The sequence below is a fragment of the Lewinella sp. JB7 genome (assembly GCF_024297185.1).
GTDB lineage: Bacteria > Bacteroidota > Bacteroidia > Chitinophagales > Saprospiraceae > Neolewinella.
In genome coordinates, this window is sequence record NZ_JANCTD010000002.1 from 403701 (window position 1) to 461371 (window position 57671).

Consider the following 57671-nt stretch of genomic DNA (forward strand, 5'->3'; position numbering starts at 1 on the left):
TGGACAGTATGGGCAATGCCGTATCCATCACCACCACCCTGAACGGGAACTTCGGCAGCAAGGTCATGGTCGACGGTGGTGGCTTTTTCCTGAACAACGAGATGGACGACTTCAGCGCCAAACCCGGGGTACCCAACATGTTCGGTCTCGTGGGCAAGGAAGCCAACGCCATTCAGCCGGGAAAACGGATGCTGTCGAGTATGACGCCCACCATCGTGGAAAAGGACGGCCAGCTGTTTATGGTTCTAGGTGCCCCGGGCGGGTCCACCATCATTACGGCCGTACTGCAAACGCTGCTTAACGTTATTGAATATGACATGCGGCTCCCGGAGGCCGTAGCCGCCCCCCGTTTTCATCACCAGTGGTTGCCCGACGAGATCAAATACGAACGGGATGGCCTGGCTGAGGAAACGAGGGATAGCCTGGAAGCCCTCGGTTACCGCATCCGGGAAGTGGAATCCATGGCCGTCATCAAGGCCATCCTGGTGATGCCCGACGGCAGCCTCCAGGCCGCCGCCGACCCCCGCAATCCGGACGACGACGTAGCCGGATACTGAGGCAAAAAACTGACGAATAGAACCGCGTTATTTCAGTGCCCGCAGCGCTTCCCCGATGCGGTCCACGGCCTGGCGCAGCTGTTCCTCGCTGGCGGCGTAGCTGATGCGCAGACAGGTCGGAGCGCCGAATGCATCGCCCGTCACGGTCGCTACGTAGGCGTTCAGGAGCAGGTACTCGGCCAGGTCGTCGGCGTTGCGAATAGTCGTTTCACCGTCCGACTTACCGAAGAAAGCGCTTACGTCGGGGAAGATGTAGAAGGCTCCCTGGGGGCGGTTCACCTTGAGTCCCTCGATCTTCTCCAGTCCTTCGATGATCAGCTCCCGCCGCCGCGCGAAGGCCTCCTTCATCGCGACGGTAGGTCCCAGATCGCTGTTCAGCGCGTGGGCACCGGCGTACTGGGCGATGCTGTTCGGGCCGCTGGTGTTCTGCCCCTGTAGTTTGTTACAGGCATCGGCAACATCCTGGGGAGCCCCCAGGTATCCGAGACGCCAGCCGGTCATGGCGAATCCCTTACTGAATCCGTTGACCGTGATCGTGCGGTCCTTTACTTCCGGAAAGGTACCGATGCTGGCGTGCTTACCGGTGAAGTTGATGTGCTCGTAGATCTCGTCGGAGATCACGTAAACGTCCGGGTAGTTGGCCAGCATGCGCGCGATGGCGGCCAGTTCGTCCGCCGTGTACACCGAGCCGGTCGGATTGCAGGGGGAGGAGAAGAGGATGAACTTGGTGCGCTCGTTAATGGCCTCGGCGATCGCTTCCGGCGTGACTTTATAGTCGTCCTCGATGCCCGCGCCCACGATGACGGCCTTTCCGCCGGCGACCTCCACCATAGCCGAGTAGCTCACCCAGAAGGGCGCCAGGATGACGGCCTCGTCGCCCTCGTTAAGCAGGGCGAAGCAGACGTTGGCGATGCTCTGCTTAGCTCCGGTGCTGACCACGATTTGGCCGGGAGTATAATCCAGGCCGTTCTCCCGCTTGAATTTATCCGAAATGGCCTGACGGATTTCCGCGGTGCCGGGAACGGGCGTGTACTTCGTCAGTCCGAGGTCGAGGGCCTCCTTAGCCGCCTGCTTGATGTGATCGGGTGTATCGAAATCGGGTTCCCCCAGGCTCAGGCTGATCACGTCGTGCCCCTTCGCCTTTACTTCCCGACCCAGCTGGGCCATGCGGAGGGTAGCGGATTCTTCCATCGAAAGGACGCGATCGGAAAGGCGGGTAGTGGCAACGGTAGACATGGAGGGAGTTGATTTTGGGCCGTAAAGATACAACCGGCCAAAATTCGTCTTCCCCCTACCCTTCCCACGTCGGTGCAATTTTGCGCCAATATGGAACGGCTAACCGTGGCGAGCAGCGATTATCCCCGTACTCCCAGCCATTCCGGATAAAATACGACGACGGCCAGCAGCAATACCTGAATGATCAGAAACGGAATAATGCCCCGGTACAGGTGGGCCGTAGTGACTTCCGGCGGGGCCACCCCCTTCAGGTAAAAGAGCGCGAAGCCGAAGGGTGGCGACAGAAAGCTGGTCTGCAAATTGATGCCCAGCAGAATCCCCAGCCAGATCAGGTCCGTTCCGTAAGCCACGAAGACCGGAGTCACCACGGGTACGATGATGAAGACGATCTCGATGAAGTCTATGAAAAAGCCGGCAATAAAAACAACGACCATTACGAGGGCCAGAAACTGGTACTCCGGCAGATCACTGCGCTCGATGAGGCTGACCAGAAACCGATCGCCCCCCAGTTCGCGGAACACCAGCGAAAAGGTCGTCGCTCCCAGCAGGATCATAAAGACCATACTCGTCAGGTGAGTCGTATCGCGGCACACTAATTTTGTCACGGACCAGTCCAGTCGGCCCTGCGTCGCGGTTAGCAGCACGGCTCCCGCGGCCCCGACCCCCGCGGCCTCCGTCGGCGAAGCAACACCGGCCAGAATACTCCCGAGCACCGCGATAATCAGTAGCAGCGGTAGAAGCAAACTCTGCAACGCCTTAATCCACAGTTCCTTATCCCACCTGGCCCGCGCACCTTCCGGAAGGGGAAACACGCGGGGCCGCAAATATCCCAGGGCTAAAATGTACACGACGTACGCCCCAACCAGTAGTAGACTGGGGTACAGCGCCGCCCGGAAGAGACTGCCGACACTTACCTGCAGGACGCTCCCCAGTAACACGAGGACGACCGACGGCGGAATGATCTGTCCCAGGGTACCCGAAGCGGCAATCACCCCGGTAGCGACCGTGGGCGGATACCCCTGCCGCAGCATGGGCGGCAGACTGATCAGGCCCATCGTGATCACCGTAGCCCCGACGATACCGGTAGAAGCCGCCAACAGGGCGCCCACGATGATCACGGAAACCGCCATGCCCCCCCGCACTCCGCCGAACAGACTGGCCATGCTGTTGAGCATTCGCTCCGCCAACCCACTCTTTTCCAGCATGATGCCCATAAAGATGAAGAGGGGTACGGCCAGCAGGACCGAGTTTTCCATAACCCCCATCACGCGGTTCGGCAGCAGGGTGAGCACCGCCGCGTCCAGGAAGCAAAAGGCGTAGATGAGGCTGAGCCCCCCCAGCGTGAAGGCCACCGGGTAGCCGTACAGCACAAGGAGAAAAATGCTGACGAACAGGATGAGTGCGAGGACGGCCAGACTCATGGGGCGGACGTACTACGTGCCGCCCGCCACGCCGTAGCGATGCCCTGAAGGAAGAGCAGCGCGGCGGCCAGCGGAATGACGGCCTTGATGGGAAAGAAGTACGGAATGCCGTTCGGATTGGGGCTACCCTCCCCCGACGTCCAGGCCTCGGCCGCGTAGTGCCAACTGGTGTAGAACAGAACCACGGCCCAGGGCAGCAGGAAAACGAGGGTACCCACCACGTTCACCCAGGCCCGGTCGCGGGCACTGAAGGAATCGTAGAACAGATCGACCCGTACGTGGCGATCCTGCTGCAGGGCGTACGGAATGCCCAGGAGAAATATGAGCGCGAAGAGGTGCCACTCAAATTCGATAACCCAGGCGGAAGTGAGGCTGAAGAACCAACGCAGCAGCACGTCCGTGACGACCACCGCGATCAACAGCAGATTGAGCAGACCGGCCGCGCGACCGAGCCAGCTGACGATTCCTTCGATCCCGGTGAGTAGTCGGTTCACGGCAGTTGGAGTATTTGACCGGCGATGGCTGCGGGCTCCGGTGATACGGCTTCTATTCGAACCGGAGTATCGGCCCCCTTCCGTTGGGCGTAGTGCGCGTAGGCCTTGTCGTAATAGACCAGCGCGATGCGGCAGGCCGTGCGGTAATCGTCGCGATCGAGGGCATCGAGCGCCGCCTGCAGGTGCTGACCACCGAGCTTCTTGCGGAGTCGGGTAAAAGCGGCCCGGAGGTCCTCCTTCGGGTAGCCGGCGTAATCAGCCACCAGTTTGTCGACGCGCCACTCCACGGGTTGCACGATTTCCACGACGGGGGCGGTCACAAGCCGATCGTAAAAGGCCTCCGGCTGGCAGACCGTACCGATCATGCGGCTTTCGTCTTCGACCCATACCGTACGCTCACCCGGAACGCGACGCAGCTCGGCGTACAGTTGATTTTCAAACGCTTCGGAGCTTGGTTGGGGTTGTTCCCCGAGCGCGCCGAACGATGAGCCTTTGTGCCTGGCCAGTGCCTCCAGGTCCAGGATCTCCGCTCCCCGAGCGCGCAGCGCGTGCAGTACGGCGGTCTTGCCCGATCCGGTGGGGCCGCTGATCACTCGTAGTTTATACGGAGCGGCCGCCAGCCATTCCCGGATGTAGCCCCGGCCCGCCTTGTAGCCTCCCGTCATGTGGGCCACGTCAAAACCGGCCTGCTCGAGAAGCCAGGCTACGCTACCGCTGCGTTGTCCGCCTCGCCAGCATTGAACAACTACCTTCCCGCCCGGGGCCAGTTGACGGGCCTCCTCGACCAGTCGCCGCATCTTGTTACCCGCTATTTCGAGCCCCCGGAGGAGGGCATCGTCGGGGCTGCTCTGCTTATACAGCGTGCCTACCTCGGCGCGTTCCGCGTTGTCGAAGAGGGGAAGATTGCGCGCGCCAGGTAGATGACCTAATGCGTACTCCCCGGGACTGCGAACGTCCACCAGTACCGGAGGGTCGGCGGCGGCAAAATATTCCGATGGACTGATCTTACGCATGAAGGGGCGGATGTCTGCGCGGGCAAGATAGCAAGCTTACCCACGGGAAGGGAGGATTACCCGACCTATCCGGGCGGGGGACGCGGGAGCCGGCCGTGAGCACTCCAATGACTTATCCTGGCCGACGAGCATTCAGGGGAAGCGGAGCTGGTCCGGGATTTTAAATGGAATGGCGGAGCGAAAAGAATAAAGCACGCTTACCTTTGGCGCCATGCAAATCGGCATCTTTTCCCGCGGGCCCAGCCTGTACAGCACCCGCCGACTCGTGGAGGCCGGCGAAGCCTTAGGGCACGAGGTGGAGGTGATCGATCACGCGCTGTGCAGTCCCTCGCTACAGGGCCAGCGCAGCACCATCCTGCACAACGGTAACCCCCTGGAACTTCCCCAGGTCGCGATCCCCCGCATCGGAGCCAACGTAACGGCCCGCGGCGTCTCCATCATTCGGCAACTGGACGCCCTGGGGGTTCCCCATATTCTGTCCGCCGAAGCCCTCTTACTGGCCCGGGATAAAATGAGCTGTCTGCAGCGCCTGGCCGCCGCGGAGATCGATGTGCCCAACACGGTCCTCTGCTTTTCGACGTACGAGGCCAAACGGGCGGCCCGCCGTATGGGGCCCTTCCCCATCGTCGTTAAATTGCTGGAAAGCACCCACGGCGTCGGGGTGGCGCTGGCCCACAATTTGTTCCAACTCGAGCGCCTCGCCGAAGGGTTTCTGCAGTTGCAGGATCGCATCCTGCTGCAGGAATACATTCGCGAGAGCAACGGTGCCGATATCCGGGCACTGGTGGTCGGCGACCGGATCGTGGCGGCCATGGAACGGCGGGCGGCACCCGGAGAATTTCGGGCCAATATGCACCGGGGGGCCACGGCCACCGCGGTTGAGTTGAGCCCGGAGGATGAGGAGCTGGTCATGCGCACCGCACGGACCATCGGGGTGGAAGTCGCCGGGGTGGACCTCATCCCCAGCCGGCGGGGTGCCCTCGTGATGGAAGTCAACGCCAGTCCCGGACTGGAAGGCATCGAGGGCGCCACGAAAGTAGACATCGCCGGCGCGATCGTCCGGTACGCAATCAGTAAGTTATGAGTGAAATTTCCCCCCTGATCGTAGCGAACGGCGAATTCTACCCCGGGCAGTCGGGCACCGTGGAATTGGTCGCCGGCCAGCTGCCCAGCGGGAATCCGGTTTCCATCCGGGCCCACGTTTTTCGGAGCTATAAGCCCGGCCCCACGATCCTGTTCATTGGCGGAGTGCACGGCGACGAGATCAACGGCGTAGAGATTCTGCGGCTGGGTCTACGGAAGAAGGTATTCGCCAACATCGCGGCGGGTACGGTGGTCGTTGTTCCTTTGCTCAACGTGTATGGGTTCAACAGTTTCAGTCGCGACGTTCCCGACGGAAAGGACGTCAACCGCAGTTTTCCGGGTACCGCCACCGGTTCGCTCGCCAGCCGGATCGCCCACGGACTAAGTAAGAATCTGCTGGCCCACTGCGATCTGGCAGTGGATTTTCACACCGGCGGGCGGGGCGTATTTAACTATCCCCAGATCAGGTACTCCCCCGACGATCCGACGGCGCTGGAAGCGGCACTGCAGTTCAATCCCCCGGTCATCCTCTCCGCGAAAGCGCCGGTGAAGTCGTTGCGGCGATCGGCCCAGAAATCCCTCGGACTCAGCGTGCTGACCTACGAGGGCGGGGAGAACCTGCGCTACGATGGTCCGAGCATCCACGAGGGGCTCAACGGTATCCGTCGCCTTCTCGCCGCACGCGAGATGCTTTCCCTCAAGACCCAGCAACCGGACCGGGAGCCGGTACGCGTGACCGCAAGTAGCTGGGTACGGGCCGGGCGGGCGGGCCTCTTTCAGTGGTCCAAACGCAGCGGTTATCCGGTACGTAAGGGCGAACCGATCGGCATCATCCACGACCCCCACGGCGTCCGGCCGAACAAGCGTATTCTTTCGCCGCGCAACGGCTTCATCATCGGGCACAACAATGCCGCCGTGGTCAGTCAGGGAGATGCCCTCTTTCACATCGGCTACTGAGGCCGGGGGCTTTGCCGTACTTTCACCCGCTCCCGGACGTTAGGGGAATCAACGAATGCGCACGCACGAATGGCGGTAACGGTCCAAAATCTTACCAAGGCTTACGGGGATCAACTGGCCCTCGACGGTATCAGCTTCTCCGCGAACACGGGGGAGGTCCTGGGCTTTCTGGGACCCAACGGGGCCGGTAAGACCACGACCATGAAGATCCTGACGGGCTACCTGAGTCAGACTTCCGGTACCGCGACGGTATGCGGGCACGACGTAGCGACCGACAGCCTGGAAGTGCGCCGGCTGGTAGGTTACCTGCCCGAACACAACCCCCTGTACCGTGACATGTACGTGCGGGAGTACCTGCGCTTCGCCGCCGCGGCCCACGGCATCCGTCGGCCCCGCGCACGCATCGCGGAGCTTATCGAGCTCACGGGACTGGGCCGGGAAGCCCATAAGGTGATCGGAGAGTTGTCGAAGGGATACCGGCAGCGGGTGGGCCTGGCGCAGGCCATGCTACACGATCCGGCGGTGCTTATTCTTGACGAACCGACCAGCGGGCTTGACCCCAATCAGTTGGCGGAGATCAGGCGCCTGATCCAGGAACTGGGTCGCGAGAAAACCGTCATCTTCAGTACCCACATCATGCAGGAAGTCCAGGCGGTTTGTGACCGGGTCGTCATCGTGGACCGGGGAAAACTGGTGGCCGACGACCCGATCGAGCGCCTGCAACGGCGCCTGAGTGGAGACAGCTCGCTACTCGTGCAGTTCGATCGAGCCGTGGATACGGATCAGTTGCAGCGCATCTCGGGGATCGCCCGCGTAGTCGTCGGGAAATTGCCCAATACCTACCGCTTGTTTCTCCAGCCGGGGGCCGATGCGCGGGCGGAAGTGTTTCGCTACGCCGTTTCCCAGGACTTGATCCTCCTCGGACTCACCCGTGAGGAGCTCAGCGTTGAGGAGGTGTTCCGGGCACTCACCACGGCTGCGCCTTAACTTTGTCGGGTGATGAGATGGATAATTTGTTTGTTTCCCTTTTGGCTGACCGCCCAGCAGTCCCGGGTTTTCGACCAGGACTTCCGCTTCCGCGACGGAGTGTACCTCAGCCATGACGCCCTGCTGACGAACGCTCCGGACATTGCGTGGAGTCAGATTGCCGGGGAGATGGTACAACTGGCCGAAGATTACCGCCTACAGATCGACGGCTTCGGATATAAACAGGGCACTCACCCCACTCCCTACGCCATCAGCCTGGACGGCCAACCCTACCTGTTCGTCCGGGCGGACGCTAAACGCGGTTTCCACGAGTTCGCAGGCCTGCGTGAGCGCGGTCGCTACGCCACCATGCGCTACGATACCCTCGTGCATACCCGGCAACTCATGAAGGCCTACAACCCCGCGACCGGCTACGCGTTCCGGGAAGCGTGGGTCGAACGGGACCGGACGCGCAGTCTCGACCGTATCGTCAACATGGAAACCGGTGACCGCATCCCCCTGGAGTTGCCGGTAATTCGCCGGATCGTAAGCACGGAGCAGGATCTTGTCCGGGCCCTCGACCGGACGGACCCCGCGGAACGGGAAAAACTACTCCGGGCGCTGAAGATATATAACGTGCGCCATCCCCTGCTTCTTCCCGCCCCCCAAGCCAACCGCTAGATGCTCGCCATATTCCGTAAGGAGATCAATGCCTTTTTCGCCAGCCTGATCGGATACATCGTGATAGGGGTATTCCTGATCGTGATGGGCCTGTTCCTCTTCGTGTTTCCGGACACGAGTCTGCTCAGCTACGGCTACGCGACCCTGGGGCCCTTCTTCACCCTCGCCCCGAACGTGTTGCTCTTCATTATTCCCGCCATCTGTATGCGGGCGTTCGCGGAGGAGCGGCAAACGGGAGCCATCGAGCTACTCGTTACCCGGCCCTTACGCGACATTGAGATCGTACTGGGCAAGTGGCTGGCCTGTTTTACCCTGGTCGTCATCGCGCTGCTGCCTACCCTGCTCTACTACTATACGGTGTACCAGCTCGGGGAACCGACCGGCAACATCGACGCCGGTGGTACGGTGGGCAGTTATCTAGGTTTGCTATTTCTGAGTATGGCCTTCGTGGCCATCGGACTCTTCGCCAGCTCACTGACGACGAATCAGATCGTGAGTTTTCTTCTGGCGCTGGCCCTCACCTTCTGGGCGTACTTCGGTTTCGACTACCTCGCCTCCCTGGATGTCTTTTACGGCAACGGCGACGCATTCATCAGCGGTCTGGGCATGCAGGAGCACTTCCGTAGTCTCGGACGCGGCCTGATCGATAGCCGCGACGTGATCTACTTCCTGAGCCTGACGGGCTTTTTCATTCTGATTACGATGCTGAGCCTCGAGCGTCGGAAGTGGTGATCGGAACGGCCTGAACCTGGCCTTTTGCCGTCACTCCGCCGCCGGCAGAACGTAGGTAGCCAACGCGCCACCGGGCAACTCGTTACCGTAAGCACGGTCGTCAAGTTTTATCTCCACCCGGCGGGAAGTGTCTGTATCGTTGAGGACGATAACGACGAATTGTCCCGTGGGGGCGCGGTATGCCACGTTTGGCAATCCCCGCACCGTGCGCGAGCCGATCCTGACCGATCCCGGTCGCACGAATTTCGCCGCGTGGGCGATCAGATAGTAGGCCGTATTGCGGTGCACTCGGTGGCCGTCGATGGTCAGAGCGCCTAAGCAGCGGGTACAACCACCGTCGGTGTGCGGATTCTGCTCGGCGTCCGCGGCCAGATTCCACTCCAGTACGGTCTCGCACCAGTTGCGGGGAGCCCCGATAAGGAGTTCGCGGGCGTGCCACCGCATATCTTCCGCGAAGTTTCCGGGTGCCCCGATCCACTGCTCGGTGAAGTACAGGTGTTTGTTAGGATACGCTTCGTGCACCTGACTGATATTGTCCACCGAGCCGCCGTAGAGGTGAAAGGCGGTGCCGTGAACGTACCGGCGGGCTACTGAGTCGCCGAGCACCGAGAGGGGATAATCGGGTCGGTCGGCGTTATGATCGTAGATGACAATTTTAGTGGAGAGCCCCGCCTCCGCGAATGCCGGTCCGAGGTGGCGGCCGACGAAGGTTGCCTGCTGCGCGGCTTCCATCAGCAGGCTGGGATTGTTCCCGGGATGTAGGGGTTCATTTTGTACGGTGATCGCATCCATGGGAATACCCAGCTCCTGCATTCCCTGCACGTACTTCACGAAATACTGCGCGTAGGCGGCATAATACTCGGGGAGTAAGCTGCCCCCGACCGAGTGCTTGTTGTCCTTCATCCACACCGGCGGGGACCAGGGCGACCCCATCAGTTTGATGTCCGGATTGATGTCCAGAATCTCCCGGAGCACCGGAATGAGGTGAGTACGGTCGTTATCCAGGGAAAAGCCGGAGAGTTCCGGATCTACCTGCCCGGCGGGTAGATCGGCGTAGGAAAAAACCCGATCGTCCAGATCACTGGCGCCGATGCTGAGGCGCAGGTAACTGATGCCGATCGCGTCGGGCGCCGTGGAAAAAAGCTCTTCCAGTACCGCCCGGCGTTGCTCGTCCGGAAGACGGTACAAGAGCATGGCGCTGCCCCCGGTCAACGTAAATCCGAAGCCTTCCATTTCCTGGTAGATGGTGTCCGGCTCCAGCAAAATAGAGGAATCGCCCGGAGTAATTTCCGCGAGCGCGCTCGGCTCCAGCAATTTCGTACTATCGGCCGTAGTCACGTACACGCGCGCCAGGGCCGCCGGGGGGGTGGCATCCGTAAATTCCTTTGGCGCGCACGCGTAAACGGAGAGTAAGATGGGGAGAACGGATAGGTAGTACTTCACGGGGAGCTGGATTAGCCGGTAAGGTAATGGCTTCCGTCGCGGTAACCTTCGCGGATATCGTGCGCTTGTCGGTACCTTCAAGCCCGCCCGAAGCAGGCAATCGACGACTATGGCCACGCCCCGCGACATTCTGCAGCAGTACTGGGGTTATCCCGACTTTCGCCCCCTCCAGGCGGAGATCATCGCGAGCGTGCTCGCCTGCCGGGATACACTTGCCCTCCTTCCCACGGGCGGGGGCAAGAGCATTTGTTTCCAGGTTCCCGCCCTGATGCTGGAGGGGGTCACCCTGGTGGTTTCCCCCCTCATCGCGCTGATGAAGGATCAGGTCCGGCAACTACGGGAGCGGGGCATCGTGGCCGACGCGGTCTACAGCGGCATGCGCGCCGGTGATATCGACCGGATCCTCGATAATGCCGTATACGGCAACACCAAATTGCTGTACCTGAGCCCGGAACGTCTGCTCACCGATCTGGCCCGCGAACGCATCAAACGGATGCGACTGGCGCTGGTCGCGGTGGATGAGGCGCACTGCATCAGCCAGTGGGGGTATGACTTTCGCCCACCCTACCTGCGAATCGCGGAATTACGCAAGCTGCACCCCGAGGTACCCTTCGTGGCGGTCACGGCGACGGCCACCCCGGAAGTGATCGACGATATCCAGGACAAGCTGGCCTTCCGGCGGGGAAAGGTGTTCCAGCAGAGTTTTGCCCGCGAGAACCTGGCCTACATCGTACGCCGACCGCCGGGGAAGGAAGAACAACTCCTGGAAGTACTGCGGGGGGTCGACGGCAGCAGCATCGTATACGTGCGCAGCCGGGGACTGACCAAGGAAATAGCCCATAAGCTCGGTCGCCGCTCCATTGCGGCCGCGGCCTACCACGCCGGTCTGGAGAGCGAGGAGAAGGACCGTCGGCAGAGTGACTGGATCGGCAATCGGCTGCGGGTGATGGTAGCTACGAACGCATTCGGGATGGGGATCGATAAACCGGACGTTCGATCGGTGATACACTACGGTCCCCCCGACAGCCCGGAGGCCTACTTCCAGGAAGCGGGTCGGGGAGGCCGCGACGGTAGGATCAGCTACGCGGTCATGCTCTACCACCCCACCGACGGGGAGCGGCTGATCAGGAACTGGGAGCTTTCCTACCCCCCGATCACGGAAATCAAACGCATGTACCGGGCGCTGGGAAGTTTCCTGCAACTCGCCGTCGGGGGCGGTAAGGGGGAAACCTACGATTTCGACCTGACCCGCTTCGCCAACAATTTCGGCTTCGACATCCGACAGGCCTACAGCGGACTCAAGGCCCTGGAAAAGTCGGGCTACATCCTGCTGACCGATGACATCCAGCAGGCGGCCACGCTGCAGTTCACGGTGGGGAAGGAAGCCCTGTACGACTATCAACTCAAAAACCCCCGCGTCGGTAAGCTCGTGAAGTCTATACTACGGACGACCCAGGGGGCTTTTCTTAACCCGGTACAGCTCCGGGAGGGATCCCTGGCTAACTTTCTCGGGATCTCCACCGAGGAACTTCAACGGACCTTTCAGAAGATGCGGGCGGAGGGGATCGTCGATTACACCCCCGAAAAGAACGGTCCCCAACTGGTCTTTGTCGAGGAACGCCTCGACCCCGACAACCTGCGGATCGACGAGCGGCAGTACCGTTTCCTACAGGAGCGGGCCCGCCACCGCATCGATACCATGATCGCCTACTGCGAGACGGATACGGACTGCCGCTCCGCCCTCTTGCTCCGCTACTTCGGCGAACCCGATCCACCGGATTGCGGGCACTGTGACGTGTGTCGGAAGAAAAAAACCGCCCCCCCCGACCGCCGCGCGATCCACCGGCAGATTCAGTCTCTGTTGCATACCGATACATCGCTGCCGCTGCAGCACATCCTGCAGACCTTTCCCTCCGGCCAACGTACGCAGGTGAGCGTAATCCTGCAGGAACTTCTCAATGAAGGGATGCTCATTCAGGAGAGGAATAAACTCCGGCTACCGTGAGAATCATCTGTACGGTCACGAACGACCTGAGCCACGACCAGCGCATGCACCGCATCTGTACGACCCTGCAGGCCGCGGGCCACGAAGTGACCCTTATCGGTCGGATCATGCCACACAGCGGCCCCCTACCCGACCGTCCCTACCGGCAGGAGCGACTGCGGTGCCGCTACCACGTCGGAAAGCGGTTTTATGCCGAATTCAACTTCCGGCTCTGGCAGTCCCTGCGACGACGCACTTACGACGTGGTGTGCGCGGTGGACCTGGATACCCTGCTTCCGGCAATCGTCGCTTCGGGCCGCCACAGGGCCGTGGTCTACGACGCCCACGAGTGGTTCAGTGAAACCCCCGAGGTTGCCCCGCGGCCGCTCATTCGGGCGGCGTGGCGGGGCCTGGGTCGTGCGCTGGTCCCCCGAACGGAGGCGCGGTACACAGTAGGGGAAACCCTGGCACGACAACTGGAAGAGGATTACGGACGTCCGTTTGCGGTAGTTCGCAACTTACCGCAGCAAGCACGAAATTCATTTTGTGAAAATTCCGGAGGAGTAATACTATACCAGGGTATGCTGAATCCAGGCCGCGGACTGGATACCGCGATTCGCGCGATGGCGGAGGTGCCACAGGGCGAACTATGGATCGTCGGAGAAGGACCGGAAGCCCCCCGTCTCGTCCGCCTGGCAAATGAGCTTAATCTATCCGACCGGGTGAAGTTCCTGGGCTTTGTTCCGCCGGAAGAATTACCCGCCGTCACCGCCCGGGCCTGGTTGGGGCTGAACTTACTAGCGGATTCGAGTCCGAGCTATTACTACAGTCTGGCGAATAAGGCGCTCGATTACCTCCAGTCCGGTCTGCCCAGTATCCAGATGGACTTTCCGGAGTACCGGGCGCTGCAGGAGGAATACCACTGCTTCGAGCTGTTACCGGAACTTTCCGCTCCCGCGCTCGCCGCCCGCATCAACGTCCTTGCCGCAAACCCCGCACGGTACGCCCGACTCCGCCGTGCGTGCCGGGAAGCCGCACGGGAGTTGTGCTGGGAAAAGGAAGCCCCAAAGCTCCTGGCGATCTACGGGGCGGTGGAGGAACGGCTCCGCGCTAAACGTGGAGATTGATCTTTCCCCCCTCAATGCTGATCTTGAGGCGATCGAAGTTCTTCAGCCAGTTGACGAAATCCTCGCCCAGCAGCTCGCGCCGCCAGCCGGAACCCAGGATAGCCTTACGCACGCTTTCGTCCTGCTTCATCCGCCGGATCGCGTTGCGGGGCATGACCAGCGCGTGGCTGATGTCGGCTTCCCCCGCCCGGTACTTCATCAGCAGGTACAGCAGTTCGATGATCATGTCATCCTCCTCGTCCTCCTGGCTGGTCCGCTGAATCTGATTGACGATGGCCAGCTCGTCGTCGGTGCCCGCTTCGTTGTACATATCGACGAAAAGGTCACCGTAGCGCTTGATCGTTTTGGCGGGCAGGCGCCGGTTCTCGAGCATGGAATCCTTGCCCCCGCGCACCCCGCGCACCAACTGACTGATGATCTTACTCGGCAGGATCATCTCCTTGCTGTAGTTCTTGGACTCGGCCAGTGCCCGCCGCCATTCGTACAACCGCAGGAGGAAGAGCCGGTCGCGGGTCCGGCTGGAGCGCGCCAGGTTGCTGTTCAGCAACTCATGGTTGGGATCGCGGAAGTAATAGTCGCTTTCGGCCATCAGGGCACACTCCTCCAGGGCCCACTCCAGGCGGCCGTTAGCTTCTAGCTTACCGGTGATGGTGTCGTATAGCTGGCGCAGGTACACCACGTCGAGGAGGGCGTACTTCACCTGCTTCTCGCTCATGGGGCGGCGCGACCAGTCGGTTACGGCGTAGCCCTTGCCGAGCTTATCCCCGACTTCGGCCTCGACTAATTTGGCGAAACTGGTGGGATAGCGGTGGCCGATGAAACTGGCCGCGATCTGGGTGTCGAACACGTTCGCCGGGGTGATGCCGTAAGCGCGGTACAGGAGGCGGTAATCGTTGTCGCCGGCGTGGGTGATCTTCACGATGCCGGGGTCCTGAATGAGCTTCAGGAAGGGTCCGAGGTCGTCCAGCACGATGGGATCGATCAGATAGTACCCGTATTCGCTACTGACCTGAATGAGGCACAGCAGCGTATGGTAGCGTTTTTCACCGATGAATTCGGTGTCGAAGCCCATCCAGTCGATTCCGCGATGCTCTTCGTAAAAGTCCCGTAATGCTTCGGGCGTTTGAATTAAGGTGTAATCAATACCGGCAACGGTCATTATGGCGTGTTCTGGGGTTGTAAGAGGGTCTAGGCCAAATCGGCGAAAGTTGTGACGCAACGTTAAACCGGGCGTCACTACCGCACGTCAGAACAAGCTAACGCGCACCGGGACAAAGATGGTGCCAACCACCTCCCCCGCAAAGCTGTTTCCGTAAAAATTTGTCTTATGAAAGTTGCCAAGCGTATTCTGGTCGGCCTGTTGGTCTTCATCGTCGTGGTATTCGCCTTTCTGCTCGTTGCCCCCATGATCTTCAAGGACGAGATCGTCAGTCGGGTCAAGTCAGGCATCAACGAAGCGGTCAACGCCGAAGTGGATTTCGCCGACGCCGACCTCAGCTTCCTGCGCAGCTTTCCGGACATCGCCCTTACGGTGGACGATTACCGCATCGTGGGTATCGACACCTTCGCCGGACTGCCCCTGCTTACGGGGGAGCAGGCACGGATCGATCTCGGCTTCTGGTCCGTGATCGCGGGCGACGGAAATTACGAAGTGGACGGCCTTACCCTCACCAAGCCCAACGTCAACCTGCTCGTCCTCACGCCCGAACTGGCGAACTACCTCATCGTAGCGGAGACCGGGGGCGCGGACGCAGGAGCAACGGCTACACCGGAAAGCCAGCCCGTCATCACCCTCCAGGAATTCCGGATCACCGACGGCAGCCTAGTGTACGACGACCGTACGACCGAAACCTTCGTCCGGCTTACGGGCCTGAACGCAACCGGCAACGGTGACTTCACCGCCTCCGTATTCGATCTGGACACCCACGCCGAAGCCAAAGGCTTCACCTTCGCCCAGGCCGGCATGACGTACCTGGATGAAGTCCTGCTGGAAGCGGACGCCGTGGTCAACATCGACGCCGACAATCTGCGCTACACCTTCAAGGATAACAACGTCAAACTCAACGAGCTGGCCCTCGTCTTCGGCGGCAGCATCGACCTGGAGGATAACGACGATATCCTGCTCGACCTGACCTACTCCGCGCCGGCCAACGACTTCCGGCAACTGTGGAGCATCATACCGGCAGCCTACACCGAGGGCTTCGAGCGCGTACAGACGGGCGGCACCTTCACCCTGTCCGGAGACGTAAAGGGCACTTACAACGGAGAACGGGAGGTATACCCCGCCTTCTCCGTAGCCAGCGACATCAGCAACGGCAGCGTTCAGTATCCGGGGCGGCCCGTGGGCATCACCGGCATCGACGCCGCCCTGAACGTGAACAGTCCGGCGGCCGATCTCGACCGGATGGTAGTCGATCTTCCCCGCTTCGATTTCACCCTCGGAGGTGACCCCTTTCGGGGAAGCTTCCGCCTGGCCACTCCCCTCTCCGACCCCAACGTGACGGCACGCCTGAACGGAACCGTGGACCTGCAGAAGTGGTCTTCGGCCATCCCCCTCGAGGGCGTGCAGGAACTGGCCGGCCGGATCGTAGCCGACGTCACGATGGAAAACGTTCGCCAGAGTGCCATCGATGCCGGTCGTTACGGGGAGGTGAACCTGGCCGGCGACCTGCTGGTGAGCAACCTGGTCTACGTCGCGGAGGGAACCCCGGCGGTACGTATCGCCCAGGCGAAGGCCGACTTCACCCCGCAATTCGTCGACGTTCAGCAGTTCAATGCCACGCTGGGGCAAAGCGACCTTAGCGCCACCGCCAAGATCAATAACCTGCTGGCCTACTTCAGCCCCACGCAGACCATGCGGGGCAGCGTGGTCCTTCGTTCCAATTTTTTCAGTGCGGACGAGTGGATGGCGGAATCGACGGAGGAAGCCGTCGTCAGTCCGGCGGAGCTGGAGACTACGAGCACCCCGTCGGAAGCGGAAGTCTTCGATCGCTTCGACTTTGACGTAGATGCCGAGATCGAGGAACTTGCTTATGGCATCTACCGCCCCACCGATCTGCGGGTGGTCGGTAACGTGAAGCCGAACCGCCTGGAGCTGGCGACCGCCGCCGCTACGCTCAAGGAAAGCACCTTCAATGCCTCCGGGATGATCAACAATCTATTTGACTATACCTTCGGCGAGGGCGTGCTGACCGGAGACCTTTCGGTACGGTCGGGATTCTTCAGCGTAGCGGACTTCATGGACGAGGAGGTAGTTTCTGCTCCAACTACGTCTGCGGATGCCTCCACCGCCGCAGCCGCTCCCATCCCCATCCCCCGCAACATAAACTTGAAGGTGGATATGGCGGCCGACCGGGTGCAGTACACCGACATCACCATGAACGCCGTACGGGGGATCATGCGGGTCCGGGACGGAGCCGTGGTCATCGAGGACGGTCGCGCCGACCTGCTGGGCGGATCGATGGGTTTCACCGGTGCCTACGATACGGCCGAGGGGAACGAGCCGGGTTTTCACTTCTCGTACGACATGAAAAATCTACAGTTCAGTCAGGCCTTCAGCGTGCTGAACACCTTTGCGATTCTCGCACCGGTTGGAAAATTCATCTCCGGCACCTTCAACAGCGAGATGGTCATGAACGGGAAGCTGGGGGCGGATCTTTTCCCCCAACTGAAATCCATCGACGCCAAGGGACTCCTACGGACCGCCGACGCGCGCATCGCTTCCTTCAAACCCCTGCAGGTCATCGGCGAGGCCCTCAATATCCGGGAACTGCGCGAGAGTGCTCCCCTAAAGAACCTCATCGCGCCCTTTGAAATTAACGACGGCACCGTCACCGTTAAGCCCTTCGACTTCACGCTGGCGGGAATCGGGATGCGAATGGGCGGTAGCAGCGGTCTGGATACCGATATGGATTACAAGATCCGGGCGGCCGTTCCCCGCACGCTCATTCAGAGCAACATAGTCACCGGTACGGCGCTGTCGGCGCTGGATAAACTGGCGGGGCAGGCCGGTAAGCTGGGCCTCAATATTACCCCCGGCGATACCATCAACCTGAATATCTCCCTGACAGGTAGCATTGCTAATCCGCGCGCAGCCTTCGATCTGCTGGGCACCCAGGGCTCGGGGGATCGTGGCCTGGGGGGTACCGTAGCCGATGCCGCCAAGGAGCGTCTCCAGGAAGAACTCAACACCCGCCTGGACTCGGCCAAAACACTGGCCGGTGACCGGGCGCGGATCGTGCAGGATAGTCTGCGCACGGTAGCCGCAGAACAGGCGCGGCGCCTGGAGACCGAGGCCGCCAACCGCCTAAAGGGGGCGCTGGGGGTGGGCCGTGATTCCGCTCAAGTTCGCGACTCCCTGGCCCTGCCGGACGCCGCTAAGGACGCGGTCGACGACGTGAAGAAGGAGTTGGAGAAGTTTAATCCATTTAAGCGGAAGAAAACGGGGGGCGGGTAATTCGGTATTCCTACATAGATGGAAACGGTCAGTACCGGATCAAGAGTCAGGCCGGTATTCTTTGGACGAAGACTAGGACTTCGCTCGTAAAGTATTGGCCTGGGGTACCATTACCCGTAAGCAAGATGCAGATTCAGCCGAATCACCAAACGCAAAAAGCCGTCACCGACTTTCGTCGATGACGGCTTTTGCCAATGTAGCGGGGGCAAGACTCGAACTTGCGACCTTCGGGTTATGCGTACCACTATAGCTTTCGCTACGCCCGTTCCGAGAAACGGATTTGATGGTCTGGACTTTCTCTTCACCGGCACTTGCAGAACAAGTACTACGGTGTTCACCATTAAGTCTCTACACCTTCCCTGACGACGTCAGGGCTTGGCTCGGGATTACCATACTAAAGGCTTCCCCGAATTTGATGAATGTCACTTCGGCGTTTCCACCGAAGCAGCCCAAGCAAGACCAAATATCGATTTTACAACCGATTGATAAACTGCGTATCAATTTATCAAAACGGCACTGCTGCCGCCATTTGGCAATACGTTCTTGAGCCCGACGAGCTACCAACTGCTCCACCCCGCGATGTAATTTATACCACGTTACCATCGTAACGGGCTGCAAATATACAGACAAAATTGAAACGACAAAAGTTCGCGAAAGATTTCTGAATTATTCTTCCGCTTCGGGGGCGAGTTGTACCCGCAGGCCGTCCAAGTCGCTGGTGATGCGGAGCTGGCACCCCAGTCGGGAGTTGTCCTCCACGAAGAAGGCCTGGTCGAGCATATCTTCTTCGTCCTCCCCCATCTCAGGGAGCTCAGTGTCGGATATGACGTAGCAGTGGCAGGTACTGCAGAGAGCCATGCCCCCGCAGGTACCCTTTACCGGTAATTCGTAGGCCTTACAGACTTCCATCACGTTCATATTCATGTCGGTGGGAGCTTCCAGCTCGTGGGCTTCACCGTGGCGATCGATAACGGTGATGGTGATGTTTCCTTCGTCGGTCATGGGATCAATTTCGCGGCGAAGATAGTGTGCTTCGGCGGGTGTGCGAATTATCGTACCTTTGCGGCTTCTTTTCGCGGGGGGCCGTCGATCCACACACATCACAAATGCATTTCGCGGTGTACCGCCGTAGGGATGATTCGTTGTCAGACAGATGAAAAAATACATCAACCTCTTCGACTTCGACCAGCAGGTCAACTACCGCATTGAGATTCTGTCGGGCCTCACCGTCGCGCTGGCCCTGGTTCCCGAAGCCGTTGCCTTCGCCTTTCTGGCGGGACTGCCGCCCCTAACCGGCCTCTACGCCGCCTTCGTGATGGGCATCGTCACGGCCGTTTTCGGCGGACGGCCCGGCATGATTTCCGGCGCCACCGGTGCCGTGGCGGTCGTCATCGTTTCCCTGGCCCAGTCTCACGGGATCGAGTACATCTTCGCGACCGTTGTCCTGGCCGGTCTGTTTCAGGTAGCGGCCGGCGTCCTCCGCCTGGGTAAGCTGATGCGGCTGGTCCCCCACCCCGCCATCTTCGGCTTCGTGAACGGACTGGCCATCATCATCTTTATGTCGCAGTTGGACCAGTTCCGTAACCCGGATACCGGGGACTGGCTGAGCGGTCCTCAGTTGTACCTTTTCGGGGGGCTCGTGCTGATCACGATGCTCATTATTTGGGGTCTGCCGAAATTGACCAAGGCCGTACCCGCCTCGCTGGTGGCAATCCTGACGGTTTTCGGCATCGTCGCCGTAGCCGGCCTCGATACCAAGACGGTGGGTGATATGGCCAGCATTTCGGGCGGATTTCCGCCCTTCCACATCCCCGAGGTCCCCTTCACCTTCGAGACGCTGACCATCATCGCGCCCTACGCTCTCGTCGTAGCGGGGGTCGGGCTGATCGAAAGTCTGCTGACCCTCAATATCATAGACGAAATTACCGAGACCCGCGGACGGGGCAATAAGGAGGCCGTAGCCCAGGGAGCGGCTAATATTCTCAGCGGATTTCTGTCGGGCATGGGGGGCTGCGCGATGCTCGGTCAGAGCCTGATCAACATCAGTGCGGGGGCACGGGCGCGCCTCTCGGGCATTGTCGCCGCGGTGATGCTGTTGGTGTTCATCATGTTCGGTAGCAGTCTGATCGAACTGGTGCCGATGGCCGCGCTTACGGGCCTGATGATCATGGTCGCGGTGGGTACCTTCGAATGGGCAAGCCTGCGGACCTTCGGCCGGTTTCCAAAATCAGATATACTGGTTATGGTGCTGGTGACGCTGGTCACGATTTTTCTCCACAATCTGGCGCTGGCGGTCATCGTCGGCGTGATTATTGCCGCCCTACGCTTTGCCTGGGAAAGTGCAAAGCGGATCCGCGCCCGGAAGCACATCGACGAAAACGGGGTGAAGCACTACGACATCTACGGTCCTCTGTTCTTCGGGTCCGTCGCGGTATTTGCCGAAAAGTTCGACGTTCTCGGCGATCCCGACGAGATCGTAATCAACTTCGAGGAAAGCCGGGTGGTCGACATGTCGGCCATCGAAGCGCTCAACAAACTAACGGAGCGCTACCAGAAGGTTGGCAAAACGGTTCACCTGCAACACCTGAGTGAAGACTGCCGTCGGCTGCTCAACCGCGCCGGCGCCATCATCGAGGTGAACGTACTGGAAGATCCTACCTACAAGGTGGCCGTAGACTCTCACTAGCGGTTTACCTTCACCGGCATGACGCCACCATTACGCATCGGCATTACGGGTAACATCGGCGCTGGCAAGACCACGGTATGCCGGGAGTTCGAGCGCCTGGGGGTTCCGGTGTATTACGCGGACCTGCGCGCAAAATTGCTGATGCGGGACGACCATCAGCTACGGACGGCCATCAGCAAGCGCTTCGGCGAGCAGTCCTATACCACCGACGGGGAGCTGAACCGTCCGTACCTGGCCGAACGGGTGTTCGGTCACGAAGCCGAGTTGGCGGACCTCAATGCCCTCGTGCACCCCGCCGTAGCCCGTGACGCAGCGGCCTGGCATGCCGCCCAGCACCATCCCTACACGCTCCATGAGGCCGCGATTCTATACGAAATCGGCGCCAGCGGCGGCTACGACCGGATCGTCGTGGTGGCTTGCCCGCGACCTATGCGCATCCAGCGCGTAATGCTGCGCGACGGGATCGCCCGGGAAGCGGTGGAATCGCGGATGGCGCGCCAGTGGACCGACGCGGATAAGGAGGCCGCCGGTGATTACCTGATCGTGAACGACGGCGTAAAACTGATCCTACCGCAAATTCTGCGAACGGACCGGCTCTTGCGTGAATTGGCGGTACGTACGTAGGTTCGCACTTATATCCGTCGCACGTCGTTTATTCCAAACCCAAGCAAGTCAACCCATGCGCTACCTCATCCTACTTTGCGTCCTCTTCGTGTTTGTCGCCTGCGCGGCCGAGCTGTCACCGGAGGAAATCGAACGCCAAAGCGCCTACTCCTTCCCGGGGCGTACGGGGGAAACGGACGAATTTCCCATCGCTACGGAACAGGAGGGAGCAGATACGCTTCCCCTGCCGAAAGCTTCGGCGAACAACACCGTAACCGTACCGCCCGGCGCCTCCGCCCCCACCCCCTACGGGATGTCCATTGAGGAAGAACCAGCTACCTACAGCAACGCGAAAGGGACTTCGGAAGCTACCGCCGCTCCCGCGCTCGCCGCCCAACGCATGCTGACGGGAAAGTGGTTAAACGCAGCGGACGAACAGGAACAGGTAGAATTCACCCCGACGCACTACAAAACTTACTACGAGAACAACCTGCTGGTGGAGGAAGCCATGCGGTTCTACGGCAACTGTCCGGAGGCCTGTAGCGGGGGAAAACCCATCGGGCATCCGTGCTTTACCGTATCCGGTCCGGCACAAACGGACTGTTACGAAATCGTGCGCGTCGATCGCGACGTGCTCGAACTACGCATGCTCGGCGTTAGCAACGAAACCGTCGTATATCACAGGGCGGACTAAGTGCCACATACCTAAAGGGAGATTTCGGAGGTTATTACGCTAACATTCGATCCGTATGAAGCCAACGTTTACCCTTTTCCTCCTCCTGCTGGGGGCTACTCCCCTACTGTCGCAGTTCAATGCGACCCTGCGTTCGAACCTGGATTACGACACCGGGGTTAATGACATTTGGGGGTACGTCGCCCCGGACGGAACGGAATACGCGCTGGTTGGTCTGGACCGCGGGGTGTCGGTAGTTTCCCTGGCGGATCCCGATAACCCCGTAGAGATCGGCCGAACGACCGGCGCCTTCAGCCCCTGGCGGGACGTCAAGACCTACGGAGAGTACGCCTACGCGACGTCCGACCGCGGACAGGACGGACTGACGGTCATCGATCTCAGTAATCTACCCGAATCCATCAGCTTCGCGAACCACACATACACCGTACCGGGATTCCAGCGAACCCTCACGCAAACGCATAATATCTACATCGATACGGTCACCGCACTGGCCTTCACGGCCGGCGGCCAACTGGACCTCAACGGCGGCGGAATTCTGATCTTCGACCTCGCCGCCAATCCGGCCCACCCTCCCCTCATTGCCCTCGGCCCGGAGGTGTACACCCACGACGTGTACGTGCGGGACGGCATCATGTACGCTTCCGAGCTTTACCTGGGAGAACTGGCCATCTACGACATCAGCGACCTCCAGAACATCCGGGAGCTGGGCCGCACGCCAACGCCTTTCGCCTTTACGCATAACGCCTGGCCAAGCGACGACTCCCAAACCATATTCACCACCGACGAAAAAGAGAATGCCGTAGTGGCCTCCTACGATATCAGCGATTACGGGGACATCCGTTTGCTAGGTCAGTACCGCCCGCTGTCGAGCCTGGGCACGAATACTATTCCCCACAACGTCCACGTGATCGACGACTACTTGTCCGTGAGCTACTACACCGACGGCCTGCGGGTGGTCGACGCCACCGATCCGGCCAACCTGATCGAAGTGGCGAACTACGACACCTGGCCGGGTCCTGACGGGGGGTTCAACGGCAACTGGGGCTCCTACCCTTTCCTCCCCAGCGGACTTACCCTGCTGAGCGACCGTAGTACGGGACTTTACGTCGTGGACGTGGACTATGTACGGGCGGCCCGCCTGGGGGGGACGGTGACCGACCGCCGTACGGGGAACCCCATCAATAACGCGACGGTCCACATCCTGGCCGATCAGCTCAACGCCAGTCAATCCGATGCCACCGGAAATTACAAAACGGGGATCGCCACGGCAGGCACCTACCGGCTGGCCGTCAGTGCCGGTGGCTATCTACCCGATACCGTCACGGTTGCCCTCACCAGCGGCGATCAGGTAACGGTAAACCTCACCCTCAATTCCATCCCCACCTACAGCGACGTACGCCTCACCGTTCGGGATCGCCGGAACGGGACACCTCTGGCGGATGCCCGCGCTTATCTGCAGGAAGCCGACACCAGTTTTACCGCCGCGAGCAACGAGAACGGAGAAGTACTGCTGACACAAGTGGAAAACGCGGATTACCGCATTTACGTCACCGCCTTCGGTTACTTACCGCGCGTTATGGACAATATGGCATCCGAAGATATCGACGGATCGGTGGTGCTCCTGGAGCCCGGTTACGCGGACGGTTTCGTCACCGATCTAGGCTGGACCTCAACCCTTTCGGGTGATAATGAGTGGCGGCGCATCCGTCCCTCCGAACAAGCAACCGCCACTCCGGCAGTACTTCCCACGACCGATGCGCAGGGAGATCCGGACGACTGGGCGTACCTCGTAGCCCTCGACGCCGGCACGGAAGCTACCCTACGCTCTCCGGGCATCCGACTCACCGAATATACCCGGGGGGCCGCGCTGCACTATGCCTACTATCTCGGAGGAGATGGAACCGGGTCCGGATCAACGGATAACCTGGTGATTCGTATCCAAACGCGGGACGGGGAGGTTTACCGACTGGCCGGACACACCTCGCCTACCGTTGGTTGGCTGTCCGATAGCCTTAATCTTCCCGCGGAAATCCTCTCGGCCGATTCCGTCTACCTGACCGTGACGGCGACATCGGGTGCCAACGGCGGACTCGCTACTCTTGTAGCGGGCTTCGACAATTTTTTGATCACCCAGGGGGCATTATCCACTTCCACCCGACGGAACATGCTGCCCGCGTACACGGTACGGGCGTTCCCGAATCCAGCTACGGAATTTTTTACCCTGAGCCTGGACGATCCCAACGCTTCGGCCGTGCTCCGGGTGTACAACCAGGTCGGGCAGATTGTGGATCAGCGTACCCTACGTTCCGGCGCGCCCGTTTTTTTCGGAGCGGATCTGCCCACCGGTATCTACTTCGCGACGGTGTACGCGCCGGGGCGGTTGCCCGCCGCGCTAAAGCTGGTGAAAAACTAGGGTCGCCCCGCGGCCACTAGCGTTTGGCCCGGTCGATGATGATCCTCAGTCCGATGTGCTCGGATGTCGGAGCTTCGCTTCCGCCCGCCGGGTCCACGAAATCGTACGCGCTGTACCCGTAGTGTCCACCCTCGTCGGTGTACTCCGCCAGGTTACCGCCGACGTCGTACAGCTTGGCCGGGCCGACCTTGAGGGGAGGGAAGCTGCCGACCGGCTTGATCAGGGTGCTACTCAGTTCCCCGACCTTGCGGCGCAGGTCGCTGACCTCATCGCGGGTGATTTCGTAGCCGGCCCAGTAGTTCAACGTGTTCTCCTTGGCACCGACTTTACGCGCCTCTTCCTGAAGTTTTTTTGCTTCGCCGGCGTTGGGCATTCGTGCTTCCCGGCCAAGCTTGGTGGTGAGCCAGGCTAGGTAGGCCCGTGCCTGATCCCGCGACAGTTCGACCGGCAGGTTCCCCTCTCCCGGCACCAGCCGAAATTGGCGGTCGAAAGCGGCGTACTGGGCGTTCGTAAGTTCAAAGCGGGCGATGGCGATGGTATCGGCTCCCAGAGATACGACCTCCGGCAGGAGAATGCCGTTGCGGAACTCACCGTAGAGTTCGCCGTGTTTGGCGACCGTGTCCTTCTGCAGCAGCTGTGCCAGGGGGCTGTCCTCCTTAAAGGCCGGGTTGTCTTCCGGTGCTTTGCCGAATAGATAGGTGTCGATCCACTGCAATTCTTCTTCCATCTTTCGCTGCTGATGGGTTACTTTTTGCAGACCGTGGGGCTGTCCGGGAAACCAGAGGAAGCGCACCGGAGCCTGGGCGATCTGCTGCAGAGCCCGGTAGTACTCCCATCCCTGATCGCGGGGCACGGCCCGGTCTTCGCTGCCGTGAAAGATGATGGTCGGCGTCTTCACCTTCTCCATATCGAAGAGCGGCGATTTAATCAGGTAATTCTCGTTGTAGTTTTTTCCGTTGGTGTCGTCCCAGGGTGCACCCCCGAAGTAGCTCTGATCGAAGCTGACCCCGAAACTGCAGGTCCCGTAATCGCTGGTCCAGTTGACGTCGCCGGCTCCCGGACAGGCCACCCGGAACCGATCGGGATAGCGGACGGTCAGCATGGTCGTGAGAATGGCACCGTTACTCCAACCCATACTGCCGATGCTGTCGGGGTGCACCATGCCCCGGGCAATCAGGTGGTCGATCCCGGCCGTAATGTCTTCCATCTCCGGTTCGTAGTAGTTTTGCTTGATGCTCTCGACATAGGCAAGGCCGTGATTGCTCGACCCGTGGTAATTGGGCTTCAGCACGAATGCTCCCCGCTGGCTCAGGATCTGGGGGTAGGTACTCCACCGTTCGCTCCACTGATCCAGATCGGCGGCCGATGGCCCACCGTGAATGCTGAGCATAAGCGGGTACTGCCGACCCTCCGTGTAGTCACTGGGATAGTATAGGATACCCGTGACCAGTTCGTCGTTGTAGCCCTTCCACTCGATGACTTTGCTTTTCGTGATCGCCTTTTTCTTCAGCTTTCCGTTCAGTTCTACCAGCTCCTCCGGTGCACGGACGGCGGCTCCGGTAAATTCGGCCACGAAGTAGCGCGGTAGCTGACTGGAGGTAGAATGCTGTAGCACAACTCGTTTTCCATCCTCACTGAAGGCATGAAAACTCACGTGATCCTGCATACTGTCCAGTTCGATCTCCGTTTTTTCGCCTCCGCGGCGGTAGAGCGTCTGGCGCACGGTAGCTCGGTTCGCCAGACCGGCGACCACGTCATTCCCTACTACGGTAATGTCTTCGACCCCATTTTCCCAGTCGAGGTCGACCCTTCGCGGCGCCTTCTCATCCAACGGGAGGTAGTACAGCTGGCCGATGCCCGCGCCGTCCCATTCCGGGTTGCTGCTCCGGGTGGATGTGAAATAAAGGCCCGCGCCGTCCCGGGTAAATTGAAGGTTGCCCGGTGCCTGGAGGCCTTCCAGAATGCGACGCTGCCGACCGCTACCGACGTCCTGCAGGTAGTACTCACTCTTGGGTTGGGCGTCGGCAGCCTGGTGCGGACTGCCCGCAAGTACGTACGCCATATGCTTTCCGTCGTGACTTACGCTGTAGCCCCGCACCGGCTTCTCGTTCTCCGTGAGGCGGCGACTCAGCTTATCCTTCAGATCGAAGGCATAGATCCGGTCGATCTTCCAACTGCTGGTATCCTCGATCACGACCACGTCGTCTTTCTTCTCCTCTAGTTCCTGGGCGGTCAGGGTTTTTCCTTCGTAGCTGACGTAGGCCAACGTATGCTCGTCAATCCACTGAATGTCCGATATGCCGTTTTTGAACTCGTGGACCTCCTGTGGCTCCCCGCCGTACAGACTCATTTTCCAGAGTTTCTTGCCCTCCTCGCGACTGCTGAGAAAATATATGCTTTCCCCGTCCCGGCTGAAAAGGGCGGAGTGGTCGTTGTCATCGCCGGTCGTCAGTCGCACGGTGCGGAACTTCCCGTCCTTACGGTCACCCAGTCGCGTGAGGTACAGATCCGCAACGAATTTATCCTTTTTCTTATCCTCGGTGGCCCGCCGCTTGCTCCACATCACCATCGTACCGTCGGGCGAGAAACTGACGTTGCTCACGTACTCGGTGTGGATCACGTCCTCGATCGTCCATTCCGTGCTTTCCGTCTGCGCGCGGACGCAGGAGCAAAGCAAGAGCACGAGTAACAATGTAAATAGGTGGTTCATTCGGATGACTTTTGGGTAAAGTTATATCTACCTAAGCTTCGACAGATACGGTGGTAAGCGGAAAGAAAGCGTAAAATACTTTTTGTATGATGTTTGCAATAACACAAACTGTTTGTATGTTTATCCGACAAATCAATGAGTATGAGCGCATCCACCCTTCGCTTTCCGAGCACCCGCTTCCTGCAGTCGATGACTCGGCCATCCGACTACTCGGCCTACTTGCGCAATGCCATTGACCGGCAGGCCAGTATGCGGCCATCTGCTCAGCCGGAACCCTCCGAGCAGGGCCCTGTGGAAGGTTGATCGACCATACGGCGTTGGCAGACTACGGGCGCGGAATCAGGTATAACTCCTCCTGTCTACCGTTGAGGTAGGTGAATTGCTCGCCGTCCCAGTAACCGTCCTCTTCGAGCATTATGCGGACGTCGGTTCCCCATGCTTCCAGGTAGGTCCGGTTGTTAAGCTCGATGCTATAGGCGGTATGGGCGTACACGGGATAATCTCCGGTTACCGGGACGCCCTGCTGCATGTCCCAGAGCCCGATCGTGGGTCCCGCGCCGTGTCCGTGCATGCCGATAGGATGGCTGTAGATGGTAGGACGCAGTCCCCCTTCCCCGGCGGCCCGCAGCGTTTGTAGTAGCATCTCGTTGCCCGTCCGTCCCGTCTGCATTCGCGCGGTCAGCAGGTCCATGAGTTCCAGTCCGCGTCGGTGGGCGGCACGGAGGTAGGATGGCGCGGCTAGCTCCCCGGGCCGCAGCACGTAGGCGTTCTGTTGCGTATCGGTATTCAGTCCGCAGTACGTTATACCAAAATCGCAGTGCAATAGATCGCCGGGCTGTATGACCTCGGCTTCCGGGCGTTCACTGAACGCGTACTCCTCGTTCACTGGTCGTTGTACGTCCACCGTCGGATGAAACCAGACGTCCAGACCGAGTTCCCGCACCCGTTCGCGTAGGTACCAGACGACGTCTTCCGTAGTCGTGACCCCGGCCTGAATGACGCGCTCGCTAAAGGCCTCCGCGATGATGCGGTGAGCGATCCGCATCGCTTGGCGGTACACGACCATCTCCGCGGGAATGCGCGTTTCGAGCCAGCCGACGGCCAGCGCTTCCCCACTCACGATCCGGTCCGAATACGACGCCGGAAGTTCCTCCAGCAGACGATCGTAGTGGTAGCTGCTGATGCCGTCCGACAGTCCGAAGGATTCACTGCGGTTTACCGCGATCCGCCGGGGGTCACGTTCCTGGATAATCTCCGCGAGTCGTTTCCACTGGTCGGGCTGCACGACCGGATCCCATGCCTGCCGGAATACGTCCCCGACGGCGTAGCGTGCGCAGGCCAGTGTCTCCAGGGGCCGACCCTCCCCGGGGTCATAGACGATCAACATAGTCGTGCGCCGGGCCCCCATCCAACTGCTGGGCAGCATGGTTTTCACGACCGCATCCTCGTTGTACTCCCGGGTGATCATTACCCACATATCGATTTCCGCGCGCCGCATGAGTTCGGGGACCACGCGCTCGAACCGTTCCGTTAGCCAGGCGTCCCGCAGCTCTCCCTGCTCCTTGAGGGAAAGAATGAGGGGCATATCCTGTTGGGCGGTGAGCGCTCCCGAGGGGGGGATGATGAGCAAACAGGCGAACAGGTAATGAAAAAAGCTCTTCATGGGGCAGGATTAAAGTTTGGACGGGCTAAAGTACCGACAAGCCGGGTGTCTTATCTTCGCTAGGGTGAAGCGCTTCCCGACGCCGGCCTTACTGCTCTGCTATCTTATGATCGTGGTGGCGCATCTGTACTACCCCAAGTGGGCTCAGGGGCACGGGGAAGCCACGCTGAGTTACGACGTGTCCGGTTATTATCTGTACCTGCCCGCGGTATTTATCTACGATGATCTTCGGGATGTGGCATTCCTGCCCGACATCATTGAGAAGTATCATCCGACGGACGATCCTTACCAGACCTTCACCCACGAGAGCGGCAAGCAGGTGATGAAGTACAGCCTCGGTCAGGCCATTCTGTATGCCCCCTTCTTTACCGTCGCCCATGCCTACGCCAGCGCGTCGGACACTTACCCCGCCGACGGGTTCAGTCGTCCCTACCAGCTTAGTATTTCGTTCGGTGGCCTGCTAGTCAGTTTTCTTGGTCTGTACTTTTTGCAACGGGTACTACGCAGGTACTATTCGGGCAGAACCACATCCATCACGCTGCTGCTGATCACTTTCGCGACTAACTATCTGAACTACGCGGCAATAGATAATGCCCTGACCCACAATTGGCTGTTCACGCTATATGCATTATTACTTCACCTCACCCACCGGCTATACTACCGAAAACACCGGCGCGCCCGGGAATTTGGCTACGGCCGCTGCCTGAGTATCGGCCTGCTCCTCGGCTTGATGGCACTCACGCGTCCAACGGAAATACTGGCCGTCCTGATACCCCTGTTCTGGGGCATTCGGATCCAGGCCGGAGCATTTGCCACGCGGTGGCGGCTGCTGGCGAAGAATCTGCCGCAGATCGGACTGGCGGTAGTGGCCTGTATTGCGGTGGGTACGCTGCAGTTGCTGTACTGGAAGTACGTTACCGATGACTGGATCGTCTACAGTTACCAGGATCAGGGATTCGACTGGTGGCAACCCCACCTCATTGACGGTCTGTTCAGCTACAAGGCGGGTTGGCTCACGTACACCCCCGCCATGTGGATCGCCCTGATCGGATTCTGGCCCCTGTACCGGCGGCGGCAGGGTACATTCCTCGCCCCCCTCCTCTTCTTCGTCCTCTTCGTATACGTGGCCTTCGCCTGGAGTGTCTGGTGGTACGGTGGCAGCCTGGGCCAGCGCACCATGGTTCAGGCCTATCCGGTACTTGCCTTTCCCCTGGCCGCAAGCGTATCGTGGGTCCTCCGCCGGGGGGGTGCGCTGAAGTCCGTCTTCATCGTGGTAGCGGTAGTTTTCGTGGCCCACAACCTATGGTTCACCCACCAGGCCCACCGCGGCGGCCTCCTCATGATCGAGTGGATGAACCGCGCATACTACTGGCGCACTCTGTTCACCTTCGAGGTCGATACGGACGATCAGCTTCTACTCGACAACCCCGAGTTCTACCGGGGCACTCCCGACCGTATAGACACGCTCTACACCAATGGATTCGAAACCTCGTATCCTGCTGCCTGTACCATGAACCCGATCGCGGGATCCGGATCGCTCTGCCTGATGGGTCGCCGCGACGCCAGCGAGGAATTCTTCGTCAATGTTGATCTGCAGGGGCGACAGTGGGTCCGCGCATCCGTCGACTGTCGCATCCGCACCGCGCGTCCGCGCGTCCACTACTCCACCCAACTGGTGCTCCGATTCTACCGCGACGGGGTGGAGTTGAAAGAGCGGGTGATCCGCCTGCACCGCGTCCTCAATGCGGAGATGGACCGTAATGTCTACATCGAAGCCCGTGCCCCGCGGGGCGGAGCGGACGCCGTTTCGGTATTACTGTGGAACGGCGGGGATAGCCAACCCGCTATCGTGATCGACAATCTGGTAGTCGCGACACTCGAATGAGGTTTAGCGTACGTCGCGGTAAAATTCGCTTAGTAGCGCTCCCGCCGGCTTGCCTCCGGGCGTGAATCCGGTGTTGTTCCCCTGCCGCCCTTCGTCGTGTCCCAGATACGAGGGCCACTTCCACACGAACATACCCCGCAACCGCTCGGACTGCTTCCCGGCGGCAATAAGCGCTGCGTAGCAGCGCGCCTGGTCCACTTCGTCGGCCGGGCGATCCCCGGCCTCGGCGTGGGGATTGATCCAGGCGCCGGCTACCGACCGGTAGCCGACCTCGGTTAGCCACAACGGGCGATCGTAGGTCGTACTGATACTGTCAGCGAGGCGCATCCACGCCTCCGCCCCCCGACGTAGTTCCTCGTCCGAGGGCTCGCTGCCACCGGACAGCGGATAATAGCTGTTCAGCCCGATCGCATCGAGGTCGTCCCAGAACGATAGGTTCTCGAATTCAGGACCCCAGTTGGCGGCGTACGTCAATTGTCCCGTGTACTGCCGGCGCAGATCGGCGATGATGGCTCGCCAGGCGACGGGATGCCCCAGCGTAGTTTGTACCAACTCAGTCCCGATACAGAGGGCGTCCACCCCTTCTTCTTCGGCCATGCGGGCGTAGTGGGCGATCCAGTTGCCGTAAGCCGCAAAGAAGCGATCCCAGTCGGCGGGCCGCTCGAAGTGAACGTCTCCCGGCCACCCTCCGCTCACCCAGATCTGCGGCTTCAGCAGGATGAAGCATCCACGCGCTTTGGCCTCGCGGATTGCCGCCCGCACGGCGGGATCGTTTTCGGAGCCCGCCCCGTTCGGAACCGGCAATTCATCGATGAGTCCCGGTTCCCGCATGAAGGTGTAGGGTACGATGGATACCGCATTGACGTGCAGTTGTTGCAGGCTGTCCAGCGACGGTCCCATACCCGATCCTCCGTACCCGTTGTAGACGCGGTATCCTTCGTGGGCCACGGTCATCCCCCGCAAGAAGTCGTTCTTCCAGGCCGGGCGCGCCGAGCGGTAGTGAAGATGGTCGGGCACGAGGTGAAGATCCCGACCCTGAAGTTGGTGGGCGTTCATGCTACCCTGCCACAATCCGATCCGTTCGACCGTCGGGTAGAGGTAGATGCGCTCAACCGACGCATTTTCCGTCAGGGCCGCCGCCACGATTTCCGCTAGGGAGAGGCCCTTCGGCGACGGTGAATAGTTATCCACGGCAAAGACCTGAACGCCATCCACTTCCAGAACGGGGGCTCCCGGAGACTGCAGCACGACTTCCTCTTCCCCGGCCAGGCGCCATCCGTTCCGCTCCGCAAAGTCCCCCATACGGCGTGATCCGTCAGCGGCGTGTATTTCGTAGGCCCAGCGCCAGCGGAAAACACCTCCCCACTCCGACGGAACCGTACGCAGGAACCGAAGTAAACGTGCCGGATCATTACTTAAGTAAAGAGACACTACGGAAGGCATACTATCCTTAGCTGTCAAGGGATTAAGGTAGTTGTTCAATACCATAAGTTCACCCCATGTATCACCGTCGCTGCTGCCAAAAGCAGTAGTCGGCAACTCATGAATGGGCTCCGGCACCCGGTCACCGAATACGATGCTGGGCAGGGAGTAATCCCAGTCCGCGCATGCCACTACGCGAATCTTCTTTTCCAGGGGGCGGGAATCCGCAAGGCTGTCCACGTACCGGTTCAGCGCTTCGTCTTCGCTACAGACCACAAATTGCCAGATCGGCGCCTGCAGGGCGGCCCGCTGAACGTCGCGACGGCCGGGTGGCGGAGACTCGGCCTGCGTAGCTTCCGCCCGGTGACAAGAAACCAGGCACAGGATACCGCCGAGGACAACGATCCGAAGGAGCAGGTTCATCGGACTAAATTAATGCTTTCGCGATACGGTCGGGATAATCGGTGATGATACCGTCGACGCCCAGCGACCGCAGCTCCCGCATACGTGCCACCTCGTTCACCGTCCACGGCACTACCCGCATACCATGCCCCCTGGCCTCCCGGACGATCTCCGGATTAAGCTTAGTATGCCAGGGACTGTAGATCGGTGGCACGAAACCGAGAACGTCCATTTTACGGGCCACCCCCCCGGGTGATTCGTCCAGGTAGGCCAGCGTGATGTCCGGTGCCCGGCGGTGAATCTCGGCCAGCGTGGGTGGATCGAAACACTGAAGATTAACCAGTTCCGGTCTCCCCCAGGCCGCTACATCCTCCAGGACGAGCTTGACGAACGTTTCCCGGTCGGGCACGAACGCCGGTTCCCACTCCGGCTGGTACTTCAGTTCGATGTTGAAGCGCGGGCTCGCGCGCCGGTGTTGAACGCAGTAGCGGTCCACGGCGGCGAAAACGGCGGCCAGGGTAGGCTTAGTGGCCGGACGGTTTCGCTGTTCCGGGAAGCGGGGATGGGAGCGCTGCCCGCAATCGTAAGCCGCGATCTCCCGGGCGGTGAGCGTACGCAGACTTATCGTTTCCGTGATCTCATCCCCCGCCGGCGTCCGGCAAATTTCAGGCTCCATATAGGGATCGTGGCTCACGATCACCCGGTCGTCGGCGGAGATGACGACGTCAAGTTCCAGGGTCGTTACGGCAGGATAGCTCAGCGCACGCAGGAAGGAGGGAATCGTATTTTCGGGAAGCAGACCGCGGGCGCCCCGGTGACCCTGCCAATCGAAGGGAATAGGCTCGCGGGCTGTGGACATACGGGTAGGGGAATGATAGCCGAACTAGGGCAGTGGATAGGGAGCAGTATATTTGGACTTATGAAGCATCTGATCCTTATCATAGTCCTGCTCAGCGGCACCCTGAGTGCCCAGGAGCGAGCGACTCCGCTGGACGCCAAGATAAACCACCTGCTGGAGATTTCCGGCGCCCGCGCCCAGTTTCTGGCCGCGATCGACAACCTGGTGGAGATGCAGCGCTCCGGGGTGGCGGAGCCGGCGTTGCCCGCCGAATTCTGGAGCGAATTTAGTGCCGAAGTGCACCGCGTCGGCTGGGAACAAATTCAGCCCGCCCTGGTGCGTATTTACCGGGATAACTACACGCCCGAAATGATTGACTTCCAGATCGCCTACTTCGAAGATACCCTGGCGCAGCAAATCGTATCGAAACAGGAAACCGTGATGCAGCAGAGTATGGCGGCCGGCAGCCAGTGGGGACAGGACATGGGCCGCCTCATTGCCGAACGGATGGCCGCCGCCACGGAAGAAAAACACTAGCCGATGCTGGGGCACTGGGTATTCTGGATCGGGGCCCTGTTTATGGTCATCTTTATCCGCTACCTCCTCTTCAGCGGACTGTACCACTACGTGCTCCGTCTGCGGTTGCGCGACCGCCTGCGCCACCGTATTTTTCACTACGAGGTCGGGGCGGGGGCCCAGGTCCGGAGGGAAATCCAACGGTCGGCCATCGTATCCCTCATCTTCGCCGCATTCGGCATCCTGGTCCTCTACCTGTGGCAGGAAGATCATACTCAGCTGTACCTGACGCTTACCGGTACCCGGGACGTCATCTGGTTGCTGCTGGGGCCGCTACTTTTTCTGCTGGCGCAGGAGACCTATTATTACTGGATCCACCGCTGGATGCACCGCCCGGGCATCTACGAACGGGTACACCGTTGGCACCACGAGAGTATCGAGACCACCGCCTGGACCGCCTTCAGCTTCCACCCCACCGAGGCCGTGCTGCAGGCGGTGTTCCTTCCGCTCAGTGTAATGATCATCCCGATGCACGCACTGGCGTTTCTGACCCTCCTCGCCATTATGACGCTCTCGGCTACAATCAATCATGCCGGTATCGAGGTGTTTCCCGCCCGCTGGTCGAAGGTGCCGGTGGTGCGCGGGCTTATCGGCGCCACCCACCACGACGTACACCATAAACAGGCACGGTACAACTTTGGTCTGTACTTCACCTTCTGGGACCGGTGGATGGGCACGGAAAGTCCGGGCTTTCGCGAACGATTTCGGCGTTTCACGAATCCGGAGGACTAAGGCCGATATTCACACACCCAGGCCCGGTAGTCGAAGATGGTTTCCCGGCGAAGCAACACTTCCCGGTCGATCCGCCAGCCCCGGCCCGTGAGCGCCCGCCGGTAGTCCTCCGCCCGGTGCTGCTGGGGATGTAAGGCATCGCCCGGCAGCAACCGGAAGACCGGCTGCAGCCAGCGGTGCCGGTGGACGTCGCTGATGAGCAGCATGCGCGTGCCGGGGCGCGCTACGGAGGTCAGTACGTCCATACTTCCCGCCCAGTCCCGTACGTGGTTGATGGCGTTGATACAATAGATGTCGTCGTAGAGCCCGTCGGACCCGAGGTTTTCCAGCGGCGACTGCACGAAGCGAACCTCCGGGTAGCGATCGCGGGAGAAGATGGCGAGCGATGCGTACCGGTGCAGCAGAGGATCGAGGGCGGTCACTTGCTGACGATCGCGCAGGTGCAGGAAGATCCCCGCCGGGCCGCAACCGGCATCGAGGGCGGTGTGACCCGGTACGATCGTCCATTCCAGTTGCGCGAGTAGCCGTTGCCAGTAAGCATCCTTCGCGGCCAGATAGGCGGCGGGTGACTGCTTACGGAGGTACCGTCGCCACCAGCGGTGTTCCAGAAACTGGGCTACTTGCCACCGCCACGAAATCCACCGATCCTGCATCGCCCGCAAGGTATGACGCGGCGGCAAACCGGGTCAGGGAGTGACGAAACAACCCCGTGACCAAAACCTTTACATCTACATAAAATATCTATCCATGAACTTCAAAGTAGGCGACCGCGTGATCATGTCACGCACCCAAAAAACCGGCACGGTATCTTCCCTGCTCGGCAATGATCTGTTCCAGGTCAGGCTCGACGGTGGACTGGGTTACCTTCCCGCGCCCAGCCACGCCCTATCGCTAATTTCGGGAGACACCGCACCCGCGGCCCCGCCCCGAACCGCTCCGATTCAGCGCGACAGCCAGCACGATACGGGTGTACAGTTGGCCTTCGATCCGATCTTCAACGGCGACGGCGATCCGGAGAGCTATCAGCTGTACCTGATCAACGGCACGGGCAGCAAACTGCTGTACGAGATCAAAGTACACACCGGATCCACGAAGCGGGCGGCCAAGTTCGGCCCCCTGGCCGCCTACGATAAACTGAAATTTGAACTGATCCCCTATCACTGGCTCAACGAACGCCTGACGGTCGATCTGGACGTCCGTGCCACGGTGGAGGGCGGGACCGGTCCCCGCCACTTCCAGCAACTGAAGATTAAGCCGAAGCAATTTTTCAGCAGCTACCGTGAAGTTCCCGAACTGAGCCGGGGCGCCCACGTCTACGCCATCTTCCCCAAACTCGATGCGCGCTCCGTAGCCGATCGCTCCTCCGGTCCCAGCCTGCGCGAACTCACCCGCGCCCAGTTGAAAAAACAACAACCGGTACCGGCAGCGCCCCCCGCGGAGAATCCCCTACTCGCTCGTTCGGAATTTAACGACACGCTGGATTTGCACCTGTCCGCACTGGTGGACGACCCCGCCAGCGTACCTAAGCAAGAAGCACTGGCGGTACAGATGCGGGCCTTCGATGCGTACATGGATCAGGCACTTCGGCTCGACGTAAAGCAGGTGTACGTACTGCACGGCGTGGGCGACGGAATCCTGAAGGCGGAAGTGCACAAACGCCTCAAACACGTACCCTTCGTGCGCAAATTTCACAACAGCTACCATCCCAAGTACGGCTACGGGGCAACCGAAGTCCTCTTTGAAAGCTAGACCGCGCAACGCTAATCCGCCTCACAATGCCGTTATTGCCACACCAAACGTATACCGAATGAAAATTTTCTCCCTCGCCCTCCTGCTGCTGACCATGCTTAGTTGCAACAAGGCTAAAGTAACCGAACTCGAAACGAAGTTAGCCAGCTCCCAACGGGAGAACGAACTCATCAAGGGCCAGCTCGAGAGCGTGCAACGCACCAACGGCGATCTGCTGAACCGCATGGAGGACCTGTCCGTCATTTCCAAGGAAGGTGCGACCAGCATCCGGGAAAGTCTACAGAGCCTGAGTGGTCAGACCAGCTACATCAACGAGCTTAACCGCAGTATCCAGCGGAAGGACAGCATCAACCTCGCCCTGGTGACTAACCTGAAGCGCAGCCTGGACAACGTAAACGACGAGGACGTGAAGGTCGAGGTAAGGGGCGGCAAGGTGCTCGTAAGCATAAGCGACAAACTGCTCTTCGCCAGTGGATCGAGCCGTCTCAACCCCGCCTCCACCAACGTGCTCGATAAGGTCAGCCGGGTGCTCAACGACCATCAGAACATCGACGTGATCGTAGAGGGCCACACCGACAACGTACCCGTCAACGGCCGGGGCATCCAGGACAACTGGGAGCTCAGCACCATGCGGGCCGCTTCCGTAGTACGCCAGCTCGTGAACAACTTCGGCGTGGACCCTTACCGGCTCACGGCGGCCGGCCGGGCCGACAACGATCCCCGCGGCGACAACAATACCCCCGAAGGCCGGGCCATGAATCGCCGGACGGAGATCGTCATTACGCCGGATCTGGACGAGTTCTTCAACCTTGCGCAGGACCGGGGGACGGACGGATAAACGGAATCGGCGGGGTCGCGGGAGCGGCGATATTCGGAACGGCCAGCCGCGTCGTAATGGGCCTACGACAGACCCCGAAGCCCTCCCGTACGGGCAGATTCAGCTCGGCCTCGAGAGGAAAAGTGCGCATGTTGCGATCATCGATCATGCGGAGCGGCCAGCTGCGTTCGCTCTCAAGCGTCACGTTGAGGACCGCCCGGCGGGCGTCATAAGTGGACGACACGACGCGGGCGTCCAGCAGTTCTCCCGGGACGCCGATCGTCAGTAGCCGGGCGTCGAAGCGACCGCCGGGATCCAGGGGATTTTCCCGGTCATCGACGTTGATCGTGAGGTGCCACTGCAGGGCGTACTGTCCGGTATTGCGTCGGTGAAGTTCGAAGCGCGTGCCGGCCAGATCGAGCAGGGGGTGCGCCGAAGTAGATAGTTGTTCCCGGACGGGAATGCGGATGGAGGGCATCGACGTCCGCGATGGAAGTACCAGTTCGTAAGATATAGCCACCCGGGCACCCGCGGACACTCCGAAGAGCGCGGGGGCGGCATTTCCGGTCAGGGTGAACGAGACGCCCTCCTCCGTGGGGCTGACCGACAGGCGGGGAACTTCCGTGTACACATCGCCGCCTAGATTCTCTACGTGCCACCCTGCTCCAGCCAGGGCGGCCGGCAGTCCACCCACGTGTACCGTATGCTGGTGGGCGGCGGCCTCCCGCAGGGGCGGCGGGGCCTGAGCAACGGCGGAGAGGTTCGCGAAATACGCTCCGATCTCGGCCGGCCCCGGCAGCCGTTGGAAAAAGGAAGCCCGGGTGTAGGGGCCACTGAAGTCCGTATAGACGACTGTTTCCCAGTCCGTTCCGGAGAACGTATGTTCGCTCTCCCGGCGTTGGCTAAGGTTGCTGTTCACGCGGGCGGTCAGGGGGAGGGAGACGTTGATGCCCACCGATTGTTCCGCGGCGGAAACTTCCTTACTGTCCGTCAGATGTTTTATGAGCACGCCTTCGAACTGACGGAGATAGTAGGCTTCTCCGAGGTATTCCGGATGCTCGGCGTAGAATTGCCACAGGCGGGCCATGAGCTCGGTGGTACGGGCGTCGTTGGCAGCTAGAACTGACGTCAGTGGGCTTTCAAAACTTCCGGCCATGGCCAGTACGCTACTGCTGCGGCTGGCGTCGGTGTTGAGCGCAGCGGCGAAAGCGGCGTAAGGGGGCTTGAATCCGGCATCGAGGGAGGCCTTGAGGTAACCCCCGCAATTCTTGGTGAGCACGAAGGCATCGAAGCCTGGCCGGGGTTGGGGGAACAGATCAATGCCGTCCGCTTCGGCGTACAGGAGATTGGTGGGGCTAAACCGAATGGCGTCCAGCGGTGCCGCGATTTCCCGGGCGGAGAATACGTAGCTCAGCAGGTTACCTCCGTTGATGTCCGCTTTCTCCACGCGGGTACGCAGGGAGCGCTGTCCCAGAAACTTCTCAATGGTGGGCGGCGTGTAATCCCGCTTGCCTTCGTGCTTCGTGAAGCCGCAGAAGTCGTAGTGGCGCTCGAATACGCCCTGCAAAGCTCCCCCCAGGAACAGCCGGCTGTAGGCACGTTGGGGAGGCCAGGAATCTTCGTCCTGATTGCGCCGACGCTGGGCCTCGGTGGTTGGGGGAATAAGCAACAGGTAAACCAGTACGATCAGGAGTAGGCGGTAAGCAGGCATGTAGGGTGGAGTCTAACGTCAGGCTACTCCATTAATGCTCAAGCCAGCCGGTTATTGTCCGCGCGAACCGGGCTTTCCCGGCTAGAACAACCGGAGCTGGGGATTGCGTCCTTGCTCGAAGGCACTAAAGTCGTACGCCGGCCAGTCCGGGGCCCCGGAAAAATACTTACGGCGGGCCAGTTCGAACTGCTGGCGGATCAGTTCCGACAGCACGCCCTCCCCCCGGTGGCGCACCCCGAACCGTTTTTCCCCAAGAGTACCCCCCCCGGCAGTCGCGTATACGGTTAAGTACGCGATCCGCCCGGTCGGGATACGTTTTTTGGATCCAGTCGGTGAAAATATCGGCAACGGAATCGTTCAGCCGGACGATGCTGTAGCCGATCTTACGGGCTCCGGCCTCCGCCGCCCGCCGGGCAATGGGAAGCAACTCGTGGTCGGTCAGGCCTGGGATGACGGGGGAGATATTAACCATCACCGGGATGCCGGCCGCGCTTAAAGTTTCTACGGCGCGAAATCGCTGGGCGATACTTGCCGTACGCGGCTCCAGCATCCGGCGCACGTCTTCCTCCAACGTAGTAATGCTGAAACAAACGTGTACGAGCCGGTCGGCAGCCATTTCCGTTAGTATGTCCAGGTCTCTGACGATCAGACTGTTCTTGGTGATCAGGCCAACGGGGTGACGGAACTGTTGCAGTACTTCCAAACATTTCCGGGTAAGTCCGAAGCCGCGTTCGGCGGGCTGGTAGGCGTCCGTGCTTCCGGACATCATGATCGGCAGGGGGTCGTACGATTTCTTGAGCAGAGATTGCCGCAGGATCGCCGGGGCCTCAGCCTTGTACAGAACCTTGGTTTCGAAGTCCAGCCCGGCGCTGTATCCCCAGTACTCGTGGGTCGGACGCGCAAAGCAGTACACGCAGCCGTGTTCGCACCCCTGATAGCAGTTAAGGCCGTAGCCCTGCCCCAGGTCCGGGCTCGTAATGCGATTGAGGATGGTCTTCGGGTGGGTGGGAATGTATTCCGTGCGCAGGTTATCGTCCGGATCGGGCAACTCGTCGTAGCGAAGATTATCGTACGGGTTGTGCGAGTTGATTTTCGCGCCGCGCCCGCGAAGGGGATCTTTGGACGGGTGCACGCTACCGTCGTTTTAGTCGAATGGCGTTTCCGATGACCACCACGTCGGAAAAGGCCATAAATAACGCCGCCCACATGGGATTCAGGAATCCGAGAGCGGCCAGGGGGATGGCCACGATGTTGTAGCTGAAGGCCCAGAACAGACTTTCCCGGATCGTGCGTACCGTCAAATGAGCGATGCGCCGTCCCTCCACGAGCAGCGACAGATCGTCGCGCATAAGGACCACCTGCGCGGCGTCGAGCGCGGCGGCGCTGGCTCCTCCCAGACTGATCCCTACGTCGGCGCGGCTGAGGGCCGTGGCATCATTGATCCCGTCCCCAACCATCGCCGTGGGCGCCCGGTCGCTGAGCTCGGAGATGCGCTCCAGTTTTTCGTCGGGCAGCTGCTCGGCGTATACCCGATCGATGCCTACCTGACGGGCTACCCGATCGGCCTTTGCCCGGCGGTCACCCGTCAGCAAAATAGTTTCGATTCCATCGGCGTGCAGACTGCTCACGAGGTCCGGGGCCGCCTCCCGTACCCGATCGGTCAGGGTGAACCAGGCGAGTACCCGGTCGCCGTCACGGAGCACGACGTCCGCATCGAGTTCAGTGTCCCGTGCCGCGCCCAGGAATAAGTTGCCCGATCGCAGGCCTAGTCCCGCCGTTTCCCGCACGTCGAGCTCACCGGCCAGCCGGCGGTAGGCGGGGTCGCCGGGCTCCGCCATCTCCTGCTTCCAGAGGTAGTCCCGCACCGAAGTGGCGATGGGGTGCGAACTGTAGCCTTCCAGATCGAACACGAGCCGGCGGATGACGGGTGCATCCTCACCCGGGCTCACGTGAAATTCTCCGATCTCGAGTTCTCCCGTGGTCAGCGTTCCGGTTTTGTCGAAGACCATCTGGCGAATACTTGCCAGGCTTTCGACCGTACTTCCCCCCCGGATCAGGATGCCACTTCCGGCTAGGCGCCCTACCCCCACCATCACGGCGGTCGGAGTCGCGAGGCCCATGGCACAGGGGCAGGAAATGAGCAGAACCGCAATCGCGTTCATGAGCGCCTGGGTCGGGCTTGCGTAGCCCGTCAGCCAGCCCACCACGAAGGTCAGCAAGCTGATCACCACCACGACCGGTACGAATACGGCGCTGATGCGATCGGCGAGACGCTGGATTTGCGGTTTATCGGACTGGGCGGTCTTGACCAGTTCAATAATGCGGGCAAGGGTTCCGTCGCGGTAAGCTTCCGTAACCTCCACCGTAACCTGCCCCGATACCAGAATACTGCCCCCCAGCACCCGGTCGCCCTGGTTTTTCACAACCGGCAGGCTCTCTCCGGTGAGCATTGCTTCGTTGATGCTGCCGCCACCCTCGCGAACAATTCCGTCCAGCGGGATGCGGTCGCCGGTATTGACCCGCACGAGCGTACCCGGTCGCACCTCGTCCACGGGCAGACTTACAATGGTCCCGCTCGGCATGACGGCGCGGGCCGTCTCTTCCCGCAGGTCGGTCAGGGCACCGATGGCGGTCGTGGTACGTTCTACCGCCCTCGCCTCCAGCCAGTTGCCCACCAGGACCAGGGTGATGATGGTCGCGGCGGTTTCGAAGAAGTAGTAGCGGGGCTCCTGCAGATATAAACCTACCAGACTGTACACGAAGGCCGCCGTCGCCCCGAGGAAGATTAGGACGTCCATATTGAGCATACGCTGCCGTAATCCGGCCAGCGCGGATCGCCCGAAATGCAGTCCGCCGATCAGATAGACCGGCAGCGCCAGCGCGAACTGCGTCCATCCACTTTCGAGGAGCGGGAGTTCCAGTCCGGTCATCATAATGAAGTGCCCGAGCAACAGGGGCAGGGTGAACACGGCACAGATGATTAGCCGCTGCCGCGCGGAGAGTCCCCGCCGGGCATCCGTGCCCCCGTCGGCACCGTCGTCATCGTTGACGACGGTATAGCCCAGCTTGCTGATGCCGGTCCGCACGGCTCCCGCGTCCGCGACCGAATCGTCACGCCGGTACCGCACTTCGCGGGTCTGGAAATTGACCATCACGTCCTGGAGCCCCTGCCGTTCGAGGAAGCGTTGAATGGACATCGCGCAGTTATTGCAATCCATTCCGTCCACCCGCAATTCTACAATGTCTGGCCGCTTCGTCACGAACTAAATGTGTTTAAGTAACTTCTAGTGGTAACGCCCTAAGGGGTCGAACGGTTAAATCAATCACACTAGCATGAAATCACTGCACACACTACTTTTTATCGCGCTTCTGGCCACTTGGTCGTGCGGGGGCGACACTCCGGAAGAGGCCATGGACCAGGGGGGCGTCGAGGAGGAAGGCGACAATCTGATCGGAACCGGCAACCCCGGAAATGACGCTATCCGGCTCACGGATATGCCCCCGACGAAGGACTATCCCAACGCCAGTATTGACGACTGGTCCTACGAAAACGGCACCTTCAACTATACCGTGAGCGGCGGCTATACCCTCGGTCGCCAGACGGAGGACGCCAGTTCGTTAATGTGCGCCAATTCCGAACAGGGGCAGCACATCCATCTTATCGTGGACAACGAGCCCTACATCGCTAAGTATGAGCCCACGTTCGATCACCCCATGACCAACGGCGAGCACTACCTACTGACCTTCCTGAGCCGGAGCTACCACGAGTCCATCAAAACGGACAAGGCCCACCGCGCCGTGAAGGCCAGCGTGAACAACAACAGCTTCTCTAATCCCGCGCCCGTCACCGAGCCCATGCTGTTCTACAGCCGGCCGAAGGGCACCTATACCGGAAAGGCGGAAACGGAGAACGTCATGCTCGACTTTTACCCCGTCAACGCGCCGCTGGGCAACGAGTATCAGGTGAAGGCCACCGTGAACGGCAAGGATTTCATGATCGACGAGTGGAAGCCCTATTACCTGCAGGGCCTACCGATGGGGGAAACCACCATTACGCTGACGCTGATGTCGGGCGACAGCATCGTCGATACCCCCCTGAACCCCGTAGTGCGCACCATCACGCTGCAGGAGCTCCCGACGGAGGCGGCCGGAAAGTAGGTTTTAGCCTGTATCTCCTTCTATAGACGAAGCCCCGCCGACCACAGTGGTCGGCGGGGCTTCGTTTTTTACGAATCCGGTACCCTGACCTTAGTCATCGTAGCGGGCGATCTCTCCACTGCGAACCCGTGCCATGTAGCTGGACAGCGCCCGCCGCACGTTGGGCATCAGGAGGTACAGCCCGAATACGTTGGGGAAACACATGGCGAAGATCATCGCGTCGCCGAAGTCGAATACGGCACTGGCCGAAATTGCCGAACCAATGACCACGAAAATGCAGAAGATGATCTTGTATACCGCTTCGTTGGTCTTGCTCTCCCCAAAGAGGTAAGTCCAGCACTTGAGGCCGTAGTACGACCAGCTGATCATGGTCGATAGGGCGAAGAGGATGACCGCCACGCCCAGGACGAGGGGGAACCAGCTGATCACGCTCTCGAAGGCGGCGGACGTGAGGGTAATGTCACCTACCTGACCGCTCATTTTGTTAGCGAAGGCGGCTTCGGCACCGTAACCGCCGTAGTTGGTGATGATGATCACCAGGGCCGTCATGGTACAGATGACAACCGTATCGATGAAGGGCTCCAGCAGCGCCACGATACCCTCGCTGATGGGCTCGTCGGTCTTCGCGGCGGAGTGCGCGATGGAGGCCGAACCGACGCCGGCCTCGTTGCTGAATGCCGCCCGCCGGAAACCCTGGATGAGAACGCCGATGATGCCGCCGTAAAGGGCCTTGGCGTTGAAGGCTCCGTCGATGATGGTTCCGAAGGCCGCGGGAATATCGGTAACGTGGTACCCCAGTACGATCAGTGCGCCGAGTACGTATACGCCGACCATGAAGGGAACCACCTTGTCGGTCACCCGGGCAATACTCTTGATGCCCCCGAGGATGATCAGTCCGACGGTGATCGCCATCGCTACGCCGAAGATCCAGCCGCGGCCGTAGAAGAAGCTGTCCACGCCGCCGGTTACCTCCGTGAGTTGCTGAGTAGCCTGATTGATCTGGACCATGTTGCCGCCACCGAAACTTCCGCCGATGCAGGCAATGGAGAACATGACGGCCAGGACCTTACCGAGGGTACCCCAGCCCGGCCCCTTTTCGCGCAGTCCCTTATCCAGGTAGTACATCGGCCCTCCAGAGACCGACCCGTCGGCGTGGACGTCGCGGTACATGACCCCGAGGGAGCATTCCACGAACTTGGAGGTCATGCCCAGCAGACCGGCCACGATCATCCAGAAGGTAGCGCCGGGCCCGCCGAGGGCGACCGCGTAGGCCACTCCGGCGATGTTGCCGACGCCGACCGTGCCGGAAAGCGCCGCGGTAAGCGCCTGGAAGTGGGATACCTCACCGGCATCGTCGGGATCGTCGTATTTGCCCCGCACGACATCCAGGGCGTGCTTGAATCCCGTAATGTTGATGAAGCCCATGTAGATCGTAAAGACCGTAGCCCCGACGATCAACCAGGGAAGCACGAAGGGAATTTCGAAGCCGGCGATCGGGACCGTAAAGAAGACGATCGATTCCACGACCTGGGTGATCGGCTCGAAAACCGCCTGAATTTTTTCGTCGATGGTCGTTCCCGTCGTCTCCACGTCTTCCACCAGTTCCGGGTTGTCTTGAGCAAGGATTAAGAGAGGACCGAAAAGTGATAGAAGGAGAAAGTAGAAACGTTTGACCATGCGGAAGATTAATTTGAGCGCGACGCAAGGTAGGAACTTTTTAAAAGCTCAAAACAATACTACCTTACCACCTCGCTATGCCCGACACCACCTCCGCTACCGATACCGCGCTCTTCGCAGCTCTGCGGACGGGTGAGTCTGCCGCCCTCGACGAGCTCTTCCGGCGCTACTACGTCGACCTCTGCCGGGTAGCCATCCGACTGGTCAGCGACGGGCCGGCCGCCGAGGATATCGTGCAGGAGATGTTTACCAGCCTATGGACGAAGCGCGACCGGCTCCCCGAAGAGACGCCCGCGGTAAATGCCTACCTGCGGCGCTCCGTGCGCAACCGCAGCCTCAACTTTCTCCGCGACCGCAAACGCATACCCGTCGACGACGCGGAACCCTCCGACACCACCGCCGACACGCTTCACCAGCAACCCACGGCCGCCCTGGAGAGGGAGGAACTCCAGACCCGGGTCAATCGGGCCATCGACCGCCTCCCCGAACGCTGCCGCCTCGTCTTCGTCATGAGCAAGGTGGAAGACATGAGTCACCGCGAAATTGCCGACGAACTCAGCATCTCCGTCAAGACCGTGGAAAACCAGATGACCCGGGCCTACAAGTTCTTACGGGAATGGCTGGCTCCCGCAATCCTATTAATATTGAGCTACTTTGGTTAATTTGAGCCCATGGAGTCAGCCAACGGACCAAACTCCGGCAAAAGATCGGATCCCCTTTGGGGGGCTTCCCTACTTTTGGGGTCCAGTCAGTGAAGCCATTACTCACGACAAACTCTCATGCCTCTAGACTACAAGGACATCGACCGCTTGGTCTCCACTTACCGGGAGGATTACACGCCGGACGTGGACCAGGGGCTGCGGCAACTCCACCGCCGCATCACTCCCGTTCGTCGGTTGCGGCCGTACTCGCGGCGTACCTACCTCATGGGTGCTGCCGCCGCCCTGGCACTTGTCGTCACCGGACTGTTGTTCCTGCTCGGGCCCGGGAATCAGGAACGACTGATCAATCAATCCAACCAACCCCTCGCCTTCGACCTTCCGGACGGTACCCGCATTACCCTCCAGCAGGGCAGCGAGGCTACTTACGACCCTGACGACTACAATCTGGAGACCCGCCGCGTCGAATTGCGCGGTCAGGCCTTCTTTGAAGTGCATCCCGACCGGGATCGTCCCTTCCTGGTTTCCAACGGGACCGCCGAACTGCGGGTCACGGGCACGGCCTTTAACCTGCGCACCGAAGACCGGACCATGGAGGTTGAAGTATCGGAGGGTTCCGTGCTCCTGCAACGGGACGGTGAAGCGATTGAGGTGTCCGCTCTCGAATGCGGCCTAGCCCGGGCGGGTCAACCCCTCAAGCACGCCAGTTCTCCCAACCTCAATCACCACGCGTGGCGAACGGGAGCCCTGAAGTTCGATCATACCCCCATGTCGGAGGTACTGGAGTATTTCTACGACAACTGGGGCATCGAATGTACCTGGGCCGGCGGCAAGCCATGCAACTATGCCGTGAGCGGCAATTATCAGGGCGGGGACGCGGGAGCCGTGCTATCCGATATCGCCAAACTCGGCGGGCTCGACCTTACCCCCCAGGGTTCCGATGGTAAACATTACGAGCTGAGCGGACCTTGTTCTCTATAAATCCCTCCCTCCATGTGGTGGCCGCGCCTGCTCTTCATTCTTATTCTGACGAGTGGGCCGATACTATCCGTAGCCGGGCAGAATGACGCGGAACGGTTTCCCCTCCCCCGCCGGGTCCTTTCGATCGAACAGGCACTTATCCTGCTTAACCAATCCGGAGCCGATCTAAGCTACCGCCCCGATCAGCTTCCCGCCCGGCAGGTCCGTATTCCCGGCGGACGGCGTACCCTGGCCCGCTGGTTGGAGTACCTGTTGCGGGATACCGAGCTCACGTACTCCCGCGGATCGGCCGGATATCTGATTCTTCCGGATCCGGAACTGCTGTCCCGTTCCCTGAGTATTTTCGGTATGGTGACCGATGAACGGACCGGCGAACGACTCATCGGCGCCACCGTACAGTTGGTTGACCGGGGGATCGTGGCCCAAACGAATGAGTACGGCTTTTTCACTCTTCCTACCCACGGGGGCGATCAGCGCCTCCGGGTTACCTACGTCGGATACTTTCCCTTTGAACGGACCCTGGTGTTGCGATCGGACAGCCTCGTAAATCTCGAACTACAGGCTAACCGCGAACTGCCGCAAATCATTGTTACGGCCTCCGGAAGCGAAGGCCGGGCGAATGCCTACCTGGAAACCGGATCGCGCATCGGCCGGTCCGAAGTCTCCCAACTCGGCGGTCTCGGCGGGGAAGCCGATCCCCTGCAACTCGCTCGCTTGCTGCCCGGGGTTACCAGTGGCGCCGACGGCATCGGCGGCATCTTCATCCGTGGCAGTGAGGCCGGTCATAACCTGGTCCTGCTCGACGGGGTACCGGTCTACGGTCTGAGTCATGCGGGTGGACTGTTCAGCATCTTCAGTAACCAGGCGATCCGACGAATCGACTTGTACAAGGATGGTCTACCGGCCCGCTTCGGAGGCAGGATTGGCGGCGTCCTCGACGTGCACACCCGCGACGGAAATCTATACGAAAACGAACTCACGGTCGGCAGCAGTCTGCTGAGCGCCCAGGTCTCCGCCGAAGGCCCCATCCGTCACGGCGAGAGTTCCTTTCTTTTGACGGGACGTTATTTCTGGGCGGGCCAGCTCATCCGGGAGTACAGCCGCCGGTACAAGGCCAACCGCGGACGCCAGGGCCTGACGGACTACGACGTCTACGACGTCAACTTCAAACTGAATCAACGGGCCGGACGGCGGGGCCGGATTTACTTAAGCCTTTATTCCGGGCTCGACAACTACGGCAACTCCAGCTGGCAGTCTAACACGGTATCCCACACCACGGAGGGGGGAGCCACCTTTCTGTACACGGCACCCGTTTACCGACGCGAGGATGTCCGTTGGGGAAACACCGTAGGGGCACTTCGCTACAACCACGTATTCTCCGACCGGACCTTCGGCAATTTTCGCCTGTCGTACAGTGACCTCCTCACCGAATCCGCCTTCGAGCGCTCCGACAGTCTGCTCAACCTGACCAACGATTACGCCAGCGGCGAGGTGTACAGCGGAAGCTACGCCTCCCAGATCAGACAACTGGGTTTTGCCTTTGACGGACAGACCAGCATGGGGGCCAATCGCTACCTGCGTTACGGGGCCGAAATGAATGCCCACCGGTTCGCGCCGCGATTGCTCAACGGCAACGAGGAACTCGCCAACTATACCATCGAACAGGAATCCGGGGAATCCAGCACCCATCACCCTTCCCAGTACGCGGTGTATGCATCCTACCACGGAATCCTCGGTACGACCAGGTACCGGGCCGGGCTGAGGGCCGGACTGTGGAGCAACCAGCACAAAAACTACTTCTCCCTCTCCCCCCGCCTGGTCGTGGCCGGCCCCCTTTCCGCGTCCGTGGGTTGGCAAGCCACGTACGACCGGACCGTCCAGCCCGTACACTTACTGAACAGTTTCGTCATCGGACTACCGTCGGATCTGTGGGTACCCTCGGCGCCCTCCCTGCCCCCGTCGACCGCCGACCAAATCAGCGGTAAACTCACCTTTGCTCCCCTACCGACCTGGACCGTAGAGTCCGGGGTGTACTACAAGGCACTCCACCGTTTGGTCGCCTACGCCGAAGGAGCGCAGAGTACCGATAACTGGACCCAGAACCTTAGCCACGGCCGGGGTGAAGCGTATGGTTTCGAGACGGCCGTGCAACGCAGCCGCGGTAAAATCAGAGGTTGGCTCAGTTATACCCTGGCGCGGAGCATACGCGATTTTGACGGCCAGATCAACCTGGGTCGGCCCTTCCCCTTCCGGTACGACCGGCGACACGCCGTCAATTTACTGATGATCTATCAGCTCGGCGAGCGCACGACCCTCACCGGTAGTTGGCGCTACGAAACCGGACTGGCCTACAGCCTTAGTTTGGAAACCATTCAGGATCCGGGAACGGGCGGATGGTCCACGGAGGTCCCGATCACCAGTGAGCGCAACGGTTACCGGATGCCCGCTAACCATCGCTTCGACCTGAATTTGCACACCGTCCTCACCGCCCCCGGTAGTCACTTCACTCACGCCATCGATTTCGGATTGTACAACGTATACAACCGGCATAATCCGATCTACTTCGAAACCCGCCCGGAGTATTACATCGAGGAGGATAAACTCCAGAGTCGTACTCAGTTTTACCAGATTTTCGTAGCTCCACTGTTGCCCTCCGTCAGCTACCGCCTCACCTTCTCGAGCGGAAATAGTGCCACCTTTGGAAGATAGTCGACAAATGAGTATTTTTACTCATTATGCGAAAATTCGCTCCTCATTACATCACCCATGTAGCCGCCCTGTGCGGCCTGGCGGTCCTCCTGGCCTGTGAGGAACCGGTGGAGTTGAATATCGATATCCCCAAGAGCCGCTTAGTCATCAACTCCAACTTTTACCCCGACGAGTTGGTGTCGCTGCGCATCTCCGCCAGCCGGCCCCTCGGGGGAAGCTTTACGAACGTCGATCACGCCGAAGTCACGCTATTCGAGGGCGACTCACTGGCCGAGCGTCTTACCTTCATTCCCAGTCCGGAATCCGCCGCCGCCGGCAGCTACCGCACCACGGACTTTCGCCCCCAGGTCGGTAGGCGGTACACGATTCACGTGGCCGCCGACGGCTATGATCCCGTGACCGCCGTAAGCAGCATCCCCGCTTCCATCCCCATCCGCTCGATTGCCATTCGGGGACTGACCCAGAAAACGGAGGGAACGATTACTACCTACGATTACGCCTTGATCATCGACTACGCCGATCCGGTCGAGGAGGAAAACTACTACGATTTGCGAATCTACCAGCAGGCTATCGCCTATAAGGTAGATGCCAAGGGAGATACCATTCGCCAAAGTTCATACCTGAAGTCCGTAGGCACCCCCTCACGGGTCTCGCGGCAGGGGGGTACGGTGAGTGTGCTCCTACGCGATAAGTGCGAAAAGGATGCCGTGGAGGTTCACCTGCAGAGTCAGTTGGATACCAGTCTGGAAATCCCCGGCGAGATCGTCGCCGAGTTGCGGACGGTAAGTCCGGAATACTACCACTACCAGCGCAGCCTGATGGGCTACGACGGCGTCCAGCTGGGCCTGAACGAGCCGGTTATCCTGTTCAATAATATCGACCAGGGACTCGGAGTTTTCGCCGGCTACAACTCCGTACGCCAGAATCTCCGACTGCTCGTTAAATAGGTTCTAGGCCGGCGGGGACATGGCGGGTACCACCCGAATTACGAAAGTCTGGGCCCAACGATCGTGCAGCGCCCGGCTCCAGGGATCCATGATCAGCCACACGGCGGAAAACACCGGGAAATTATTGCAAATATTGACAAGCAGATTCTGGTTGAGGGGAAAGCTCGACATGTAATTTACGTACAGCTCCAGGTCAGTCACTTCCCGGAATTCCGGTGCCTCAAACATGCGAATCTGCACGAAGAGCGTCGCGAAAGCGGAAACAGCGAAGGGTAGGTAACGCACGAAACTCTGATTGAGCCCGATCTTCCGGTGGGTGCCGCGGTCCACCACCCGCAACCGCATGATCCACTTCCCCGCCGTGCAGCCAAACAGGCTTTCCGTTAGGGGTTTATACAGCGTCTGTAGCGCCCAGAGTACGATGACCGCATAGAGCAGCGGACGCTCCACCATGAAGTAAAAGATAGCGTACATCACCGGCAGGAGCACGAACTGATCGACCAGGTACGCCGCCACGCGGGGCAGGAACCCCGCCGTAGGTACGGTGGTCGGGTCCGGAAGGTCCTGAATGGTTTGTGAAGTCACGGGCTTGGGGATCTATGATGGACGACGCACGACGAAACTGCCAGCCAGAATGTCGTGGGCGGCCTGCTTAGGTGGGTTAAAAAGCATAACCAGCGCCGACAGCAGGGGCAACAGGGACGCATATTGTTGAATCCGCCCCAAACGTACGACCTCCGCGTCGTTCTGCAGGTACTCCACGTACTCGAAATAGCCCGTTATTTCCCGGAAGTCGTCCTGACCGAACATCGCGTAGTTGAGATATAAGCCTAACACGGTAGCAACCAGCCAGGGGGTATACCGAAGCCACGCCTGACCCAGTGACAAAAACGCGCCGTGCTCATCCGTGACCCGGAGGTTACAGGCCAGTTTTCCCAGTGTCCCCCCGTAAATGTGTTCCATCACCGGTTTGTAACACGCCGTCAGTAACATGACCAGCACGACGAGCAACAGGTTTTGCCGGTAAGCCGTAAAGTAAATGCCGAGCACCGCCGCGGGCAGCAGTACCAAAAAATCAATAAGCGCGGCGGCCAGACGGATCCAGAAGCCTGCCGGTTCGGCCCGGGTGGAAAGTGGTATGTCCTCGATGGTCTCCGTAGTCATAAGCGTGGATTTGCGGTTAGCGGCTTAAAACTACGGTTCCCAGCTCTTTTGCCAGGGCCATCCGCATCTCGTCGAGTTTCATCTGCACCCGGAGGTGAGTGCGCAACTTAGCGAGGTCCCCCGCAACTTCCAAACGGGAAATTTCCGCTGCATTTTCCTTGCACTTTCGTTCGATCTTTTCCATCCGGAAGATTCGCAGAAATATTTCGGCGGCCAACCGGTGATTTTCCTCGGGGGCCTTCTGGCTCAGACGCAAGCCGTACTTCAGTTGCCAGTTGGGACTGTAGGTGTAGGGGCTGGTGACGGCTTCGACGGCTAGTTTGCGTACGTCCGCGTCGGGGTGGCTTCCGTACCAGGAAGCATCCGGCGGCCGCCCGTGCTCACGGAGGTGAGCCATCACCAAGTGGACGATCTCCCGGTAACGCGGCCGGTCGAAGTCACCCAGCAGGTCGGCGACGTTGGCGGTTAGGTAAGTAGCGACGCTGGTCGAGGTCGCGTCATCGTACGACTTGTGTCCGTGCTGCACGAGTAGGTAGAGCAAAAACTTTTCCTGGTACCCGTGCCCTAGATCCATTTCCGCATCGGATGCGGTGGCGGGTTCATCCACGGGGGCCGTCATCGCCACCGGCTCGGCGGGTTCGTCCGTTTCGTTCACCCAACCCGGTTCACGCAGGTTATCCCAGTCGTCCTCCTCGGAGGGCGTAGGCGAAGTCGGTGGGTGTGGCGCTTGCCGGTCAGAGCGCTGGCGGCGCCGGGCCTCCCGTTCCTGGTCCTTACGGCTCTGCGCCCGGCGATCGGCGATGGCCTTGTTGACGAGGTTCACCAGCAATTGCTCCTGAATACCCAACCGGCCGCTGAACTGCTGCAGATAAGCCGCCCGTTTGAGGGGATCTTCCACCAGAGCCAGCGTAGCCCCGATGTCCCGAATCGCGGCGGTACGGCGGGACACGTCCTCCCCGGCTTCCTCCAGGAGCAGGTCCGCCTTGAAGAACAGGAAATCCTTCCGCTGCTCCTCCAGATACTCCTCAAACTTCGTACTACCGACCGCCTGCATATAGCTGTCCGGGTCCTGCCCCTCGGGAAGTACGACCACCCGAACGTTGAGATCCGCGGTGAGCAGTACGTCCACCCCCCGCAGGGCCGCTTTGATGCCGGCTTTATCCCCGTCGTAGAGGAGGGTAACGTTTTCGGTGAACCGTTTTACGAGTTTCGCCTGCCCGGTGGTCAGGCTGGTGCCCGACGTGGCCACCACGTTTTTCACGCCGTTCTGGTGCAGACTGATGACGTCCGTGTAGCCTTCCACCATATAGACGTTGTCGAGCTTGCGCACCGCCTGACGGGCCTGGTGCATGCCGTACAGAACGTCGGACTTATGGTAAATTTCGCTTTCGGGGCTGTTGACGTACTTCGGCGCCTTTACGTCTTTGCGCAGGACCCGACCGGCAAAGGCGATGGGTTTACCCGCCAGATTATGGATCGTGAACATCACCCGATCGTAGAAGAAATCACGACCGTTGCGGATCAGTCCGAGTTTTTCCAGTTGTTCTTCCTTGTGCCCGGCGGCGGTGGCAGCACGCAGTAGGCCGTCGCGAGCGGCCGGCGCGTACCCCAGTCCAAAAGTATCCATCGTCTCCCGCAGGAAACCCCGTTGCTTGAAGTAGCTCAGCCCGATACTTTTTCCCTCTTCGGTGCGGTGAAGCTGGTCGCCGAAATAGCTGCGGGCAAAATCATTAGTAATAATAAGACTGTCCCTTTCCTGAAGTTCTTCCCGAACTTCCGGGCTGACCTCCCGTTCCTCTAGTTGAAGGTTGTACTTCGCGGCGATCCACCTGATGGCGTCCGGAAACGAAAGCTGCTCCAGTTCCATCAAAAATTTAACCGGGTCCCCCCCCACGCCGCAGCCGAAACACTTGTAAATGTTACGTGCAGGGTTTACATTAAAGGAAGGAGTCTTCTCATTGTGAAAAGGGCACAGACCGGAATAATTGTTGCCCCGACGCCGGAGATTCACGAAGTCGCCAACCACGTCTTCTATCCGCGCCGAATCGATTACTTCCCGTACACTTTCATCCGTGATCATGGGTCCAAAGGTACGGAATTTAATCGTCGGCTAAGCGGCAGACTCGACCGGCTACTTCGACGTAAATACTTGTAAGTCAGTTACATTACGATTTTTTTAACGCGATACCTCCCCCCGGGTCGCATACTTTTTTGCCTTCCAATTGTCTTATAGATATACCCGCGTGGCGACTCGCGAACGTCGCAAGAATTTAATGGGTGTTCTCATAGTGTGTGGACTGTCCCGACGGCATTATGTTCGTTCGGGGCAGTTTTTGTTTAGGTACCGACCTCGCCGATCACCTGCAACTGACTGAGATCTGGTTGCGGTTTGCCCCCCTCGTCTTCGAGCGTGATGGCAAAGGCCGCTACTCCGGGCAGGTAGGCCACATCAAGTAAGCTACCGCTGGCGATGTTCCGGTCCAGCACGCCGAGGTCCTGCGGACCGTTCGCATCGATCGCCCACAGTTGATACTGTTTTCCCGCGGGGGGCGCCGGAAGATTGGCCGGACTGAAGAGGGTCTGACCCGCGACGGGATTATAGAACACCACGGCCCGGCTGTCCGGAGCATTTTCCGAACCGGCGAGTACGATGTTCCGCGTCTCGGCGTCGGACAGTACGGCCAACTGCTGTAGGTTATCCTGATTTTGTTCCCTAATTTCCTCACAATCCGCCTGTAGGGTGATCAGTCGTTGTTCGCTCTGGGACAGTGCTTCACCTCGCTGCTGCGATTGCGACAGCAGATAAGCGACGGCGGCCACGGCCAGGATCAGGGCGATGGCCAGGGCCCACACCAGCACGGGGGAAGATCCTGATTTTGCCTGGGAAACCTTGCCCGCCGGAAGAGCCGTCTCCGCCCTTTCGCCGCGGACCTGATCGAGCACACGATCGAGGACCGGGGCGGCCGGCGGTGGGGCGGCCTGTCCCTGCAGTACGACGTACTCCTCCAGTGCCCGTTCGATCTCCCGCAACTCGTTTCTGACCTCGGGGTACGCTTCGGCATACCGCTCCACCGCCCGACGCTCGTCGGGGGAAAGACGGTCCAGAACGTATAGTTCCAGAACGCCGGAGTTTATGTATGCAGTGAGGTCCACGGGTATCTTAGAATAATTTGCTAGTGTGAGAGGAAGGTGTAGAGGATTAAGAGGATCAATTCGTTCTTTAAAATGCTTCTCAGTTGCTGCAACGCGCGGCGAGACCGGGTCTTGACCGTGCCCAGGGGCAGGTCGAGCGCCTCAGCGGTTTCAGCCTGAGTGTAATCTTTGAAGTAGAGCAGGTCAATTATTGACCTATAATTGGTATCAAGTTTATTGACTAACTTGGCGAGTCCGATGTGCTCTATCGGCATCGACTCGCTCATGTTGTTGTGATTAACTACGACGGCATCCATCCGATCGGTTTTCCCCTGCTTGCGGTATGACTTGGAACGGACCCGGTCGATGGCGGCGTTGCGGGCGACCCGGGCCATCCAGGTGAAGAGCCGGCTCTTGTCGGCTTCGTACTTCTCCACGTTGTCCCAGATCCGCATCAGAACGTCCTGCAGCACCTCTTCGGCTACCTCGGGTTCGGTGATAATCCGGCTAATAATGAGGTTGAGCGCCCCCCCGTAGTGGTCAAAAAGATACCGCATACCGGCCTCGTCCCGCGCGAGCAGGAGCTGAAGAAGGACGGCCTGGTGATCTTGATTCGCCAATGATGGCTTGCTAGGGTTAATAAGGGGCGGCGGCGCGCAGGCGCAATGTACGTTAAAAAAAAAGCTATGCAATCCGGCAGAAATACATTTAGCCGATAATTTGGGGTCCCCGCGGGAGAATGGGCTAATTTGCGCCCCTGCCTCTTCATCAAGGGGGGTAGATAAAATGGCAATACATGATGAAGGCACTACTGGGGGGTATCGGCATCGGACTGGTGTTCCTGATCTTCTGGCTCGTCCTGCTCAGCACGGGTCGTGAAATCGGTGGGGATAAGCGTGAACCGTCAACGGAGCAGGTGACCGCCACCTCCGGCCTGCCCCAGTTGGTCCACGCGATTGACCTGTCCGGGCCTTTTTCCTTCGCCGGTAAGGAGTTGCCCCTGGACAATTTCGACGTGCGGGAGCGGCTCGATCTCGAGCTTATGCGCAATGCCTACTTCCACCGCAATACGCTGCTGCTCCTCAAGCGTCAGCCCCGCTACTTCCCGACCATCGAGCGTATTCTGCGGGAAGAGGGGGTACCCGACGACCTGAAGTACCTGGCCGCCGCCGAAAGCACCCTCACCGAAGCCGTCAGCCCGGCGGGTGCCAAGGGCGTCTGGCAGTTCATGGCACCCACCGGGCGGGCATTTGGGCTGCGCATCGACGCCGAAGTGGACGAGCGCTTTCACCTCGAGAAGTCGACCCGGGCGGCGGCGGCCTACCTCAAAGATTATTATCGACAATTCGGAGACTGGCATAAGGTTGCCGCCGCCTATAATATGGGCGGACCTAACCTGAGCAAGTGGCTGGAACGCCAGCGCGCCGAGGAACTCTACGACCTGGACATCAATGCCGAAACGATGCAATACCTCTTTCGCATCGTAGCGCTTAAATCTATCATGGAAGATCCGGCGGCGTTCGGCTACCACCTCGAGGCCGGCCAGACGTATCCCGGCCTGGATGACTACCGCACGGTGGTCGTGGACACTACCATCACCAACCTTGGCGATTTCGCCCTGCGGCAGGGAACTACCTACCGCCTGCTGAAGCGGTACAACCCCTGGCTCATTACGGGCCAGCTTACCGTACCCGCCGGCACTACAATGGAAATCCGGATACCGAACGGAGCCAACCGATAAGATCGGCAACGCCACCCGGGGTCAGCCTCCGGGTACTTCTCCCCCAACGACCCCGACCGTGAAGAAATCCTTATTACTTAAGCCTTACGCCCACTACCTCCGCCGCCGTATCCGCTACCGGGCGGGGCTGGCGGTCGAACTGCAGGAAGAGATCCGCAAGGACCTGGTGCGCACCGCCCGCGACACGGCCTTCGGACAGGATCATCACTTCGCGGAGATCCGGACCTACGCCGACTTCAAGCGTCGGGTACCCGTGGGTGACTACGAAGCCTTCCGCACTTATTTTGACCGCATCAAGTCGGGGGAGTCCGATGTATGCTGGCCCGGCAAACCCCGGTACCTGGCCAAGACCAGCGGCACGACCAGCGGCGTCAAGTACATCCCGCTCACCCGCGAAAGCCTCCCCAATCACTTCGGATCGGCGCGCAACGCGCTGTTCAACTACGTGGCCGAAACCGGACACGCACGTTGGCTCGACGGCAAGATGATCTTCCTCAGCGGCAGCCCCGAAATGGAGGCGACCAACGGCATTCCCACCGGCCGGCTTTCGGGCATCGTGAACCACGAAGTGCCCGCCTGGCTGCGCACCAACCAACTCCCCTCCTACCCCACCAACTGCATAGAAGACTGGGAAACGAAGCTCGAGGCGATCGTCGATGAGACCATTCACGCCGATATGCGTCTCATCAGCGGCATCCCCCCCTGGGTGCAGATGTACTACGAAAGACTGCTCGCCCGGAGCGGCAAGCGCACCATCCGGGAGCTCTTCCCCAACCTAGAAATGTTCGTGTACGGGGGCGTGAACTTCGAGCCCTACCGCCAATCCCTCGAGCGACTGGTCGGCGCACGCATTCCCAGCGTGGAAACTTACCCTGCCAGCGAAGGCTTCATCGCTTACCAGGACAGCCAGACCGAACCGGGACTGCTGCTCAATACCGCCAGCGGCATCTTCTTCGAGTTCATTCCGGCGGAGGAAGTATTTAGCGATGCCCCGACCCGGCTTTCCCTGGGGGAGGTGGAAACGGGCCGCAACTACGCCATAATCCTGTCAACTACGGCCGGCCTGTGGGGATACAATATCGGCGATACGGTGGAGTTCGTCAGCACCGATCCCTACCGTATTCGCGTCACCGGCCGGATCAAACACTACATCAGCGCCTTCGGAGAACACGTCATCGGTAAAGAAGTGGAGACCGCGCTGCGGCAGACCGCCCAGGTCTTTGGGGCCAGCGTAACGGAATTTACCGTAGCGCCCCAGGTAAACCCCGCCTCGGGCCTTCCGTACCACGAATGGTTCGTGGAATTCGCCACTCCCCCCCGGGACCCGGAGGCTTTCGCGGCCGCCCTCGACCGGGCCATGGTCGGCGAAAACCTGTACTACCGGGACCTGATCGAAGGCAAGATCCTCCGTCCGCTGGTACTGCGGGAGCTGCCCGCCGGGGCGTTTCGCGA

46 protein-coding genes (2 of these 46 cut by a window edge) are annotated in these 57671 nt (G+C 60.2%); 25 read left to right on the forward strand and 21 right to left on the reverse strand.

Going from position 1 to position 57671, the window contains the following annotated elements:
* Positions 1-557: the 3' end of a gamma-glutamyltransferase gene (ggt, locus tag NMA52_RS05200; RefSeq protein ID WP_254826588.1), read on the forward strand. 1132 nt of this gene lie to the left of the window's left edge; 557 of the gene's 1689 nt are visible here — the last part of the coding sequence; its start codon lies off the left edge, out of view; its stop codon occupies positions 555-557.
* 27 nt (positions 558-584) lie between these two features.
* Here ggt and NMA52_RS05205 read toward each other — a convergent pair whose 3' ends face one another.
* The 4 genes from NMA52_RS05205 to mnmH form a co-directional block, all read right to left on the reverse strand.
* On the reverse strand, positions 585-1793 hold the full coding sequence (locus NMA52_RS05205; RefSeq protein ID WP_254826589.1) for a pyridoxal phosphate-dependent aminotransferase: 1209 nt from the start codon (positions 1791-1793) through the stop codon (positions 585-587).
* A gap of 119 nt (positions 1794-1912) precedes the next feature.
* Positions 1913-3214 (reverse strand): TRAP transporter large permease subunit, encoded by a 1302-nt coding sequence (locus NMA52_RS05210; protein ID WP_254826590.1) that lies wholly within the window; start codon positions 3212-3214, stop codon positions 1913-1915.
* The gene (locus NMA52_RS05215; protein ID WP_254826591.1) at positions 3211-3708 is read right to left on the reverse strand and encodes a TRAP transporter small permease subunit; all 498 of its coding nucleotides are present in this window, start codon (positions 3706-3708) and stop codon (positions 3211-3213) included. Before NMA52_RS05215 ends, NMA52_RS05210 begins: the two co-directional genes overlap by 4 nt.
* Entirely contained in the window at positions 3705-4721 is a 1017-nt protein-coding gene (mnmH, locus tag NMA52_RS05220; RefSeq protein ID WP_254826592.1) for a tRNA 2-selenouridine(34) synthase MnmH, read from the reverse strand. Before mnmH ends, NMA52_RS05215 begins: the two co-directional genes overlap by 4 nt.
* Positions 4722-4932: 211 nt before the next feature.
* Between mnmH and NMA52_RS05225 the strand changes: the two genes are divergently transcribed.
* From NMA52_RS05225 to gldF, 5 genes are all read left to right on the forward strand, one after another.
* On the forward strand, positions 4933-5805 hold the full coding sequence (locus NMA52_RS05225; RefSeq protein WP_254826593.1) for a RimK family alpha-L-glutamate ligase: 873 nt from the start codon (positions 4933-4935) through the stop codon (positions 5803-5805).
* On the forward strand, positions 5802-6761 hold the full coding sequence (locus tag NMA52_RS05230) for a succinylglutamate desuccinylase/aspartoacylase family protein (protein ID WP_254826594.1): 960 nt from the start codon (positions 5802-5804) through the stop codon (positions 6759-6761). The genes NMA52_RS05225 and NMA52_RS05230 overlap by 4 nt, the downstream gene beginning before the upstream one ends.
* A gap of 69 nt (positions 6762-6830) precedes the next feature.
* Positions 6831-7748 (forward strand): gliding motility-associated ABC transporter ATP-binding subunit GldA, encoded by a 918-nt coding sequence (gene gldA, locus NMA52_RS05235; RefSeq protein ID WP_254826595.1) that lies wholly within the window; start codon positions 6831-6833, stop codon positions 7746-7748.
* 12 nt (positions 7749-7760) lie between these two features.
* On the forward strand, positions 7761-8408 hold the full coding sequence (locus NMA52_RS05240) for a hypothetical protein (protein ID WP_254826596.1): 648 nt from the start codon (positions 7761-7763) through the stop codon (positions 8406-8408).
* Positions 8409-9140 (forward strand): gliding motility-associated ABC transporter permease subunit GldF, encoded by a 732-nt coding sequence (gldF, locus tag NMA52_RS05245; protein WP_254826597.1) that lies wholly within the window; start codon positions 8409-8411, stop codon positions 9138-9140.
* Between the two features lie 30 nt (positions 9141-9170).
* Here gldF and NMA52_RS05250 read toward each other — a convergent pair whose 3' ends face one another.
* On the reverse strand, positions 9171-10583 hold the full coding sequence (locus NMA52_RS05250) for a glycoside hydrolase family 30 beta sandwich domain-containing protein (RefSeq protein ID WP_254826598.1): 1413 nt from the start codon (positions 10581-10583) through the stop codon (positions 9171-9173).
* Between the two features lie 109 nt (positions 10584-10692).
* On the opposite strand from NMA52_RS05250, the gene NMA52_RS05255 reads away from it, so the two are divergent.
* Complete coding sequence (locus NMA52_RS05255; RefSeq protein ID WP_254826599.1) at positions 10693-12588, forward strand: ATP-dependent DNA helicase RecQ; 1896 nt, start codon at positions 10693-10695, stop codon at positions 12586-12588.
* Positions 12585-13694: a glycosyltransferase gene (locus NMA52_RS05260; protein ID WP_254826600.1), complete on the forward strand. Its 1110-nt coding sequence runs from the start codon at positions 12585-12587 to the stop codon at positions 13692-13694. Before NMA52_RS05255 ends, NMA52_RS05260 begins: the two co-directional genes overlap by 4 nt.
* Here NMA52_RS05260 and NMA52_RS05265 read toward each other — a convergent pair.
* Positions 13678-14853 carry an HRDC domain-containing protein gene (locus NMA52_RS05265; protein ID WP_254826601.1) on the reverse strand — a complete coding sequence of 392 codons (1176 nt, stop codon included), beginning with the start codon at positions 14851-14853 and terminating at the stop codon, positions 13678-13680. The genes NMA52_RS05260 and NMA52_RS05265 overlap by 17 nt on opposite strands.
* A gap of 168 nt (positions 14854-15021) precedes the next feature.
* Here NMA52_RS05265 and NMA52_RS05270 point away from each other — a divergent pair, with 168 nt between their 5' ends.
* Positions 15022-18150, forward strand: coding sequence for an AsmA-like C-terminal region-containing protein (locus NMA52_RS05270; protein ID WP_254826602.1), 3129 nt, complete (start codon positions 15022-15024; stop codon positions 18148-18150).
* A 666-nt stretch (positions 18151-18816) separates the two neighbouring features.
* On the opposite strand, the gene NMA52_RS05275 is transcribed toward NMA52_RS05270, so the two are convergent.
* The gene (locus tag NMA52_RS05275) at positions 18817-19152 is read right to left on the reverse strand and encodes a 2Fe-2S iron-sulfur cluster-binding protein (protein ID WP_254826603.1); all 336 of its coding nucleotides are present in this window, start codon (positions 19150-19152) and stop codon (positions 18817-18819) included.
* Positions 19153-19303: 151 nt separating this feature from the next.
* Between NMA52_RS05275 and NMA52_RS05280 the strand changes: the two genes are divergently transcribed.
* Genes NMA52_RS05280 through NMA52_RS05295 form a run of 4 tightly spaced genes read left to right on the forward strand, consistent with a single transcriptional unit; the run spans position 19304 to position 24546 of the window.
* The gene (locus NMA52_RS05280; RefSeq protein ID WP_254826604.1) at positions 19304-20836 is read left to right on the forward strand and encodes a SulP family inorganic anion transporter; all 1533 of its coding nucleotides are present in this window, start codon (positions 19304-19306) and stop codon (positions 20834-20836) included.
* An 18-nt stretch (positions 20837-20854) separates the two neighbouring features.
* The gene (coaE, locus tag NMA52_RS05285) at positions 20855-21460 is read left to right on the forward strand and encodes a dephospho-CoA kinase (RefSeq protein ID WP_254826605.1); all 606 of its coding nucleotides are present in this window, start codon (positions 20855-20857) and stop codon (positions 21458-21460) included.
* Positions 21461-21515: 55 nt separating this feature from the next.
* Complete coding sequence (locus tag NMA52_RS05290; protein ID WP_254826606.1) at positions 21516-22133, forward strand: hypothetical protein; 618 nt, start codon at positions 21516-21518, stop codon at positions 22131-22133.
* Positions 22134-22188: 55 nt separating this feature from the next.
* Positions 22189-24546: a choice-of-anchor B family protein gene (locus NMA52_RS05295; protein ID WP_254826607.1), complete on the forward strand. Its 2358-nt coding sequence runs from the start codon at positions 22189-22191 to the stop codon at positions 24544-24546.
* A gap of 16 nt (positions 24547-24562) precedes the next feature.
* Here NMA52_RS05295 and NMA52_RS05300 read toward each other — a convergent pair whose 3' ends face one another.
* On the reverse strand, positions 24563-27256 hold the full coding sequence (locus NMA52_RS05300; protein WP_254826608.1) for a prolyl oligopeptidase family serine peptidase: 2694 nt from the start codon (positions 27254-27256) through the stop codon (positions 24563-24565).
* Positions 27257-27581: 325 nt separating this feature from the next.
* A complete protein-coding gene (locus NMA52_RS05305) occupies positions 27582-28919 on the reverse strand; it encodes a M24 family metallopeptidase (RefSeq protein ID WP_254826609.1) in 1338 nt (445 codons plus the stop codon).
* A gap of 64 nt (positions 28920-28983) precedes the next feature.
* Here NMA52_RS05305 and NMA52_RS05310 point away from each other — a divergent pair, with 64 nt between their 5' ends.
* Positions 28984-30804 (forward strand): glycosyltransferase family 39 protein, encoded by a 1821-nt coding sequence (locus tag NMA52_RS05310; protein ID WP_254826610.1) that lies wholly within the window; start codon positions 28984-28986, stop codon positions 30802-30804.
* Between the two features lie 3 nt (positions 30805-30807).
* On the opposite strand, the gene NMA52_RS05315 is transcribed toward NMA52_RS05310, so the two are convergent.
* Entirely contained in the window at positions 30808-32649 is a 1842-nt protein-coding gene (locus NMA52_RS05315) for a hypothetical protein (protein ID WP_254826611.1), read from the reverse strand.
* 4 nt (positions 32650-32653) lie between these two features.
* Entirely contained in the window at positions 32654-33487 is an 834-nt protein-coding gene (locus NMA52_RS05320; RefSeq protein ID WP_254826612.1) for a glycerophosphodiester phosphodiesterase family protein, read from the reverse strand.
* 60 nt (positions 33488-33547) lie between these two features.
* On the opposite strand from NMA52_RS05320, the gene NMA52_RS05325 reads away from it, so the two are divergent.
* Together NMA52_RS05325 and NMA52_RS05330 are read left to right on the forward strand one after the other, a co-directional pair.
* Positions 33548-34003 carry a DUF2059 domain-containing protein gene (locus NMA52_RS05325; RefSeq protein WP_254826613.1) on the forward strand — a complete coding sequence of 152 codons (456 nt, stop codon included), beginning with the start codon at positions 33548-33550 and terminating at the stop codon, positions 34001-34003.
* Positions 34004-34006: 3 nt separating this feature from the next.
* Positions 34007-34774: a sterol desaturase family protein gene (locus NMA52_RS05330; protein ID WP_254826614.1), complete on the forward strand. Its 768-nt coding sequence runs from the start codon at positions 34007-34009 to the stop codon at positions 34772-34774.
* Here NMA52_RS05330 and NMA52_RS05335 read toward each other — a convergent pair.
* Entirely contained in the window at positions 34771-35427 is a 657-nt protein-coding gene (locus NMA52_RS05335) for a class I SAM-dependent methyltransferase (RefSeq protein WP_254826615.1), read from the reverse strand. The two genes, NMA52_RS05330 and NMA52_RS05335, sit on opposite strands and share 4 nt — an antisense overlap.
* A gap of 94 nt (positions 35428-35521) precedes the next feature.
* On the opposite strand from NMA52_RS05335, the gene NMA52_RS05340 reads away from it, so the two are divergent.
* Both NMA52_RS05340 and NMA52_RS05345 read left to right on the forward strand, forming a co-directional pair.
* The gene (locus tag NMA52_RS05340) at positions 35522-36523 is read left to right on the forward strand and encodes a Smr/MutS family protein (RefSeq protein WP_254826616.1); all 1002 of its coding nucleotides are present in this window, start codon (positions 35522-35524) and stop codon (positions 36521-36523) included.
* A 58-nt stretch (positions 36524-36581) separates the two neighbouring features.
* Positions 36582-37361, forward strand: coding sequence for an OmpA family protein (locus NMA52_RS05345; protein WP_254826617.1), 780 nt, complete (start codon positions 36582-36584; stop codon positions 37359-37361).
* Here NMA52_RS05345 and NMA52_RS05350 read toward each other — a convergent pair.
* From NMA52_RS05350 to NMA52_RS05360, 3 genes are all read right to left on the reverse strand, one after another.
* A complete protein-coding gene (locus tag NMA52_RS05350) occupies positions 37327-39051 on the reverse strand; it encodes a hypothetical protein (RefSeq protein ID WP_254826618.1) in 1725 nt (574 codons plus the stop codon). The two genes, NMA52_RS05345 and NMA52_RS05350, sit on opposite strands and share 35 nt — an antisense overlap.
* 166 nt (positions 39052-39217) lie before the next feature.
* Complete coding sequence (locus NMA52_RS05355) at positions 39218-40183, reverse strand: PA0069 family radical SAM protein (protein ID WP_254826619.1); 966 nt, start codon at positions 40181-40183, stop codon at positions 39218-39220.
* 1 nt (position 40184) lies between these two features.
* Entirely contained in the window at positions 40185-42311 is a 2127-nt protein-coding gene (locus NMA52_RS05360) for a heavy metal translocating P-type ATPase (protein WP_371930941.1), read from the reverse strand.
* A gap of 73 nt (positions 42312-42384) precedes the next feature.
* Between NMA52_RS05360 and NMA52_RS05365 the strand changes: the two genes are divergently transcribed.
* Positions 42385-43209, forward strand: a complete 825-nt coding sequence (locus tag NMA52_RS05365; protein WP_254826621.1) for a hypothetical protein — start codon at positions 42385-42387, stop codon at positions 43207-43209.
* Positions 43210-43299: 90 nt separating this feature from the next.
* Here NMA52_RS05365 and NMA52_RS05370 read toward each other — a convergent pair whose 3' ends face one another.
* Positions 43300-44886: a sodium:alanine symporter family protein gene (locus NMA52_RS05370; protein ID WP_254826622.1), complete on the reverse strand. Its 1587-nt coding sequence runs from the start codon at positions 44884-44886 to the stop codon at positions 43300-43302.
* Between the two features lie 77 nt (positions 44887-44963).
* Between NMA52_RS05370 and NMA52_RS05375 the strand changes: the two genes are divergently transcribed.
* The 4 genes from NMA52_RS05375 (at position 44964) to NMA52_RS05390 (ending at position 50182) form a co-directional block, all read left to right on the forward strand.
* Complete coding sequence (locus NMA52_RS05375) at positions 44964-45548, forward strand: RNA polymerase sigma-70 factor (RefSeq protein ID WP_254826623.1); 585 nt, start codon at positions 44964-44966, stop codon at positions 45546-45548.
* A 117-nt stretch (positions 45549-45665) separates the two neighbouring features.
* A complete protein-coding gene (locus tag NMA52_RS05380) occupies positions 45666-46526 on the forward strand; it encodes a FecR family protein (RefSeq protein ID WP_254826624.1) in 861 nt (286 codons plus the stop codon).
* Positions 46527-46538: 12 nt separating this feature from the next.
* A complete protein-coding gene (locus NMA52_RS05385; RefSeq protein ID WP_254826625.1) occupies positions 46539-49235 on the forward strand; it encodes a TonB-dependent receptor in 2697 nt (898 codons plus the stop codon).
* 26 nt (positions 49236-49261) lie between these two features.
* Positions 49262-50182, forward strand: coding sequence for a DUF4249 domain-containing protein (locus NMA52_RS05390; protein ID WP_254826626.1), 921 nt, complete (start codon positions 49262-49264; stop codon positions 50180-50182).
* A gap of 3 nt (positions 50183-50185) precedes the next feature.
* Here NMA52_RS05390 and NMA52_RS05395 read toward each other — a convergent pair whose 3' ends face one another.
* The 5 genes from NMA52_RS05395 to NMA52_RS05415 form a co-directional block, all read right to left on the reverse strand.
* On the reverse strand, positions 50186-50767 hold the full coding sequence (locus tag NMA52_RS05395; protein WP_254826627.1) for an RDD family protein: 582 nt from the start codon (positions 50765-50767) through the stop codon (positions 50186-50188).
* 12 nt (positions 50768-50779) lie between these two features.
* Complete coding sequence (locus tag NMA52_RS05400; protein WP_254826628.1) at positions 50780-51346, reverse strand: RDD family protein; 567 nt, start codon at positions 51344-51346, stop codon at positions 50780-50782.
* A 16-nt stretch (positions 51347-51362) separates the two neighbouring features.
* Positions 51363-53426 (reverse strand): DNA primase, encoded by a 2064-nt coding sequence (gene dnaG / locus NMA52_RS05405; RefSeq protein WP_254826629.1) that lies wholly within the window; start codon positions 53424-53426, stop codon positions 51363-51365.
* 257 nt (positions 53427-53683) lie between these two features.
* Complete coding sequence (locus tag NMA52_RS05410) at positions 53684-54499, reverse strand: anti-sigma factor domain-containing protein (RefSeq protein WP_254826630.1); 816 nt, start codon at positions 54497-54499, stop codon at positions 53684-53686.
* A 20-nt stretch (positions 54500-54519) separates the two neighbouring features.
* Positions 54520-55098 (reverse strand): RNA polymerase sigma factor, encoded by a 579-nt coding sequence (locus tag NMA52_RS05415; RefSeq protein WP_254826631.1) that lies wholly within the window; start codon positions 55096-55098, stop codon positions 54520-54522.
* 176 nt (positions 55099-55274) lie between these two features.
* On the opposite strand from NMA52_RS05415, the gene NMA52_RS05420 reads away from it, so the two are divergent.
* Positions 55275-56219 carry a lytic transglycosylase domain-containing protein gene (locus tag NMA52_RS05420; protein ID WP_254826632.1) on the forward strand — a complete coding sequence of 315 codons (945 nt, stop codon included), beginning with the start codon at positions 55275-55277 and terminating at the stop codon, positions 56217-56219.
* Between the two features lie 58 nt (positions 56220-56277).
* Positions 56278-57671: the 5' portion of a GH3 auxin-responsive promoter family protein gene (locus NMA52_RS05425; RefSeq protein WP_254826633.1), read on the forward strand. The gene runs 85 nt beyond the window's last position; 1394 of the gene's 1479 nt are visible here — the first part of the coding sequence; the start codon lies at positions 56278-56280; the stop codon falls past the right edge of the window.

Coding starts and splice junctions, on each gene's coding strand:
- NMA52_RS05205 (WP_254826589.1), bottom strand. CDS start 1,793: ATGTCTACCGTTGCCACTACCCGCCTTTCCGATCGCGTCCTTTCGATG.
- NMA52_RS05210 (WP_254826590.1), bottom strand. CDS start 3,214: ATGAGTCTGGCCGTCCTCGCACTCATCCTGTTCGTCAGCATTTTTCTC.
- mnmH (WP_254826592.1), bottom strand. CDS start 4,721: ATGCGTAAGATCAGTCCATCGGAATATTTTGCCGCCGCCGACCCTCCG.
- NMA52_RS05225 (WP_254826593.1), top strand. CDS start 4,933: ATGCAAATCGGCATCTTTTCCCGCGGGCCCAGCCTGTACAGCACCCGC.
- NMA52_RS05230 (WP_254826594.1), top strand. CDS start 5,802: ATGAGTGAAATTTCCCCCCTGATCGTAGCGAACGGCGAATTCTACCCC.
- gldA (WP_254826595.1), top strand. CDS start 6,831: ATGGCGGTAACGGTCCAAAATCTTACCAAGGCTTACGGGGATCAACTG.
- NMA52_RS05240 (WP_254826596.1), top strand. CDS start 7,761: ATGAGATGGATAATTTGTTTGTTTCCCTTTTGGCTGACCGCCCAGCAG.
- gldF (WP_254826597.1), top strand. CDS start 8,409: ATGCTCGCCATATTCCGTAAGGAGATCAATGCCTTTTTCGCCAGCCTG.
- NMA52_RS05255 (WP_254826599.1), top strand. CDS start 10,693: ATGGCCACGCCCCGCGACATTCTGCAGCAGTACTGGGGTTATCCCGAC.
- NMA52_RS05265 (WP_254826601.1), bottom strand. CDS start 14,853: ATGACCGTTGCCGGTATTGATTACACCTTAATTCAAACGCCCGAAGCA.
- NMA52_RS05270 (WP_254826602.1), top strand. CDS start 15,022: ATGAAAGTTGCCAAGCGTATTCTGGTCGGCCTGTTGGTCTTCATCGTC.
- NMA52_RS05275 (WP_254826603.1), bottom strand. CDS start 19,152: ATGACCGACGAAGGAAACATCACCATCACCGTTATCGATCGCCACGGT.
- NMA52_RS05280 (WP_254826604.1), top strand. CDS start 19,304: ATGAAAAAATACATCAACCTCTTCGACTTCGACCAGCAGGTCAACTAC.
- coaE (WP_254826605.1), top strand. CDS start 20,855: ATGACGCCACCATTACGCATCGGCATTACGGGTAACATCGGCGCTGGC.
- NMA52_RS05290 (WP_254826606.1), top strand. CDS start 21,516: ATGCGCTACCTCATCCTACTTTGCGTCCTCTTCGTGTTTGTCGCCTGC.
- NMA52_RS05295 (WP_254826607.1), top strand. CDS start 22,189: ATGAAGCCAACGTTTACCCTTTTCCTCCTCCTGCTGGGGGCTACTCCC.
- NMA52_RS05300 (WP_254826608.1), bottom strand. CDS start 27,256: ATGAACCACCTATTTACATTGTTACTCGTGCTCTTGCTTTGCTCCTGC.
- NMA52_RS05305 (WP_254826609.1), bottom strand. CDS start 28,919: ATGAAGAGCTTTTTTCATTACCTGTTCGCCTGTTTGCTCATCATCCCC.
- NMA52_RS05315 (WP_254826611.1), bottom strand. CDS start 32,649: ATGAACCTGCTCCTTCGGATCGTTGTCCTCGGCGGTATCCTGTGCCTG.
- NMA52_RS05320 (WP_254826612.1), bottom strand. CDS start 33,487: ATGTCCACAGCCCGCGAGCCTATTCCCTTCGATTGGCAGGGTCACCGG.
- NMA52_RS05325 (WP_254826613.1), top strand. CDS start 33,548: ATGAAGCATCTGATCCTTATCATAGTCCTGCTCAGCGGCACCCTGAGT.
- NMA52_RS05330 (WP_254826614.1), top strand. CDS start 34,007: ATGCTGGGGCACTGGGTATTCTGGATCGGGGCCCTGTTTATGGTCATC.
- NMA52_RS05335 (WP_254826615.1), bottom strand. CDS start 35,427: ATGCAGGATCGGTGGATTTCGTGGCGGTGGCAAGTAGCCCAGTTTCTG.
- NMA52_RS05340 (WP_254826616.1), top strand. CDS start 35,522: ATGAACTTCAAAGTAGGCGACCGCGTGATCATGTCACGCACCCAAAAA.
- NMA52_RS05345 (WP_254826617.1), top strand. CDS start 36,582: ATGAAAATTTTCTCCCTCGCCCTCCTGCTGCTGACCATGCTTAGTTGC.
- NMA52_RS05350 (WP_254826618.1), bottom strand. CDS start 39,051: ATGCCTGCTTACCGCCTACTCCTGATCGTACTGGTTTACCTGTTGCTT.
- NMA52_RS05365 (WP_254826621.1), top strand. CDS start 42,385: ATGAAATCACTGCACACACTACTTTTTATCGCGCTTCTGGCCACTTGG.
- NMA52_RS05370 (WP_254826622.1), bottom strand. CDS start 44,886: ATGGTCAAACGTTTCTACTTTCTCCTTCTATCACTTTTCGGTCCTCTC.
- NMA52_RS05375 (WP_254826623.1), top strand. CDS start 44,964: ATGCCCGACACCACCTCCGCTACCGATACCGCGCTCTTCGCAGCTCTG.
- NMA52_RS05380 (WP_254826624.1), top strand. CDS start 45,666: ATGCCTCTAGACTACAAGGACATCGACCGCTTGGTCTCCACTTACCGG.
- NMA52_RS05385 (WP_254826625.1), top strand. CDS start 46,539: ATGTGGTGGCCGCGCCTGCTCTTCATTCTTATTCTGACGAGTGGGCCG.
- NMA52_RS05390 (WP_254826626.1), top strand. CDS start 49,262: ATGCGAAAATTCGCTCCTCATTACATCACCCATGTAGCCGCCCTGTGC.
- NMA52_RS05400 (WP_254826628.1), bottom strand. CDS start 51,346: ATGACTACGGAGACCATCGAGGACATACCACTTTCCACCCGGGCCGAA.
- dnaG (WP_254826629.1), bottom strand. CDS start 53,426: ATGATCACGGATGAAAGTGTACGGGAAGTAATCGATTCGGCGCGGATA.
- NMA52_RS05420 (WP_254826632.1), top strand. CDS start 55,275: ATGATGAAGGCACTACTGGGGGGTATCGGCATCGGACTGGTGTTCCTG.